The 57,671-nt window shown below is 46.5% G+C and carries 44 protein-coding genes, 5 tRNA genes and 2 rRNA genes (1 of these 51 running past the window's edge); 22 read left to right on the top strand and 29 right to left on the bottom strand.

The features are described from left to right. The 4 genes from ubiB to rmuC form a co-directional block, all read right to left on the bottom strand. Window positions 1-188 carry the 5' portion of a ubiquinone biosynthesis regulatory protein kinase UbiB gene (ubiB, locus tag WJM94_RS18105; protein ID WP_444495594.1) on the bottom strand. 1,447 nt of this gene lie to the left of the window's left edge, so the window shows 188 of its 1,635 coding nt (coding positions 1-188); it begins with the start codon at window positions 186-188; the stop codon falls past the left edge of the window. Further along, complete coding sequence (locus tag WJM94_RS18100; RefSeq protein ID WP_444495593.1) at window positions 185-820, bottom strand: ubiquinone biosynthesis accessory factor UbiJ; 636 nt, start codon at window positions 818-820, stop codon at window positions 185-187. Before WJM94_RS18100 ends, ubiB begins: the two co-directional genes overlap by 4 nt. An 11-nt stretch (window positions 821-831) precedes the next feature. Next, entirely contained in the window at window positions 832-1,611 is a 780-nt protein-coding gene (gene ubiE, locus WJM94_RS18095) for a bifunctional demethylmenaquinone methyltransferase/2-methoxy-6-polyprenyl-1,4-benzoquinol methylase UbiE (RefSeq protein WP_444495592.1), read from the bottom strand. A gap of 77 nt (window positions 1,612-1,688) precedes the next feature. Next, entirely contained in the window at window positions 1,689-3,221 is a 1,533-nt protein-coding gene (rmuC, locus tag WJM94_RS18090; protein WP_444495591.1) for a DNA recombination protein RmuC, read from the bottom strand. 169 nt (window positions 3,222-3,390) lie between these two features. On the opposite strand from rmuC, the gene WJM94_RS18085 reads away from it, so the two are divergent. Then, window positions 3,391-4,293 (top strand): DMT family transporter, encoded by a 903-nt coding sequence (locus WJM94_RS18085; protein WP_444495590.1) that lies wholly within the window; start codon window positions 3,391-3,393, stop codon window positions 4,291-4,293. Window positions 4,294-4,449: 156 nt separating this feature from the next. Then, the gene (locus WJM94_RS18080) at window positions 4,450-6,903 is read left to right on the top strand and encodes a sensor domain-containing protein (RefSeq protein ID WP_444495589.1); all 2,454 of its coding nucleotides are present in this window, start codon (window positions 4,450-4,452) and stop codon (window positions 6,901-6,903) included. 169 nt (window positions 6,904-7,072) lie between these two features. On the opposite strand, the gene WJM94_RS18075 is transcribed toward WJM94_RS18080, so the two are convergent. The 3 genes from WJM94_RS18075 to ftnA form a co-directional block, all read right to left on the bottom strand. Continuing rightward, window positions 7,073-8,266, bottom strand: coding sequence for an NAD(P)/FAD-dependent oxidoreductase (locus WJM94_RS18075; protein WP_444495588.1), 1,194 nt, complete (start codon window positions 8,264-8,266; stop codon window positions 7,073-7,075). A 144-nt stretch (window positions 8,267-8,410) separates the two neighbouring features. Continuing rightward, entirely contained in the window at window positions 8,411-8,734 is a 324-nt protein-coding gene (uspB, locus tag WJM94_RS18070; protein WP_444495587.1) for a universal stress protein UspB, read from the bottom strand. 91 nt (window positions 8,735-8,825) lie between these two features. After that, window positions 8,826-9,353, bottom strand: coding sequence for a non-heme ferritin (gene ftnA / locus WJM94_RS18065; RefSeq protein ID WP_444495586.1), 528 nt, complete (start codon window positions 9,351-9,353; stop codon window positions 8,826-8,828). Between the two features lie 156 nt (window positions 9,354-9,509). Here ftnA and uspA point away from each other — a divergent pair, with 156 nt between their 5' ends. Together uspA and WJM94_RS18055 are read left to right on the top strand one after the other, a co-directional pair. Beyond that, window positions 9,510-9,935 carry a universal stress protein UspA gene (gene uspA, locus WJM94_RS18060; protein WP_444495585.1) on the top strand — a complete coding sequence of 142 codons (426 nt, stop codon included), beginning with the start codon at window positions 9,510-9,512 and terminating at the stop codon, window positions 9,933-9,935. A gap of 64 nt (window positions 9,936-9,999) precedes the next feature. Further along, complete coding sequence (locus tag WJM94_RS18055) at window positions 10,000-10,878, top strand: carboxylate/amino acid/amine transporter (protein WP_444495584.1); 879 nt, start codon at window positions 10,000-10,002, stop codon at window positions 10,876-10,878. A 60-nt stretch (window positions 10,879-10,938) separates the two neighbouring features. Here the strand turns inward: WJM94_RS18055 and WJM94_RS18050 are convergent, their stop codons facing one another. Then, on the bottom strand, window positions 10,939-11,511 hold the full coding sequence (locus WJM94_RS18050; protein ID WP_444495583.1) for a hypothetical protein: 573 nt from the start codon (window positions 11,509-11,511) through the stop codon (window positions 10,939-10,941). Window positions 11,512-11,694: 183 nt separating this feature from the next. Next, window positions 11,695-12,474 (bottom strand): class I SAM-dependent methyltransferase, encoded by a 780-nt coding sequence (locus WJM94_RS18045; protein WP_444495582.1) that lies wholly within the window; start codon window positions 12,472-12,474, stop codon window positions 11,695-11,697. Between the two features lie 135 nt (window positions 12,475-12,609). Here WJM94_RS18045 and asnC point away from each other — a divergent pair, with 135 nt between their 5' ends. After that, entirely contained in the window at window positions 12,610-13,074 is a 465-nt protein-coding gene (gene asnC / locus WJM94_RS18040; RefSeq protein ID WP_444495581.1) for a transcriptional regulator AsnC, read from the top strand. A gap of 226 nt (window positions 13,075-13,300) precedes the next feature. On the opposite strand, the gene prlC is transcribed toward asnC, so the two are convergent. Continuing rightward, on the bottom strand, window positions 13,301-15,343 hold the full coding sequence (prlC, locus tag WJM94_RS18035; protein ID WP_444495580.1) for an oligopeptidase A: 2,043 nt from the start codon (window positions 15,341-15,343) through the stop codon (window positions 13,301-13,303). Window positions 15,344-15,754: 411 nt separating this feature from the next. Here prlC and WJM94_RS18030 point away from each other — a divergent pair, with 411 nt between their 5' ends. Continuing rightward, window positions 15,755-16,594, top strand: coding sequence for a 23S rRNA (adenine(2030)-N(6))-methyltransferase RlmJ (locus WJM94_RS18030; RefSeq protein WP_444495579.1), 840 nt, complete (start codon window positions 15,755-15,757; stop codon window positions 16,592-16,594). Window positions 16,595-16,841: 247 nt separating this feature from the next. Next, the gene (gorA, locus tag WJM94_RS18025) at window positions 16,842-18,212 is read left to right on the top strand and encodes a glutathione-disulfide reductase (RefSeq protein ID WP_444495578.1); all 1,371 of its coding nucleotides are present in this window, start codon (window positions 16,842-16,844) and stop codon (window positions 18,210-18,212) included. A 45-nt stretch (window positions 18,213-18,257) separates the two neighbouring features. On the opposite strand, the gene WJM94_RS18020 is transcribed toward gorA, so the two are convergent. Next, a complete protein-coding gene (locus tag WJM94_RS18020; RefSeq protein WP_444495577.1) occupies window positions 18,258-19,166 on the bottom strand; it encodes a LysR family transcriptional regulator in 909 nt (302 codons plus the stop codon). Between the two features lie 119 nt (window positions 19,167-19,285). On the opposite strand from WJM94_RS18020, the gene xapA reads away from it, so the two are divergent. Next, a complete protein-coding gene (gene xapA, locus WJM94_RS18015) occupies window positions 19,286-20,110 on the top strand; it encodes a xanthosine phosphorylase (RefSeq protein ID WP_444495576.1) in 825 nt (274 codons plus the stop codon). A gap of 107 nt (window positions 20,111-20,217) precedes the next feature. On the opposite strand, the gene WJM94_RS18010 is transcribed toward xapA, so the two are convergent. Together WJM94_RS18010 and WJM94_RS18005 are read right to left on the bottom strand one after the other, a co-directional pair. Beyond that, the gene (locus WJM94_RS18010) at window positions 20,218-20,829 is read right to left on the bottom strand and encodes a bifunctional 4-hydroxy-2-oxoglutarate aldolase/2-dehydro-3-deoxy-phosphogluconate aldolase (RefSeq protein WP_444495575.1); all 612 of its coding nucleotides are present in this window, start codon (window positions 20,827-20,829) and stop codon (window positions 20,218-20,220) included. A gap of 9 nt (window positions 20,830-20,838) precedes the next feature. Then, window positions 20,839-22,215 carry a GntP family permease gene (locus WJM94_RS18005; RefSeq protein WP_444495574.1) on the bottom strand — a complete coding sequence of 459 codons (1,377 nt, stop codon included), beginning with the start codon at window positions 22,213-22,215 and terminating at the stop codon, window positions 20,839-20,841. 153 nt (window positions 22,216-22,368) lie between these two features. On the opposite strand from WJM94_RS18005, the gene WJM94_RS18000 reads away from it, so the two are divergent. Both WJM94_RS18000 and edd read left to right on the top strand, forming a co-directional pair. Further along, complete coding sequence (locus WJM94_RS18000) at window positions 22,369-22,896, top strand: gluconokinase (RefSeq protein ID WP_444495573.1); 528 nt, start codon at window positions 22,369-22,371, stop codon at window positions 22,894-22,896. Beyond that, window positions 22,893-24,689 (top strand): phosphogluconate dehydratase, encoded by a 1,797-nt coding sequence (gene edd / locus WJM94_RS17995; RefSeq protein ID WP_444495572.1) that lies wholly within the window; start codon window positions 22,893-22,895, stop codon window positions 24,687-24,689. Before WJM94_RS18000 ends, edd begins: the two co-directional genes overlap by 4 nt. An 84-nt stretch (window positions 24,690-24,773) precedes the next feature. On the opposite strand, the gene WJM94_RS17990 is transcribed toward edd, so the two are convergent. Continuing rightward, window positions 24,774-25,781, bottom strand: coding sequence for a substrate-binding domain-containing protein (locus WJM94_RS17990; protein ID WP_444495571.1), 1,008 nt, complete (start codon window positions 25,779-25,781; stop codon window positions 24,774-24,776). A gap of 218 nt (window positions 25,782-25,999) precedes the next feature. Here WJM94_RS17990 and WJM94_RS17985 point away from each other — a divergent pair, with 218 nt between their 5' ends. From WJM94_RS17985 to WJM94_RS17975, 3 genes are all read left to right on the top strand, one after another. After that, a complete protein-coding gene (locus WJM94_RS17985; RefSeq protein WP_444495570.1) occupies window positions 26,000-27,352 on the top strand; it encodes a serine/threonine-protein kinase in 1,353 nt (450 codons plus the stop codon). A 23-nt stretch (window positions 27,353-27,375) separates the two neighbouring features. After that, the gene (locus WJM94_RS17980) at window positions 27,376-27,945 is read left to right on the top strand and encodes an ECF-type sigma factor (protein ID WP_444495569.1); all 570 of its coding nucleotides are present in this window, start codon (window positions 27,376-27,378) and stop codon (window positions 27,943-27,945) included. Between the two features lie 244 nt (window positions 27,946-28,189). Then, entirely contained in the window at window positions 28,190-30,448 is a 2,259-nt protein-coding gene (locus WJM94_RS17975; RefSeq protein ID WP_444495568.1) for a hypothetical protein, read from the top strand. Window positions 30,449-30,508: 60 nt separating this feature from the next. Here WJM94_RS17975 and WJM94_RS17970 read toward each other — a convergent pair whose 3' ends face one another. The 5 genes from WJM94_RS17970 to WJM94_RS17950 all read right to left on the bottom strand — a co-directional run bounded on the left by WJM94_RS17970 (window position 30,509) and on the right by WJM94_RS17950 (window position 37,266). Beyond that, window positions 30,509-31,489, bottom strand: coding sequence for an SPOR domain-containing protein (locus tag WJM94_RS17970; protein WP_444495567.1), 981 nt, complete (start codon window positions 31,487-31,489; stop codon window positions 30,509-30,511). A gap of 156 nt (window positions 31,490-31,645) precedes the next feature. Beyond that, window positions 31,646-32,590 (bottom strand): ABC transporter permease, encoded by a 945-nt coding sequence (locus WJM94_RS17965; RefSeq protein WP_444495566.1) that lies wholly within the window; start codon window positions 32,588-32,590, stop codon window positions 31,646-31,648. 2 nt (window positions 32,591-32,592) lie between these two features. Further along, window positions 32,593-33,570: an ABC transporter permease gene (locus tag WJM94_RS17960; RefSeq protein ID WP_444495565.1), complete on the bottom strand. Its 978-nt coding sequence runs from the start codon at window positions 33,568-33,570 to the stop codon at window positions 32,593-32,595. Between the two features lie 337 nt (window positions 33,571-33,907). Next, on the bottom strand, window positions 33,908-35,461 hold the full coding sequence (locus WJM94_RS17955; RefSeq protein ID WP_444495564.1) for an ABC transporter substrate-binding protein: 1,554 nt from the start codon (window positions 35,459-35,461) through the stop codon (window positions 33,908-33,910). A gap of 89 nt (window positions 35,462-35,550) precedes the next feature. After that, the gene (locus tag WJM94_RS17950) at window positions 35,551-37,266 is read right to left on the bottom strand and encodes an ABC transporter ATP-binding protein (protein WP_444495563.1); all 1,716 of its coding nucleotides are present in this window, start codon (window positions 37,264-37,266) and stop codon (window positions 35,551-35,553) included. A gap of 703 nt (window positions 37,267-37,969) precedes the next feature. Here WJM94_RS17950 and WJM94_RS17945 point away from each other — a divergent pair. Further along, window positions 37,970-38,695 (top strand): HAD family hydrolase, encoded by a 726-nt coding sequence (locus WJM94_RS17945; RefSeq protein WP_444495562.1) that lies wholly within the window; start codon window positions 37,970-37,972, stop codon window positions 38,693-38,695. 471 nt (window positions 38,696-39,166) lie between these two features. Here WJM94_RS17945 and WJM94_RS17940 read toward each other — a convergent pair. From WJM94_RS17940 to WJM94_RS17920, 5 genes are all read right to left on the bottom strand, one after another. Then, window positions 39,167-39,243, bottom strand: a tRNA-Pro gene (locus tag WJM94_RS17940). Between the two features lie 24 nt (window positions 39,244-39,267). Further along, window positions 39,268-39,343 (bottom strand) — tRNA-His (locus tag WJM94_RS17935). A 49-nt stretch (window positions 39,344-39,392) separates the two neighbouring features. Then, window positions 39,393-39,469 (bottom strand) — tRNA-Pro (locus WJM94_RS17930). Window positions 39,470-39,541: 72 nt separating this feature from the next. Beyond that, window positions 39,542-39,617, bottom strand: a tRNA-His gene (locus WJM94_RS17925). Window positions 39,618-39,649: 32 nt separating this feature from the next. After that, window positions 39,650-39,726: transfer RNA gene (locus WJM94_RS17920), tRNA-Arg, on the bottom strand. Between the two features lie 336 nt (window positions 39,727-40,062). Here WJM94_RS17920 and WJM94_RS17915 point away from each other — a divergent pair. Further along, entirely contained in the window at window positions 40,063-40,476 is a 414-nt protein-coding gene (locus tag WJM94_RS17915) for a c-type cytochrome (protein WP_444495561.1), read from the top strand. Window positions 40,477-40,578: 102 nt separating this feature from the next. On the opposite strand, the gene rep is transcribed toward WJM94_RS17915, so the two are convergent. Beyond that, on the bottom strand, window positions 40,579-42,594 hold the full coding sequence (rep, locus tag WJM94_RS17910) for a DNA helicase Rep (RefSeq protein ID WP_444495560.1): 2,016 nt from the start codon (window positions 42,592-42,594) through the stop codon (window positions 40,579-40,581). A 192-nt stretch (window positions 42,595-42,786) separates the two neighbouring features. On the opposite strand from rep, the gene WJM94_RS17905 reads away from it, so the two are divergent. The 4 genes from WJM94_RS17905 (at window position 42,787) to ubiK (ending at window position 48,025) form a co-directional block, all read left to right on the top strand. Beyond that, complete coding sequence (locus WJM94_RS17905; RefSeq protein WP_444495559.1) at window positions 42,787-43,368, top strand: TetR/AcrR family transcriptional regulator; 582 nt, start codon at window positions 42,787-42,789, stop codon at window positions 43,366-43,368. A 17-nt stretch (window positions 43,369-43,385) separates the two neighbouring features. After that, window positions 43,386-44,492, top strand: a complete 1,107-nt coding sequence (locus tag WJM94_RS17900) for an efflux RND transporter periplasmic adaptor subunit (RefSeq protein ID WP_444495558.1) — start codon at window positions 43,386-43,388, stop codon at window positions 44,490-44,492. Between the two features lie 11 nt (window positions 44,493-44,503). Next, window positions 44,504-47,626, top strand: a complete 3,123-nt coding sequence (locus WJM94_RS17895; RefSeq protein WP_444495557.1) for a multidrug efflux RND transporter permease subunit — start codon at window positions 44,504-44,506, stop codon at window positions 47,624-47,626. Window positions 47,627-47,773: 147 nt separating this feature from the next. Further along, complete coding sequence (ubiK, locus tag WJM94_RS17890; protein WP_140243043.1) at window positions 47,774-48,025, top strand: ubiquinone biosynthesis accessory factor UbiK; 252 nt, start codon at window positions 47,774-47,776, stop codon at window positions 48,023-48,025. Between the two features lie 290 nt (window positions 48,026-48,315). On the opposite strand, the gene ilvC is transcribed toward ubiK, so the two are convergent. Next, window positions 48,316-49,800, bottom strand: a complete 1,485-nt coding sequence (gene ilvC / locus WJM94_RS17885) for a ketol-acid reductoisomerase (RefSeq protein WP_444495556.1) — start codon at window positions 49,798-49,800, stop codon at window positions 48,316-48,318. A 136-nt stretch (window positions 49,801-49,936) separates the two neighbouring features. On the opposite strand from ilvC, the gene ilvY reads away from it, so the two are divergent. From ilvY to WJM94_RS17870, 3 genes are all read left to right on the top strand, one after another. Continuing rightward, window positions 49,937-50,827, top strand: a complete 891-nt coding sequence (gene ilvY, locus WJM94_RS17880) for an HTH-type transcriptional activator IlvY (RefSeq protein ID WP_444495555.1) — start codon at window positions 49,937-49,939, stop codon at window positions 50,825-50,827. 211 nt (window positions 50,828-51,038) lie between these two features. Continuing rightward, on the top strand, window positions 51,039-51,713 hold the full coding sequence (locus tag WJM94_RS17875; RefSeq protein WP_444495554.1) for a response regulator transcription factor: 675 nt from the start codon (window positions 51,039-51,041) through the stop codon (window positions 51,711-51,713). Further along, window positions 51,697-52,980, top strand: coding sequence for an ATP-binding protein (locus WJM94_RS17870; protein WP_444495553.1), 1,284 nt, complete (start codon window positions 51,697-51,699; stop codon window positions 52,978-52,980). Before WJM94_RS17875 ends, WJM94_RS17870 begins: the two co-directional genes overlap by 17 nt. A gap of 61 nt (window positions 52,981-53,041) precedes the next feature. On the opposite strand, the gene nagE is transcribed toward WJM94_RS17870, so the two are convergent. From nagE to WJM94_RS17855, 3 genes are all read right to left on the bottom strand, one after another. Then, complete coding sequence (gene nagE, locus WJM94_RS17865; protein ID WP_444495552.1) at window positions 53,042-54,529, bottom strand: N-acetylglucosamine-specific PTS transporter subunit IIBC; 1,488 nt, start codon at window positions 54,527-54,529, stop codon at window positions 53,042-53,044. 195 nt (window positions 54,530-54,724) lie between these two features. Further along, window positions 54,725-54,841, bottom strand: a 5S ribosomal RNA gene (rrf, locus tag WJM94_RS17860). A gap of 109 nt (window positions 54,842-54,950) precedes the next feature. After that, window positions 54,951-57,671 (bottom strand): 23S ribosomal RNA (locus WJM94_RS17855); the annotation flags it as partial.

The following is a 57,671-nucleotide window of genomic DNA, read 5'->3' as shown; positions in this document are numbered from 1 at the left end:
TCCTGCAACGCCAAACGAAGGCGATCACCTAATGGTTTGTCTGCGTGTTTGTTTTTAATCCAGAACAGGCTTTTGCGCATGAAAAGTGGCGCTTTGGTCAGCTGATGGTCTGGTAATAACTCATCGAGGCCATATTCCAGTTGTACTTTAACGATGTGGTATAAGCGCTTTATTTCTGCCGGGGTCATGTTTTCTCCAGCACAGGCTTATCCGAATCCAATTTAGCTAGCAATGCATTCAAGCGAGCTTCCACACGTGAAGCCTGACTGCGCACCTCATCCACCTGATCGCAAAAGTGAGCCACTTCGAGTGGTGCTGGAGCCAGCTTCCATTCTTCTGTGACCACTTGGGCTAAATGGCGTTGATGCTTTTCCGCTTGAGAAATAAAGAAGTTACCAACGTTTTTTGAACCCTGAACAACAGTATGCGCCACCACGTCTCCTGTGACGCGCGACAGCCATTCTTCAATGTCAGGTTTGCAGTCAACCATCAACTGAGAGAATTTCTGCGCCAGTTGTATATCCCCTTCAAGCTCAAGTTTATCTTGCTTGATAAGACGAGTGATGTTGGCTTGGTCGCGCAGTTCCGGTAACACGCTCAGGTTCAGAGACAAGTAGCAATCAGGGTGTCCTTCGTAGTTACCCAGCACATCAATTTGCTGACTAAAAATGAAGGTCAGCGTTTTATTGATTTCTTTAAGGTGAACTTGAATAACCTGACCTTTAAGACGAGCCAGACGACGACCCAGAGCTGGATCGTCTTTAATCAGAGTGTTCAGCGACGTTTCAATCACGGCAGTGATAAGAGGTTCAAATGGCATGCCTTTAACCCTTAGAATTTGTAGCCACGGTGCAACGCCACAATACCACCAGTTAGGTTGTAGTATTTGGTGTTTTCGAAGCCAGCCTCTTTCATCATACCTTCCAGCGTTTCCTGATCTGGGTGCATACGAATAGATTCAGCTAGGTAACGGTAACTTTCTGCATCGTTCGCGACCAGTTCACCCATTTTTGGCAATAGATGGAACGAGTACGCGTCATACACTTTAGACAGTGGTTCAATAACCGGCTTTGAAAACTCAAGCACCAATAGGCGACCACCAGGCTTAAGAACGCGGAACATCGAACGCAACGCTTTGTCTTTATCGGTTACGTTACGAAGACAGAAACTGATGGTGATAACATCAAAATAATCGTCTGGGAACGGCAGTTCTTCTGCATTTGCCTGAACGTAATGCACGTTGCCCACAATGCCGTTATCGCGCAGTTTGTCGCGGCCAACATTCAACATCGAGTTATTGATATCCGCCAAGACAACGTGGCCTTGATCACCCACAATGCGCGAGAATTTCGCGGTCAAATCACCTGTACCACCACCAAGGTCCAGAATACGCTGACCCGGACGAGCGCCACTGCAATCGATGGTGAAACGCTTCCAAAGGCGGTGAATACCACCAGACATCAGGTCATTCATGATGTCGTACTTTGCTGCCACTGAGTGGAAAACTTCGGCCACTTTGGCCACTTTTTCTTCTTTTGCCACGGTGGTGAAACCAAAGTGAGTGGTTTCGTTTTCTAATGCTGTATTGGATTGCAAGCTTGTGTCCGTCATTCTAATTCCTCTTGGGCAGCACTTTTCACTGCTGGGCGGATGCTGACAAATATAGTCGCCCACTGTACTGCGGGCAATTAGTTTACTTTATCCTCAGCCGGATGTCTTTCTACTAACCGTTCATTTTCAGAAAATGCCTCACTCTGCGCCAATTGTGCGAGGTTGGAAGAAATAGGACGTTTTATTTCCACGCCAAGTTGCTTGAAGCTCTCTGCCTGACGGATCACGTTGCCACGTCCAGTTACAAGTTTATTCATAGCGCCTTGATAAGTTTGGTTGGCTTTATCCAGCGCACCGCCCAAACCTTCCATATCATCAATAAATAGGCGCAGTTTGTCATAGAGTTTTGTCGCACGCTCGGCGATCAATTTGGCGTTTTCATTCTGACGTTCATTTCGCCACAAATTATCAATCGTGCGCAGCGCCACCAGCAAGGTAGTCGGGCTGACCAAAATGATATTCTGCTCCATCGCGTCTTTAACCAAACTCGGATCTGCCTGAATGGCGACCTGAAAAGCTGGCTCGACCGGAATGAACATCAGCACATAATCCAGACTCTGGATACCTTTGAGCTTGTGATAATCTTTCATGCTCAAACCTTTGATGTGCGCACGCAATGCAATAAGGTGGGCATTCAGTGCCTGATCTCGTTCAATATCCGTTTCTGCGTTGAAGTAACGCTCAAACGCCACCAACGCCATTTTCGAGTCGACCACCACTTGCTTGTTCTGCGGAAGGTGCACTATTACATCAGGTTGATAACGCTTTCCTGCTTCATTTTGCAGATTGACCTGAGTTTCGTATTCATGCCCTTCACGCAATCCAGATTCTGCCAACACTCGGGCTAACACCACTTCACCCCAGTTACCTTGCTGCTTGTTGTCGCCTTTTAATGCCTGAGTCAGGTTTACCGCCTCTCGCGTCATTTGTTCATTTAGACGCTGCAGGTTTTTTAACTCATGTACCAAAGTATGGCGCTCTTTCGCTTCCTGGCTAAAGCTGTCATTCACTTGCTTTTTAAAACCATCCAACTGCTCTCTGAGCGGAGAAAGCAGGCCTTCCAGACTCTGGCGGTTTTGCAAATCCACTTTCGCGGTTTTTTCCTCAAACAACTGGTTCGCAAGATGCTCAAACTGCTGCTTCAGACGCACTTCTGCCTGTTCTAATATTTGCAGTTTTTCAGCATTAGATTGATTCATTTGCTCATGACGCGCCTGTTGCTCGCGAAGCTGGGTTTCGAGGCGTGATTTTTGTTCTCGCATCTGACCGAGCTGATCAAAATATTGCTGGCGTTCTTGTTTTACCGCTTCAAAGTAGCGCAGTTTCTCGATTGCAGCCATCAACTTACCGTGCGACTGGCGCACTTCGAACTCGGCCTTATCACGTTCGTTGTCTAACTCATCCAACTCTTGCTGAGCATCGAACAGACGTTGATTGACTTGTTCAAGTTGTTGTTGATGAAGCTGTTTTTCTGAAGCTAGCTGTTGTTCGAGAAGCTGAGTCTGGGTGGTAAGACGTTGTTTTACCCACCAACCTACTGCCACACCACTGGCTGCGGCAGCACAGAGAGAAGAAAGAATGAGAGATTGGTTCTCAAGAATCCATTGCATAATAGCGAGTTAGCCTGTGTTTTATATCTATAACAATGGTATTTAGACACTGGATAAATGTCCAGTTTGTTGGATGAAAAATCCTCGCATACACTACCTGCTCAAAATAATATTCTTAGGCTCGCCCAAAACCTTGTCGCCGAGCCGTCGATCACTATACAGAGGCATCATGAATGAGCGTCGCGCCCTAGGATTCGGGCTCTCAGCAGTATTACTTTGGTCAACGGTTGCGACCGCATTTAAGCTCACTTTAGCTGAGTTCACACCTATTCAGATGCTGTGCATTGCGAGTATCGTTTCCGCTATCGCCCTGATTATTATCTGTGGCGTACAAGGTAAATTGAGTCAGCTTGGCGATACGTTCTTTTCCAATCCCTGGTATTACCTGCTGCTTGGCATTATCAATCCATTAGCCTATTACCTGATCCTGTTTAAGGCTTATGATTTGTTGCCAGCATCTCAGGCACAGGCCATCAACTACAGCTGGGCGATCACACTGACATTAATGGCGGCAGCTTTTCTCGGCCAGAAAATTCGCAAAAAGGACTGGATTGCGTGTGCATTTAGTTATTTAGGCGTGATTGTCATTGCCACTAAGGGCAATGTGCTGGGTATGGAGTTCGAAAGCCCACTCGGTGTCGGCTTGGCCCTGCTCTCAACGTTGTTGTGGGCTGGTTACTGGATTCTCAATACGAAAAACAAAGCGGATCCGGTGATTGGCGTGCTGCTTGGTTTCCTGGTTGCGATTCCTTTTACCATCGCGTTGAGCATCTACGAAGGGGCAAGCTGGGAGAGCGTCTCGGTCAAAGGCTGGGCAGCGGTCACTTATGTCGGTCTGTTTGAGATGGGCATTACGTTTGTCCTTTGGTTAAGCGCACTCAAATCGACGCAAAATACAGCGCGGATCAGCAATCTGATTTTTGCATCACCGTTTATTTCCCTGATGTTACTGTCGACCATTATTGGAGAAGACATTCATCCTTCAACCCTGTTTGGTCTGATACTGATCATCAGTGGCTTAGTCATTCAACAGGTGACATTCGGCAAAAAAGCGAAAACAGCGAATGTATAGCGATGAAAAACGTTATCAAATAGCAATTTTATGATCTAACGCGCCCTCTGTGTCTTGGAATTATCTGAATGTTGGATACGATACATCCACAGCCCAGCCTATCCGGCAATGTTTTTCCAAATACACCTTTGGGCGCTCCAGGATACTGTACTCAATATGTTTCGCTTCGCTATTCCATCTTCTTTACTAGCAGACTGGCAACTCGCTCTTCAGCAGTGCTGTGATGCCACCCTTGCACAGGGACAACTTTACGCATACAGCTATACCCAGCAATGGTTTTCAAGTGAGGTATCAACCTCACCACAAGACCACGATGCGATTATCACTGTTATTGAGCAGGTCGTTGAGCAATTTTCCCCGTTGCAGTTCGAAGCAGTAAACACCGTTTTTGATCAACAGAGCATCAGTATTTGTCCGCTGTGGTTACCTAACGGCGAGTTGTTCGCTGCCGCTACGCTGACATACCCAAACACTGAAAACCGTGCCGTTCCTGCCTGGCTGAGCGCACTTACAGGCCGGTTCAGTTTTGATGTCAGCCAACATTACCAGCTAGAGATGGATCGCCATCAACGATTCGAGCAGATTCAAAATCAACTGCCGACACTACAAGAGTTTATCGACTGTCTTGAAGACCATATCTGGATTAAAGGCACGGATGGCCTGTATGCAATGACAAACCGGAGTGTTGAAGAAGCCTGGCAGAAAACCAATCAGGAGATCATCGGCAAAAACGATTTTGACCTTTTCAGCGAAAAACGCGCAGAAAAGTTCATCAATGCCGACATATCAGTGGTCGAAACCGGCAACCAACATATAGTTGAAGAGTGCCGACAAATCGATGAAAACAACTGTGCGACATGGCTTGAAACCATCAAGTCGCCCGTACGTAATCATGCAGGTGATTTGATTGGCGTATTAGGCATGACACGCAATATCACCCGCAGAAAGTATGTTGAAACACAGCTCACTCTGGCAGCTAAGATCTTCAATAACTCGCAAGAAGGCATGATCATCACCAACAGCGAAGCCAACATCATTGATGTCAACGCTGCCTTTACTCACATCACGGGTTATAGCTTAGAAGAAGTCATTGGCGAGAAGCCGAAGATCCTCCAATCAGGGCACCATGATTCCAGCTTTTATAAGACATTATGGCACCAACTCGAGACCCAAGGGCAGTGGAAAGGTGAGTTCATCAATCGTAAAAAAGATGGCAGTTTCTACCCTCAACTTGCCACTATCAGTGCGGTAATGGACGACAAAGACCAGTTAATTAACTATATCTGCGTCTTTGAAGATATCTCGGTGAGAAAAGCGCATGAAGAAAAACTGCAACGAATGGCGTTTTACGATCCATTGACTAACCTGCCAAATCGTACGCATTTGCTCAGTTTGCTTGAGCAACACATCGAAACAGGTCAGAAGAACCAACAAGGCTTTGCGACGCTGTTCTTAGATATTGACCACTTTAAACACATCAACGACAGTATGGGGCATTTTTGCGGTGATCAACTGCTGACCAAACTGGCAATACGTTTACAAGACACCTTGCATCTCAATGCCCATGTGGCACGTATCAGCGGAGATGAGTTCGTAATTATTCTTCCTGATGTTCACAGCGATACCGCTCTTATGGAAACCGTCGAAGACATATTAGGCGTATTTCATCTTCCGTTTGACGTCGCCAATCACGAGTCACTGCGTGTCTCGGCAAGTATCGGCATTGCGCTTTATCCAACTGACGGACATGACAGCGAAACGCTACTAAAAAATGCTGATACAGCCATGTACCTGGCTAAGAAGAATGGCCGAAATGGCTATGCGTTTTACTCACCTGATCTGACCGATAAATCCATCTCACACGTGCGGATTCAGTCGGCATTGCATCAGGCAATAGAGAAGCAGCAACTGCGTTTGGAGTATCAACCCCAATACAATCTGGAGCAAAACGCCATTGTGGGTGTGGAAGCCCTGCTTCGCTGGCAACACCCGGAATTCGGCATAGTGTCTCCCGCCGACTTTATCCCTATTGCAGAGAAAACGGGACTTATCCAAAGCATCGGTGAATGGGTACTCAAGCAAGCTTGCATACAAGGTAACTCTTGGCTGGCTGCTGGCATTAATTTCGGCAAGATTGCGGTCAACGTTTCAGCGCTTCAATTGCAGCAACCGAACTTTATCGATCGGCTCTGGATAATACTGCAGGAAACTGGCTTTCCTGCACACCATCTGGATATTGAAATCACGGAAAGCTTTTTGTTAATCGACCCACAACAAGCGATCGCTTCGCTGAACAAGCTGCGGGCTCTGGGCATAGAAATCTCTTTGGATGACTTTGGGACGGGCTACTCCTCTCTGTCTTACCTGAAAGGTTTACCAATCAACAAACTGAAAATTGACCGTTCTTTTGTCAGTGACGTGCCAAGCAACGGCGACAGCAATGCTATCGTTAATGCCATCATTGCTATGGGTAAAACCTTATCACTTAAAGTCGTCGCGGAAGGGATTGAGACCAAAGAGCAGGCAAAATACCTGTCAGACAGAGGGTGCATCTACGGGCAGGGATTCCTATTCAGCCCTCCAGTGATTCCTAACAAACTCTTCTGTTAGTTTGATGCCTGTCTAAAACATAATACCCTCCTATGAAATGAAGTCTTATTTCATAGGAGGGTTCTACACGATTCAACCAATGATTTTCCAGCCAGAGCAACATGCCCTAAATAATACATGGCACTTTGAAATTTTGGCTGAGATTAACGAGTACTCAGCCAAAACATTTCTACACCCATTGGCCAGCAACAAAGCCGCTCGACCAACACCATTGGAAGTTGTAGCCGCCTAACCAACCTGTCACGTCCATCACTTCGCCGATAAAGTACAAGCCTTTGATATTTTTACATTCCATCGTTTTGGAAGAAAGATGGTCAGTATCCACTCCGCCTAATGTGACTTCAGCCGTGCGGTAACCCTCAGTGCCGTTGGGTGCCACATTCCAGTGTTCTAAACGCGCTACAACGTCTGCCAGTTCTTTAGGATTAAACTGCTTAAGCGGTTTGTCGGTTAGCTCTTTGCGTTCAATCAACACTTCCACTAACCGTTTTGGCAGTACTTTCGCCAGTGTGTTCTTCAGCGATTGATTTGGATGTTTCTCACGGCTGCGCTCAAGTAATACCGTAATATCCTCGTTCGGTACCAGATTGATTGAGACCTTTTGCCCCGCTCGCCAAAACGAAGAAATCTGCAGAACCGAAGGACCAGACAGGCCGCGGTGAGTAAAAAGCAGCGCTTCTTTGAACATAGAGCCGTCTTCTGCGGTGATTTCAGCAGGTACTGCAATACCGGACAGTTCAGCGAAGTCCTCTTTGTCTTCTTTATGTAGAGTAAATGGTACCAATCCTGCTGTGGTTGGAATCACAGGGATGCCAAACTGCTCCGCAACCTTATAGCCAAAAGGCGTCGCGCCGAGTTTTGGCATCGACAAGCCGCCAGTGGCGATAACCAAAGAGTCGCACTCTACAACTTCAGTACCGGCATGCAGTCTGAAACCAGTGTCCATCTGCTCGATTGAGTGGACATCACATTGGTAGCGCTGCTGAATATTGGGCATATCACATTCAGCCAGCAACATTTTTACGATGTCTTTAGCGGTAAATGCGTCCACACAGAAGAGTTGACCATGATCGCGCTCTTCAAACTCAATACCGTGCTTGCTGACCATTGAGATGAAATCCCAGTTGGTGTATTGCGATAACGCCGATTTTACGAAGTGTGGATTTTGGCATAAGTAGTTATTTGCCGTGACATCATAGTTGGTGAAATTACAACGACCACCACCAGAAATAAGAATTTTTCGACCCGGCTTTTTCGCGTGATCGAGCACTAACACATTGCGGCCTCGCTTGCCTGCTTCCGCAGCACACATCAAACCCGCAGCGCCTGCGCCAATTACTACAACATCAAACTTCTTATTCATCGGTAACTCTTATCGAATCGAAATAAAAAAGGATGTGCTAATTGCACATCCTTGCTTTCTTTATGCGACATTCTACCGAGAAATGTTTTCCGGGAAAAGCGCTTAAATTCCAAGCACCCTCAAAACGCCGTCCATTATCAAAACCTAAAGGATAAAGGCCGCGAGTAGAGTCACACCGAGTAAGGCTGTCGAAAGGACAAACAGCTCACGTACACGTTCACACTTGCTGGTGAATATCTCATCATGGTGATGATGATACTCTTTACTTTTGATGTAGTGGAATAAACGCACCTGTTTAGTGACATTTCCATGGGTAGTAAAAAACCCGTTACCATCCACCTGCTGATACAACAACGGATGTGCTTCACGCATTATGTGAATTAAAGAACGAAGAGTGGTGAGATACCGGATCATATTGACTCCGGTTACTACCATTAGCGCAAATAAGATTGTGTCTCCACTGATCATCTTTTCCTCCCTACACCTTCAACAATGCTCAAGAGAAAAAGACGATCACTGCTGCGTCTTTTAACCGCTACTTATTGCGCTGGGGAACGCTTTATGTAGCTGGAGCATCCATGATTGAAGATGAACCTTCTTTCGCCATTTGTGCCAGATCTTTATCGATGAAGAACAATGCCTTACCATCTTCACCAACCAATTCGATCTTATCTAAAATCCCTTTAAACAACTTCTCTTCTTCGTGCTGTTCAGCCACGTACCACTGCAGGAAGTTAAACGTTGAGTAGTCTTGGCTTGTAAATGCTACGTGCGCCAACTTGTTGATTTGTTCCGTAATCATTTGTTCATGTTCATATGTCTCACGGAAAACATCACCAAGGCTCGAAAAATCATGCTTTGGTGCATCAATCGCGCCTAGAATTGGCATTGAGCCGGTTTCACTTACATATGTGAATAGGCGTTGCATGTGCTCCATCTCTTCTACTGCGTGCTTGCGTAGAAATCCAGCAGCGCCTTCAAAACCTTTGTCTTCACACCAAGCACTCATTTGTAAGTATAGATTGGATGAGAAAAATTCTAGGTTAATTTGCTCATTCAATTGTTCGACCATAGTTTGAGACAACATGTTAACTCCTAATTATATTCCTGCGTTTCATACAACTATAACATGATTAACACATTAAGACTTTGTACCTACACTATTGATATGAGATCACTTCAGCAAAAATTATTGGGGGTTAGTGCTAATCTGAAACTATGACCTTACCAAGGAGATAGCAATATGAGTTACAAACACATACTTGTGGCAGTCGATCTGTCAGATGACAGTAAAGTGTTGATTAAGAAAGCTGTATCGCTGGCGAAACCTCTAGATGCGAAAGTCTCTTTCATTCACATTGATGTGAACTACGCTGAGCTCTACACCGGGCTTATCGATATCAATATGGCAGAGGCACAGCATCAAGCCATGGAAGCCTCTCGTACGCAATTAGCAAACTTTGCTGAATTCGCCGAATATCCAATTGCCCATACTTTAGTCGGTAGCGGTGATTTGAGTAATGAGCTGTGCGATACCATCCAAGATTACAATATTGATTTGGTTGTCTGTGGGCACCATCAAGATTTTTGGAGCAAGATTCTATCTTCGACAAGACAACTGATTAACCGCTCGCCTGTCGATATGCTGGTCATACCGCTAAAAGACTGATTGGCGCTTTGATAAAACTTGGTTAGACTGCGGGCATATTTGTTACTGATAAAAGTTCTCATCTATGGCTTATCTATCTGCAGTCACCCTGCTTTGGGCATTTTCTTTCAGCCTGATCGGTGTATATCTTGCTGGTCAGGTTGATTCCTGGTTTTCGGTTTTTATGCGCGTGGCACTTGCCAGCGTCGTATTTATCCCATTCCTGAAATTCCGTGGCGTAAGTAAATCGCTGATCGCAAAATTGATGATCGTCGGCGGCTTCCAGCTCGGTTTGATGTATTGCTTCTACTACCAGTCTTTCTTGCTCCTGTCTGTTCCAGAAGTACTGCTGTTCACTGTTTTCACACCTATCTACGTAACGCTGATTTACGACTTACTCAAAGGTCGTTTTTCTCCTTGGTATTTGGTCACTGCGTTGATTGCTGTCGTAGGGGCAGCGTGGATCAAATTCGCTGGCATCAACGAAAACTTCCTGCTGGGCTTTTTAGTCGTACAAGGCGCTAACCTCTGCTTTGCCATCGGTCAGGTGGGTTACAAATACATCATGGAAAATGAGCCTGTCGATCTGCCGCAGCATACCGTGTTTGGTTATTTCTACCTTGGCGCACTCTGCGTCGCGACGGTTGCGTTTGCGTTGATGGGCAACTTAGACAAACTGCCAACTACTGCGACTCAGTGGGGTATTCTGACTTACCTTGGCTTGATCGCATCTGGCTTTGGTTACTTCGCCTGGAACAAAGGCGCGACCTTAGTGAATGCAGGTGCGCTTGCGGTGATGAACAATGCTTTGGTGCCAGCAGGTTTGCTTGTGAATATCGTGATTTGGAACCGTGACGTCGACATTACTCGTTTGGCAATTGGTGGAGCAATCATCCTGTTCTCACTTTGGGTCAACGAAACCTGGGTGAAAAAGCGTGTTGAAATGAGCTACGCGAATAAGTAACGCCGTTTATAGCGATAATAAAAAACGCTCTCCGAATGGCGAGCGTTTTTTTTAATTCGATTAATGCACCTTGGCTTGCTGGCGTTCGCTCATAAAAGCGTTTAGTGGCGTAGGTAATAGCACTTCAAGTTTGGCGTTGCGTTTTTCCAGTTTTCGCTGGCGTTTGAGTAATTTTTGCTGCTTCTTAGCCACTTTTAGCAACTTCTTCTGCTGCTTGTACTGTTTTTTCAGTGCCTTTCTCACCTTCTTAAGCGCTTTTTTATCCGCCAAATCAAAAAGATCAGGTGCTTTTAGAGCCACTGGCGCTGCCACTTTGGCTGCCAGTTTTTTCTCTTTCACTCTTTCCACCACACGTTTAACGATGGCCGCTTTTTCTGCGCTTTGCTCTGGAGTGACCGCAATCTGCTCTGCGGGTAACGCTTCCGCCAGAAGACCGCACGCTTGTTGCTCATGGAGTGGTTTGGTTTGGCAAGCTTGCGGCGGGATAGCGGCTGGCTTACACAATGTGTTTTTCGCCGCTGAAGAGCGCGCGCACGAGCGGCAGACAAATTTCGGCGCAATCACCAAACGGTGAATATCACCAAGATTAGACGCGATCTGTTTGCGGTTCATTTTACATAGGCGTTTAGCCATACTACGACTCCAGCTAGCTAAGCATTACTTCACCAAAATATGAAATAATAATAATTCTTACTTAGATATACAGTCAGTATGCCTAATTAGCAAGTGAAAACTATCAATTGGAGTAGGGAAAAGAAGGCAAGATCACAGCGCAATAAAAAGCGCTGTGACGAGCAAGATTAAAGTATCAGAAAGTTACGCCATTGAGGCTTTTACATACACGTCGAAACGATTCTTTTTGGTTTCTATCGCCATGCTTGGCTTTTTGTCGTTCAACCAATTGGCATAATCCGGACGTTTGACCACCACACGCTTAGTTGCCAATGCCATTGCGGGTTCCAATAGATCATCCGCGTCCAAATCAGCACCAACCAAAGACTGGAATACGCGCATTTCTTTCTTCACTAAGGCAGATTTCTTTTTGTTTTCCGGGTGCGGGTACATCGGATCAAGGTACACCACATCTGGTCTCACAAAGTTACTGTCTTGCGCCAGTTGCTCCAATGCATCGTGACTTGAGGCATGAATCAACGACATTCGCTCCGACACCCAGGCACCGATTTCAGGATCCTGTTTTGCACGAGCCAAACCGTCATCCAACAGTGCTGCAACCACTGGGTGACGCTCAACCATCTGTACCTTACAACCCAAAGAAGCCAGTACAAATGCGTCTCTTCCCAAACCCGCAGTGCCATCCAGAACGGTTGGCGTTACGCCCTTATTCAGACCGGCTGCTTTTGCGATTGCCTGACCTTTACCGCCGCCGAATTTACGACGATGCCCAACCGCTCCACCAATCAAATCGACAAAAATTGCACCCAGCTTGGGCTCATCAACTTTGCGCAACTCTAATTGCTCAGCAGTCAGCACCAAAGCAAAGTCACTGTCGTCAGAATGGGACAGTTGCCAGCGAGCAGCAAGTTCATCAAGATGAGGCTGTCGAGATGGGTCTTCACAAATCAATTGCAGTTGCAAAAGGAGGCTCCAATAAAAATCGCGGTAACTGGCGCTGAGTTTACCTCACTACTGGCTTTCTTGCAGTAACTGTACGAAGCTGAGCGGATAAGTATAGAATTAACCACTAATCTCATACCCTATGGAACGAATTGTATGACTGCGAGCATGCCAAAACTTGATGAACTCGATCGCGCAATCTTAAAAACATTGATGACCGACGCCAGAACACCTTATGCAGAAATGGCCAAACAGTTCGATGTCAGCCCTGCCACGATTCACGTACGGATTGAGAAAATGAAATCGGCTGAGATCATTGAGGGCACAGAGGTTGTCGTCAACACCAAAAAGCTCGGCTACGATGTGTGTTGCTTTATTGGTATTAACCTCAACGCGGCTCGCGACTACCACTCTGCACTCGAAAAACTCAACGCGCTCGACGAAGTCGTTGAGGCCTACTACACCACCGGCGCGTATAACATCTTCGTCAAACTGATGTGTAAGTCGATTGAAGAGCTGCAATATGTCCTTATAGACAAGCTTCAGGCGATTGATGAAGTGCAGTCCACTGAGACCTTAATCTCGTTGCAAAACCCAATCAACCGCAACGTCAATCCATAGTTCTGGATTATGTAGTTTTCTACCTACGTCATTCCAGCGAGCCATAGCGAGACTAGGAATCTAATAGAAGCGTGCTAAAAAGTGTTAGAAAAAGCTTTAACAACAAAGTGCTAGGAAAGAAGATCCTGAATCACGCTCCTTCGTCGCTGTCCAGGATGACGGGGGTTATTTGTAGATGCCGTTCACGATTAAGTGAACGGCATTGATCTGAAGATTATCTTAACGCTTACGCTGCGATACCAGAATGACGCAGCAGAGCATCAATTTTCGGTTCACGGCCTCGGAAGCGTTTGAACAGCTCCATCGGCTCTTCACTGCCACCCATCTCCAGGATGTTGTTCAGGAAGCTCTGGCCGGTGTCTTTGTTAAAGATACCCTCTTCTTCAAAGCGTGAGAATGCATCCGAAGAGAGCACTTCTGCCCATAGGTAGCTGTAATAACCCGCGCTGTAACCACCCGCAAAAATGTGGCTGAAGCTGTGAGAAAAACGCGCCCACTCAACAGCAGGAACAACGGCAACTTTCTGCTTCACTTCTGCCAAGGTTTCCAGCACACGCGCACCCACTTCAGGGTCATATTCAGTGTGCAGAGTGAAGTCGAACAGACCGAACTCTAGCTGACGTAGAATGCCCATCGCCGACTGGAAGTTCTTCGCTGCCAGCATCTTCTCTAGCATCTCTTTTGGCAGAGGCTCTCCGGTTTCGTAATGACCAGAAATGAACGCCAGTGCTTCTTCTTCCCAGCACCAGTTTTCCAGGAACTGACTTGGCAGCTCAACTGCATCCCAAGGCACACCGTTGATACCCGATACCGCACCCGTATCCACTTGCGTCAGCATGTGGTGAATGCCGTGACCAAATTCGTGGAATAGTGTTACCACTTCATCGTGTGTAAACAGTGCTGGCTTATCGCCAACCGGACGGTTGAAGTTACAGGTCAGGTAAGCCACTGGCGTTTGTAGCTCGCCAGTTTGCGTAATACGACGACCACGACAGTCATCCATCCACGCACCACCACGTTTGTGCTCACGTGCGTAAAGGTCTAAGTAAAAGCTACCGCGAAGCGTGTCTTCTGCATCAAAGATATCGAAGAAACGAACTGACTCATGCCATGTGTCCACGCCTTCACGCTCTTTCACTGTCATGCCAAACACACGGTTTAGCACTTCAAACAGACCACTCACAACCTTAGATTCAGGGAAGTAAGGACGCAGCTCTTCATCTGAGATTTGGAACAAATGCTGCTTTTGCTTCTCGCTGTAGTAAGCGATATCCCACACGTTTAGCTCTTCGATACCGAACTCGCTTTTCGTGAATTGACGAAGCTCTTCAATTTCGCGCTCACCTTGTGGTTTAGCACGGGTAGCAAGATCGTTTAGGAAACCAAGAACTTGATCAGTGGTTTCTGCCATTTTGGTCGCCAGAGACTTCTCACTAAAGGTGTTGAAGCCCAGCATACGTGCGATTTCGTGACGCAATTTTAGCTGCTCAGTAATGATTTCGCTGTTGTCCCATTTACCTGCATTAGGACCACGATCTGACGCACGAGTGACATACGCTTCATACACTTCCTGGCGTAGTGCCTGATTATCACAGTACGTCATCACTGGCAGGTAAGATGGAATATCCAGCGTGATTAGGTAGCCATCAAGCTCTTTCGCTTCTGCCGCTGCTTTTGCTGCTGCCAGCGCAGACTCAGGCATACCAGCTAACTCTTTCTCATCCGTAATATGTTTAGTCCAACCCATAGTTGCATCTAACACGTTATTGGAGAATTTCGAGCCCAGCTCAGACATACGCTTGCTGATTTCACCGTAGCGGTGCTGCTCATCCGCAGGAAGTCCGATACCAGATAACTCAAAGTCACGCAGCGCATCAGTAATCGTCTTTTGCTGCGCGCGAGTCAGCGTCGCGAACTCGTCACTGGCTTTGATCGCTTTGTACGCTTCGTACAAACCTTTGTGCTGACCAACCCAAGTGCCGTACTCAGATAGAATAGGCAGACAACTTTCGTACGCTTCACGCAGTGCTTCGCTGTTTACGACTGAGTTCATATGACCGACTGGTGACCAGATGCGGCTCAGACGGTCGTCTGTTTCTTCCATCGGCGCAATAATGCCAGCCCAAGTTGGATGCGCGTTATCTTTCAACACCTCTTCAACTTTGGCGCGGCAATCCGCTATCGCCTGCTCAATCGCAGGTTTGACGTGTTCTGGTTTAATTTGCGAAAACGGAGGCAGATCCGTAAACGTCAGAAGTGGATTAGACATGAATAATTCCTTTTGTGTTTTGGCTTTGTGACTACCTATAAAATAGGTTAACTCAAGGCGCAGGAAGCCAATAACATGGATGGAGGGATATCCGTTCCCCTTCTCTATGCAGCGAGGACCACTTGGGTCAACGAGAGCAACTCTGTCCTTGAGTCTGGTTATGCCTAAGTGAGGCTTTTACTCTATAGGTGTTTCGCACTATTGGAGTACGCACTCTCACTTAGGTTCAATGTTTAGTAAGTATGGGTGACTTAAAGATATTTCAATAGTGGTAAGACTATTCTTTGAGCAAAGCCGAAAGCATACTCTGCATCTTTAAACGACTCGGGTATAATAAGTCCAATATTGCAAAATTTATTGTATCTGAAATCACAGACCACACTCAGTCAAAGAGTGTTTCGAGAGTTTAATTTGTTAAGTTACCGCCACAGCTTCCACGCAGGCAACCATGCTGACGTGGTAAAACACATCGTTCAAAGCCTCATCCTTGACGCGCTGAAACAAAAAGATAAACCATTCGTTTATCACGATACCCACTCGGGTGTGGGCCGTTACGATCTGACTCACGAGTGGTCTGAAAAAACGGGCGAATACAAACAAGGTATTGCTCGTATTTGGGATAACCCGAACATTCCTGAAGACATCAAGAGCTACATCGATGCCATCAAAGCACTTAATAACGGCGATACGTTGCGTTACTACCCGGGCTCACCGCGTGTTGCGCGTGCTCAAATCCGCGAGCAAGACCGAATGGTATTAACGGAACTGCACCCTGCGGATCACCCTCTGTTGGAGCAAGAGTTCGACCGCGATCGTCAGGTGAGCATCTATAAAGAAGATGGTTTCCAACGCTTGAAAGCGAGCCTGCCGCCACAAGAACGCCGTGGTTTGGTACTGATTGACCCACCGTACGAATTGGCCAAAGAATACCGCGACGTAGTGCAAGCGATATACCAAAGCCACAAACGTTGGGCGACCGGCATCTACGCGATTTGGTATCCGGTTGTTAACCGACTCGACATCGACGACATGATCGAAGGCTTAGAAGCACTGGGTATTCGCAAGATTCTGCAAATTGAACTTGGCGTATCTCCCGACACCAACGAGCGCGGCATGACAGCATCGGGCATGATTGTGATTAACCCGCCATGGAAACTGGAAAGCCAGATGAAAGAGATTCTGCCGTTCCTGCAAGAAGCGATCGCCCCGGCGACGGGTCACTGGAAAGTCGACTGGATTGTGCCAGAGTAACGTTTACTCCACTGAAATACCTGAGCGCAGCGATTATTCGCTGCGCTTTTCTTTACTCTTCTCAACACATAATACCTCTCATCGCTATTTGTCATAAGCATTGTCACTTTTTCCCATTTAGGAATTAGTACGATTCGATTTATCATAGGTAAACATTCTTAACAAAATGTTGCGGCGATATTGAGTTAACATCTCATTACCCCAATGTATCTGTTAACCAGAAATTCATACGCTCTTGGAGAAAGTAATGGCGACTCATTTTGACTATATCTGTATTGGTGGCGGCAGTGGCGGCATCGCATCTGCAAACCGTGCGGCTATGTACGGCGCGAAAGTAGCACTGATTGAAGCACAAGATCTTGGTGGCACCTGTGTAAACGTAGGTTGTGTACCAAAGAAAGTGATGTGGCATGGTGCGCAAATCGCAGAAGCAATGAACCTATACGCTGCAGATTACGGGTTTGATGTCGACGTGAAAGGTTTCGACTGGAGCAAGCTGGTAGAGAGTCGCCAGGCCTACATTGGTCGAATCCACGAATCTTACGATCGTGTTCTGGGTAACAACAAAGTCAATGTTATCAAAGGCTTTGCGCGCTTTGTTTCAGGGGAAGGCATAGACGAGAAAACCGTTGAAGTAAACGGTGAACACTACACAGCGGATCACATCCTGATCGCCGTCGGTGGTCGTCCAACGATTCCAAACATCCCGGGTGCAGAATACGGCATCGATTCAAATGGCTTCTTCGACCTGGCTGAGCAACCAAAACGCGTTGCGGTTGTCGGCGCTGGCTACATCGCGGTTGAGATCGCGGGCGTACTACACGCACTAGGTACGGAAACGCACCTGTTCGTACGTAAAGAATCGCCACTACGTAGCTTCGATCCAATGATCATCGAGACCTTGGTTGAAGTGATGGACGCTGAAGGTCCAAGACTGCATACGCACTCCATTCCAAAAGAAGTGGTAAAAGAAGCAGACGGCAGCCTGACTTTGCATCTGGAAAACGGCGAGAGCCAAAACGTTGACCAGCTAATCTGGGCAATCGGTCGTCATCCGGCAACAGACGCAATCAATCTGGTGTCAACTGGCGTTGCAACCAACGACAAAGGCTACATCAAGGTAGACGAGTACCAAGAAACTAACGTGAAAGGCATCTACTGTGTGGGTGACATCATGGAAGGCGGTATCGAGCTAACGCCAGTAGCGGTTAAAGCAGGTCGCCAGCTTTCTGAGCGTCTGTTCAACAACAAGCCAAACGCGAAGATGGATTACGACTTAGTTCCGACGGTTGTATTCAGCCACCCACCAATCGGTACGATCGGTCTGACTGAGCCAGAAGCGATCGCGAAGTACGGCGAAGACAACGTGAAAGTGTACAAATCAGGCTTCACAGCGATGTACACTGCGGTAACGAAACACCGTCAACCATGCAAGATGAAACTGGTATGTGCTGGTGAAGAAGAAACGGTAGTTGGCCTGCACGGCATCGGCTTCACGGTTGACGAAATGATTCAGGGCTTCGGCGTAGCAATGAAGATGGGCGCGACAAAAGCAGACTTCGACTCAGTAGTAGCTATTCACCCTACTGGTTCAGAAGAGTTCGTTACCATGCGTTAATCGCAAAAAATCAAGCACAAAGGGTCATCTTCGGATGACCCTTTTTCATTCTTCGCCGTGCTCCAGCAAACTGCGGATAAACTCGGATTTAATAGCACTCTCCTGTTTACCATCGTGAATCAAACATAAATCCGCGCGCAATGACTCTTTCAATTTAATAAAGCGAACCCCGCGCCAATGATGCTGAGAAAATGTCGACGGTACCAGCGTCACTGTATTGCTGTTCGCGACGTAAGCCATCAAGGTACTTGGCTCCACCACCTGTTTACTGACATTGGGTGAAAAACCCGCTTGCTGACAAGCATTGATGATGAAATTCGCCGATGCTGAGTTGGCCAGGCTCATAAAGGCAAATTCGCATGCCTTCAGGTCCTGCAAGCGGAGCAACGTCTTATCCGCCAATTCATGTTGCTCCGATACCGCAACTACAAACACATCTTTGCCCATTGACACCGACTGATACGGATAAATGTTGAGAGCATCCGCAAAACGCACAATGCCAACGTCGATTTTCTTCTCGTTCAGGTGCTTTTTCTGAGTCTCCGGATTGAGGTCGAAGATGTCCGCATGATAACTCTCATGCAGAGCATGAAAGCGCTGTAAATGCCGATCAAATCCACCCCAGAACGCACTGCTGACAACACCCACACGCAATATGTTTCTCTGATTCAAACCAATCTGCTGAACCTGATTGAGGGAGACATCCAGCGTCTGGAAAATCAGTCGGCATTTCGACTCCAGTAACTGACCTGCCTCGGTCAGGGTGACATTTCTCGAGTCGCGCTCGAAAAGCTTAACATTGAGTATATCTTCCAGTTCTTTAATGCGATTGCTCAGTGGTGAATTGGTGATATTTAAGTTCTCGGCAGCCTGAGTAAAGTGTTTGGTCTGCGCCACTTCGTAAAAATAACGCAGCATCTTCAATGTGACCCGCTCAAATGAGTCATACTTCATAGGTGGATTCCTAACGCGTCTGTTTATCCTCTTTTTGAGGATGATAGTAGCGAATAAAACAAAGATAACCAGCACAGAAAGTCACACAATGAAGCAAAAATAACCATAAGGTGACGAACATGAATCTCGATCCTGTAATCGGTGCATTAAAAACCATTCACGAACGCAAACCAAACTTTCAACCTAAAGCGGCATTTATTCTTGGCTCCGGCTTGGGTGTATTGGCAGACGAACTGCAAGACAAAGTGGTCATTCCATACGAAGAGCTAGAAGGCTTTCCGGTCAGTACCGTACAAGGGCACTCCGGAGAACTCGTACTTGGCACAATGAACGGCGTCGACGTGGTGTGCATGAAAGGTCGCGGTCACTACTATGAGCACGGTTCAATGAAAGTGATGACCACTCCGGTGCGCACATTCAAAAAGCTGGGGTGTGAGTTTTTACTGGTGACCAATGCGGCGGGTTCACTTCGTCCTGAACGTATTGATGTAGGCTCATTGGTCGTATTTAGCGATCACATCAATACCATGCCGGAATCACCGATGATTGGTCCTAATGACGATGAATACGGTCCGCGTTTCTTCAGCTTAGCCAATGCGTACGACAAAGATCTGCGCGCCGAAGCATTTGAAGTCGGTAAAGCGAACAATATTCATCTTAACGAAGGTGTGTTTGTCTCTTACACAGGCCCAAACTTTGAGACAGCAGCAGAAATTCGCATGATGCAGGTGATTGGCGGCGATGTGGTAGGCATGTCCGTGGTACCGGAAGTGATTTCTGCAGCGCATTGCGGCTTACCGGTATTAGCGGTGTGCGCGATCACCAACATGGCTGAAGGCCTGGGCGATGTGGAGCTTTCTCACGAGCAAACACTGAAATGCGCTAAGCTAGCTGAAGCCGATTTCATCAACTTCATTCAGAGCTTTATGAAGCATCATTTCTAACGCGTCTTAAGGTCGAAAAACAAAAGGGTCATCAAGCACATTGATGACCCTTCTTCGTATCACATATTAGGGGGAGTTGTGGAGCAATTTCAGCGTGTTAGTGCGGATTACTTAACCGCACGAACCAATTCAGCAAGACCTTCCCAATCGCCATTGTCCATCAATGCCGTTGGTACCATCCAGGTACCACCACATGCGATAACCGATTTAATCGCCAGGTAGTCTTCTACATTAGATGGACTTACGCCGCCTGTTGGCATGAAGTTTACTGGGTAAACCGCCGTTAATGCTTTTAGCATGTTCACGCCACCAGATGGCTCTGCCGGGAAGAACTTCAGGGTACGCAGACCCATTTCCATCGCCTGTTCAACCAAGCTTGGGTTGTTCACACCCGGTACAATTGCAATATTGCGCTGCTGACAATATTTCACTGTGGTTGGGTTAAAACCAGGGCTGACGATGAAATCCGCACCCGCATCAATCGCGAGATCAACCTGCTCAGTTGTCAGCACTGTACCCGCGCCAATAAGCAGATCCGGATACGCTTCACGCATGATACGAATCGACTCAGCCGCAGCATCAGTGCGGAATGTCACTTCGGCACATGGCAGGCCATTTTCTACCAGTACTTTAGCCAGTGGCAGAGCGTGTGCGACATCGTTGATAGCGATAACTGGGACGATTTTGATTTCTTTTAATCGTTGTTCAAGTGTTGTCATTGGTAACCTCTAAAGAATAAAGCTTAATGTTGCTACGATAATAAACGCGATACCACCAAGTAAAGTTTCCATTACCGTCCAAGTTTTTAATGTGGTTTTCTCATCCATTTCCAGTAAGCGAGAAACCAACCAGAAACCAGAGTCATTGAAGTGTGAAAGCACCGTTGCACCACCAGCAATAGCAATCACGATAAAGCATAGGTCAAGATCGCTTAGACCGGTTGTTACAGCAACAACAGGCGAGATAAGCGCCGCAGTGGTAGTAAGAGCCACGGTTGCCGAGCCCTGAGCGACACGCAGGCAGGTAGAGATAACAAACGCAGCGACAATCACTGGCATGCCGGTGTTGGTTAATACACCCGCAAGTGCATCACCGATACCACTTGATCGCAATACACCGCCGAACATGCCGCCCGCACCTGTAACCAGAATCACACCACAAATCGGTGCCAGAGACTCGCCGCACAGTTTTTCCAGTTTCGTCATGCCGTAGTCTTTAGCAAATACAGCAAGACATACCATCAACGTGATCAGCAAGGCTACCGGAGTTTTACCTAGCATACGCAGGAAGGAAACCAGTGCTGAATTTCCATCAATAACACCAGCAACAGCTAACGTGTTTAGCACGGTGTCTAAACAGATAAGCAAAACAGGCAGTACCAGAAGCGTCATTACAGTAGAGAATTTTGGCGCTTTGGTTTCATCCGCAAACGCCTCACGGTCAAAGAAAGCTTTAGAAAGAGGTATCTCAAACTTCTTACCTGCATAAAGACCAAACAGGTAAGCGCCAAGATACCAAGTCGGAATTGCGACCAGAATACCGACGATCAACAGCAGACCAATATTGGCACCAAGGAACTCAGAAGCAGCAACAGGGCCTGGATGCGGAGGAACAAACGCGTGCATTACGGCAAACGCCCCCGCAGCTGGCAACGCATATTTAAGTGCTGAGCCACCAAAACGAGCCGCGACGCTAAGGATAATCGGCATCATGACAACCAAGCCAGCATCGAAGAAGATTGGGAAGCCAAACATCAACGACGCCACACCGAGGGCAAACGGTGCTCGCTCTTTGCCAAAGCGGCCAATCAAAGTATCTGCCAGCACTTTTGCACCGCCAGTCACTTCCAAAATTTTACCGATCATTGCACCAAGGCCAACCAGCAGAGCAACGGAAGCCAGTGTGCCACCGAAACCGCCCATCATGGTTGGTACGACCTTGTCCAACGAGACGCCCGTTGCGATTGCCGTGCCCAGACTCACCATCGTCAGGGAGGCAAAAGCATGGACTTTTAGCTTAATGATTAAAACAAGTAACGCTGCAATAGCAAGGCCAGCAATCGTTAATAAGTACGTAGGATCTGGGGCTTGGGTTAGTTGCTCCATTGGTTCACCTTTAAGAATTATAGTTTGTGTATTGGTTCACATTTATTTAAGTTACCGGTAACATGTTACCGATAACATGAATAAGATAAACCCATATTTTAAAGTGAATTCAAAAATTGAGATCACGCGCAAACTTGGTTATGAGGATAGGTTATGGCTGGTAGTAGTGTCATCGTTATGGGCGTTTGTGCTAGTGGTAAGAGCACAATTGGTGAGCAACTGGCGAAAAAGCTAGAACGAAAATTCATTGATGGTGATGATCTTCACCCACGAGCGAACATACAGAAAATGGCCTCCGGCCAGCCTCTGAACGATGATGATCGCAAGCCATGGCTAGAACGAATTCGCGATGCTGCTTACAGTCTGGAAAGCAAAAACGAACATGGGGTTATTGTCTGTTCAGCATTGAAAAAGGTTTACCGCGACCAGATTCGTGAAGGCAACAATAACGTGACTTTCCTGTTTCTTGATGGTGACATGACGCTGATCCTCGATCGCATGCGTATGCGTAAAGGCCACTTCATGAAAGAGAACATGGTGAAAAGCCAATTCGAAACGCTGGAACGACCGGATCACGAACCTCAAACCTTAATTGTGAGTATCGAAGACGATATCAACGACGTAGTGGAACGTTCTGCCAAGGCGTTATTGAAGCAGCAAACCGTTGAGGTGGTATCATGACCCATTCCGTTATTCTCGACGTCACCCAACGGCTGATAGATCGCAGCCAACAAGCTCGTGCAGTTTTTTTAGCGCACACTCGTGAACAAGCTGAGTCAGGAAAAGGTCGCGCGGGTTTATCTTGTGGTAACTTAGCACATGCCGTAGCAGCATCATGCGCTTCGGAAAAAGAGAGCCTCCTCGATTTTACGCATTCCAACGTGGCACTTATCAGCGCATACAATGACATGTTGAGCGCTCACCAGCCATATCAAGCCTATCCGGCGCAGATTAAGCAAACACTGGCGAAATATGGGCACACCGCTCAAGTGGCAGGCTGCGTTCCGGCGATGTGCGATGGCGTGACACAAGGTCAGCCAGGTATGGATATGTCACTATTTTCCCGCGACTTAATCGCTCAATCGACAGCGTTGTCTCTGAGCCATAATGTGTTTGATGCCACACTGCTGCTTGGCATCTGCGACAAAATCGCACCGGGGCAACTGATGGGGGCACTCTCGTACGCTCATCTGCCGACGGCGTTTGTACCGGCAGGTTTAATGGCCACTGGCATCAGCAATGAAGAAAAAGTCGACGTGCGCCAGAAATACGCAGCCGGTGAAGTGGGCAAAGAAGCTCTGCTGGATATGGAGTGCCGTTCGTATCACTCGCCTGGAACCTGCACTTTCTACGGCACCGCAAACACCAACCAGCTAGTCTTTGAAGCCATGGGATTAATGCTGCCGGGTTCGGCGTTTATTCACCCACATACAGATCTACGTAAAGCCCTGACCGATCACGCCGCCCTGAAGATTGCTTCCATGACCGCTGGCTCGAGCCACTTCCGTCCGCTGGCTGAAGTGGTAACGGAAAAGAGTCTGATCAACGGTATTATTGCGCTGCTTGCATCAGGCGGTAGTACCAACCACACCATTCATATGGTCGCCGTCGCGCGCGCTGCAGGTATCTTGCTGACCTGGCAAGACATCAGCGACCTATCGGATGTTGTGCCTCTGCTGGCGCGTGTCTACCCGAATGGTCCGGCTGATATGAATGCGTTTCAGGAAGCTGGCGGCGTACCAGCCTTGCTGCATCGATTGAATGAATCCGAACTACTACACCGCGATGTAAAACCGGTTTTTGGAGAGTTTAGCGATCAGATGACCTTGCCAACGATGAGTAATGGCCAGTTAGTTTGGACAGCCTGCAACGGCAGCTTGGATGGCGATGTCATCGCCGCACCAGAAGCGGTGTTCCAAAACACTGGTGGTACTCGTGTATTAGACGGCAATTTAGGTAAAGCGGTAGTTAAAGTCTCGGCAGTCAAAGAAGAACAGCGCATCATCGAAGCACCTGCGGTGGTTTTCCAGTGCCAGCACGAAGTGGAAGCAGCCTATAAACGCGGTGAACTCAACAAAGACTGCATTGTGGTGGTGACGCACAATGGTCCTGCCGCGAACGGCATGCCAGAACTGCATAAGCTGATGCCAATTTTAGGTAATGTGCAGAAAATGGGCTTTAAAGTCGCGTTGGTAACCGATGGCCGTTTGTCAGGCGCATCAGGCAAAATTCCATCCGCTATCCATGTCTCACCTGAAGCAATTCGAGGTGGCGCGATTGGTTTAGTCCGTGATGGTGACTTGATTCGTGTCGACTGCCGGACTGGCGAGTTGAACAACTTAACCGACACCAGTGGACGCCAAATCATCCAGCTTGATACTGAGTCAACCCAGCAAACATGGGGACGTGGATTTTTCGAAGTGATGCGCCACAATGTTTCCGGCGCCGATCAGGGTGCGAGCTTTATTGTCTAGGCGACTAAACGGAAAGCGGAGTGCTCTGTACTCCGCTTCTGATTTTCACTCAATCAAATGAATTGCTAAATGCGATTATTCGAATTACACACTCTCACCCGCTGTAATATCATAGCCCATATCGACCACCAACTCTTGCTGCTCTTCGCCTTTTAATCGCGCGATCAGCAGTTCAGCACTCTTCTTGCCAATCTCAAAACGCGGCGTATCCACACTGGTCAGCTTCGGACTGATCGTCTGACCGATGTCCAGTGCGTTATAACCAACCACTGCCAGTTGCTCTGGGACTTTTATCCCGCGCTGCTGGGCACTAAGAATCGTACCAATCGCAATATCATCATTGGTACAGAACACACCGTCCAGATCAGGGTAGGTCTCCAATGCACGTTCAAGTAGCTCATGAGCAAGAGAGAAGCTGGAGTGTTCGCCGGTTAATACATGTTTCGCTTCTAGACCAGCTTCAGACATAGCACGACCATATCCTTGCATACGTAGCTTAGTCCGCGTATCCAGACGAGCACCAAAATAAACGATGGTACGCTTACCGGCATCTAACATTCGCTTTACTGCGTTATATGAGGCATCTTCGTGATCCAAACCCACCGCCATATCAATAGGCTGTTCCGGTAATTCCATGGTTTCTACCACAGGCACACCTGCATTTTTGATCATCTGCAATGTACGCGGAGTATGGTTGCTTTCTGTTAAGATCAGGCCGTCAACTTGATAAGAGAGTAATGAAGCGATCTTGCGCTCTTCTTCCTCTACGTCATAACTAAAGTGGGCCAGAAGCGTCTCATAACCGTTAGCTTTCGTGACCATCTCGATGCCCTGAACAAAAGACGCAAAAATTTGGTTAGACAGAGAAGGAAGTAAAATACCGATCGCTTTACTGGATGATTTAGATAACATCGCCGGCGCACGGTTTTCAATATAGCCCAACTTTTCTATAGCAGCTGCAATTTTAACCCGCGTCTTTTCAGCAACGGATTCCGGATTGCGCATATAACGCGAAACCGTCATCTTTGTTACGCCAACCTGGTCAGCAACATCCTGTAATGTCGCGCGTGTTTTCTTATTCTTTTGATTCATAATTATGTGAATTATCAGCAATGTTACTTGTAACATTATGACCAATAGACGCCCTGCGAACAAGCCTAGGACAAATAACTTATAAAATCACCCACTTACCGAGCCGACAATCATCAAATTGCAAAGTTAATAATGCGATTCACACCAAATAAATAATTAATATTAATATCAATTTTTATATAAAATGCCGCACTCAAAAGAGTAAGACATTAGGCACCGTGCGATTAGGTTATAACGAAACCCAGATTTATTATCATCTGCTTGATCTGGACGACTCTCAAAAGCAGCAATACCTTAAATCATTGCAACAAAATCAACCTAAGCTATATCAACATCTCATTCCTCTTTTAGCTGATAAAACACTAGAAGAACACCTGACGCAATTACTTTGTTTTGGTGCTCATCATGCAACGAATCGAGACATTGACCTTAGCGGTGAAGTTATCAGCAAATACCGCTTAACCCATGAGTTGGGTCGCGGTGGAATGGGTGTTGTATATGCCGCACAGCGTGCAGATGAAACGTTCGAACAAGATCTGGCGATCAAAGTTATTCAAAGTAATTTGAGCAACGTGCTAGGGCAACGTGATCTATTTGATGAAGCTCAGCTTCTCGCTCGATTAAACCATCCGTATATCGCCAAAGTCTTTGATGGCGGTTTGCACGACAATGCCGTTTACATTGTGATGGAGCGAGTATTTGGCCAAACCTTAAATAAGTATCTGTCCGAAGTTGAATTGGAAGCAAACGAGAAATTAATACTGTTTAAGCAAATTTGCCAAGCGATGGAACACGCTCACCAACATCACGTTTTACATGCAGATCTCAAACCAGAAAACATTCTTATCGACCAGAGCCAACGCCCCAAGTTGCTCGACTTTAACTTAACCCAAAAAGCGTACTCCAACCGAGGGGACTCGCCATCGGTGCTGATCGCTTTCAGTCAGCACTTTTCCAGCCCGGAACAACAATCAGGACAATGTCTAACCGAGCAAAGCGATGTTTACTCTTTGGGTAAAATTCTCGCATTAATGTTTCCATCTCCCGCAATTTGGTCGGATATCTACTGGGTGATAAAAACCGCCACGCGATCCAGCATGATGGAGCGCTATCAGAGCGTCACCGCCTTAAGATTAGATATCGAACGAATCCTCGAATGTCGCCCGATCAAGCAGAAGATACATTGGCCGTTTTATAGTGCACTTCGCTTAATTCAGCGAAGACTACTCTCATCAGTATTGTTAGCCATCATTGTGCTCTCAGGCGTGCTCTTTGGCAGCGCAATGATGCAAAAGAACATGCAGCTTCAACAAGAGAAGAAGGTGACAGAAAACATGATGTACGAGCTCACTCGCCTTATCTTCCACGCGAAAGGCCAGAATGTCGAACATATGTCTGTACACACCCTGATGGAGTTAACACGAAGTCGAATACTGGCTAACCCGGAGATCCCCAAACAAGTAAAACAAAAAATGCTATTGACGATGATGCCACCTGTATCCGAGACGCACCTAAGCCCTCCCCAAAAGTGTCATTTAAATTGTGCGGCCGAACACAGTACTGAACAATAAGGCAGAAAACAGGATGTAAGACGATGACAAACCCCATAGCAGTGACTCAAATTATTCATCAATGGCAATCTGGTAATAAACAAGCCGAAAGTGAGTTGTATCGGTTCGCCTACTTACAATTGCGTAAGATTTCCCGGCAAGAACGAGATAGAAACGCAGAAAAGTACGGCACAGACAACAAAGTATTAGCCGATAGCGTCAACTGCACTACCGCACTCATCCACGATGCCTACCTCAAAATATCCAACTGCAAGAGAAGTGAAATTGCAACCAAGCGCGATTTCTTTTTGCTGGCTGCCAAAGTCATGCGCCAAATCCTCATTGATAACGCTCGCTCTCACCAAGCACAAAAGCGCCAACATTGCACAGTGATGAACGAAGACGAAGATCGCTTCGAACAACTGCTCATCATGGATAAAGCCCTCGACGGCTTCAGTATCCGTTACCCACGGCAGTCCAGAGCCTTAAAGCTCAAGTATTTAATGGGAATGAATAGCCAAGAAATCAGTGAACTGCTCGAATGCAGTGCGAGCTTGATTGAAAAAGACCTCAAATTTTCTCGCAGTTGGTTACAGTCCCGTTTGACATCGTAATGAAAAACAAGTGGAAAATAAGCCACCCAGCTTCACTTTTGTAACGTCGCACTGTGCAATTCCAGCCCCACAAGCGACAAAAAAACAAAATAATTTTTACGGTTTTTCCGCTGTTTTTCGTGCCTTGAAACCTCGCTACTATCACTGATACAACTCGCTTCATCTATGTCAAAAATGGGCATACACAACGATTTTCTCCCTCTGGGTAATAAGAGTTTAATTCGATGAAAGGATGTAGCAACACATGAAAAAACTTAGTTTACTAGCAGCGTCAGTGGCAATCGCTCTTACTGGATGTGGGGGGTCTGAGGGAGGTTCATCCGACGGCGACAAACCCACAACTCAAGGCAGCTTGGTTATCACAGCAATTGATGGTTACCTACAAAACGCTGAAGTCTGGGTAGATAAAGACGGAAACCTTAGCAACGGCTGTGAGTTCAATACTGATGAAGTAACCAATGCACATGGCCAAGCAACCATCAGTAAAGCTGACTACGCTGGAATGGATGTATGTATCAAAGCTATCACTGGCAAAACTATCGACAAAGATCGTGGTATTGTCTCGTCTGACTTCGTACTGGCCTCGCCGTCAAACGAAGATGATCAGGTGATCGTCAACCCAATGACCAACATGGTGATAGAGAAGGTTAAGACGCAACTAACCAGCGATCCAGCTCTGGATGTTGTTGAAGCGAAAAAAGCAGCAACAGCTGAGGTTGTCACTGCCGTAACAAAATCGGGGCTAACAGCAAGCGCCGAGATGATTTTTGGTGATTACATCGCCAGTACAGAAACCTCAAACGATGCTAAGGCTCTGAAAGTCATTGGTGAAACCCTGGTTGATAACCAAAATCATTCTGTTGATAAACTGCTAGAAATCACGCATGCCGTCGCGGAAAAAGCTCAAGAAATAATTAGCAGTAGCACACCTGAAGAAATAGATAATTTCGCACCAGTCGTTAACGTACCTACCGATGGTGCCGTCACCATAGATAAGAACAGCCGCCCTGTGGTAGCAACCCCTCTTAAGCCTGTCACCATTCAACTTGGCGATACATTCGTCGCTATTAATGCCGCCGATTACTTCAACGATGCGGAAGACGATACTCTGGCTTTCACCATGCTCGCCATTGGCGGTGATAAAAATGGTATCGATATTGATAACCTTGGTATGATCACGGGTACACCAACAGCTGCGGGCGAGTTTATCTACCAAATCTTTGCTGAAGATGCGAAAGGCTCGCTCTCTTACCCTGCAACCCTGACAGTGACTATTGAAACGCCAAACACAGCGCCAGCGGTTAATGAGGCCACAAAAGCAGACCTTCAAGCAGAAGTAAACGGCTGGCAATGGGTGAAAGGCGAACAGCCTCTAGATACCCTTAATATTTCAGCACTGTTTACCGATGCTGACTCAGATGTCCTAACTTACAAAGTGGAAACTTCTCTGAGCAAAAATGGGGGTGTGGACACGGGTTTCCAAGTACTTGTGGATGACAGCGGTACAATTTCATTCGATGGCCCAGTGCCTCATATTGCCAATGCAGGTGCCGAGCACATTTATGTATACGCGAACGATGGAGTGAATACCGAAGAAGCTATAGTTACCCTTGCTCTACCAAAAATCGCAGAGGGAACGGCTGTTGAACCAACATTGCACCCGCTGGAAGGCAAAACGTGGTATCGCCTAGAGCATGGTGATGGCACCGATGCTGTCTCGTTCAATTACTCTCGTATCTGGTGTGATTCACTACGATTCGAAGATGGCGAGGTATTAGGTAACTACCGAGACTTAACCAACCTTACTCAGTGTGGTGAAATTGCCGCTGAATCTTTCTCTAGCGGTACCTATACAGTGCAAGGTGACAAGCTAATTGCAACCTTTACTGGTGAAAATGGCGAACCAGAAACAACAGAGCTCATTATCAGCGACGCTAGCGAAATTTCAATCGGCGCGAAGTTGTTGCAATGGAAATATGTAAAAGATGGCGTGGAACAGAGTGAACTGTATACGCTATTCAGCAACAAAGCCGATGCTGAAGCACGCATCCAGATTAAATCAGACGATGCTGCAGATAACCGCATGTTCCCGATGACGTTACCAACCGCTATTGAGGGTCAATATGCTACTGGTAAAGCGTCTGTATCACTACTAGAAAAAGCCAACATAGGTGATAGCGGTGCGATGGACGCTAACCTGATTCTAGAGTTCGATAATCAAGACTTTACCTGTGCTGATGTAAGTGAGTTTTACCGTAGCATTAAATTCACAGGCAAAGGATTAGGAGATGGTATTGCTTCGGTCAACCCTTCTACCGGCGGTTTTGAGTGTTACAACAAGGACGAAAACAACATCACTCATGCAGCCATCGACTTTGATTTACCACAGTTAACCACAAACGACGTCTACAGTTTTGTTGGAAAAGTAAAAGACAGTCAGGGCGAATTTATCGAAGCCATCAAGTTCAACATTACTTGGACAGGTATCGGTAATAACGAATAATCATGCTTCCCCCAAGCACCAAGCCCCGTAACGCGGGGCTTTTTTCGATATAAGCAAACATCACTTCACACACATTACGTTTAACAGAGAAGTGCCCGTTAACTGATTTGGCTCTCGATCGGCAAACAAACCATTTTTACCGGCTCCCCAATACGGTAACTGGATTGGCCACTGATTCTTTTCCATCACACCTGAGGCTCTAAGTGCCTTAAATTCTTGAGGCGTTGCCAATGACATGTCTAGCTGCTGGCATATCTGTCTGGAATTTGCATAGTTAAGACGATTCCATGGTTTGCCATACTCCATGTAAAACTGGTTATGGTTCTCAATCAGATAAGGCACTACATAAGCTTTACCCTGTAGTGTGGTCTTTAAACGAACCACAATGCCATCATTACTCTTTGCTATTTTCTTTGGCTTATCCGTCACCGCAGGTTTGGCAGCAACTGGCTTAGCCATCACAGGCTTTGGTTGGGATCTCTCCGCCGGAGATTTGAATGCGTCAGTAATAGGACGCTCAGCAGAAACTGATGCCGCTGATGTTGCTGCGACTACCGGTTTTGTCGCGACTACGGAGTGCTTAACTGGATTAAAGCTGCCTTGCCCTACTACACGAATAAAAGCTTCTTTATAACTCGACAGGGTTTTCACTCCGCGTAAATCAGTCGCAGCTTTCGCTGGGTCAGTATATGGACCAATAAGACAACGATAGCCGTTCGACTCTGGCTTCATCCAAACATCGGTGGTGATTTTGTTATAAATAGGCTTAGCTTTGGCGAGCGACATTGGCTTGGGTAGCAAACCACACTGAATCCAATAGAAATCGCTGCCACTCTGCGGCACTTTCTTTCCCCATACCCCTTTACCAATGGGACAGGTTTGCTCAAGTCTTGGCAACTCTTTGTCGGTCGCCTGAGTTGCCTGACAAAGAAACTCGTCTGCCGAAACAGAAGGAGAAAATTGTACGCAGACCAAGAGTACACCTAGGCTGAGGCTTGATTGGATAAGTCGAGATGGGTGTTGTGCCTTCTTCAATTCCATACGCTTCACTCTAAACTAGCGGGTAAGGTCATTATGGCGGCAAAGCGCCAAAAAACGGTGAACAAGGGATAACTAGCAAAAAAAGAGCCGGAAATACGTCCGGCTCTTAGTTTAGGAAGGAATTAAGTGAATGAACAACACTTAATGATTAATTTCTTAACCTTTGTACAGTTTCGGGTTAAATACATCACGTAGCCAGTCACCCAAAAGGTTGATAACCAGTACCAATGTTACTAGCACGATGCCAGGGAACGCGGTGATCCACCACGCGCCTGAGAAGATGTAGTTAAAGCCAATACTGATCAGTGCACCCAGAGAAGGCTGGTCTACCGGCAAACCCAAACCGAGGAAAGACAGTGCCGCCTCTGACATGATGGCGTTTGCAACCTGAACCGTTGAGATAACCAAGATTGGAGACAGGCAGTTCGGCAGAATATGACGGAACATGATTCGCGGTGCTTTAAAGCCCATCACGCGTGCCGCTTCTACGTATTCTTTTTTCTTCTCTGCCAATACAGATGCACGGATAGTACGAGCATACTGCGGCCATTCTGCCACACCGATGATCACCACCAGCATCACTACAGCGTACTGGCTATAGAAGTCACTACCAAAACTCGCTTTGAAAATCGCCGACACAATGATGGCAACCATCATGGTTGAGAACGAAAGCTGAACATCTGCAAAACGCATTAAGAAACTATCGATACGGCCACCAAAGTAACCCGCAGACAGACCAATGATGATACCCAGAACCAGCTGTAGACCCACGGCCAGAAAACCGATAGTCAGTGATAAGCGAGAGCCATAAAGAATCGTCGATAAAATGTCGCGGCCTTGTTCATCCGTACCCAGAGCAAAACGCTCATCACCACCTTCCATCCACGATGGTGGTAGCTCGGAGTCCATAATGTCGATTGACGTCAGGTCATAAGGATCGGTTGGTGCCAGAATTGGCGCAGCCAGTGCTAACACCAAGAACATCAAAAATACTGTAAAACTCGCCATCGCAACTTTGTCGCGCTTGAAGTAGTACAAGAAATCCGAGTTTTTAAAGCGCTCCCATACAGAAGGAGCAGCAGCTACTTTTGATTGGCTCATGATTAAGCTCCTTTTCCAGTAAGGTTTACAGTTGGGTTGATGATGCCATACAGCAAGTCAACGATGGTATTCGTTACCACGAAGATCAGACCAACAAAAATAACGTAGGCAGTGATTAGCGGTGTATCTACACGGTTAATTGCCTCTAGGAAAAGGAAGCCAGTACCCGGCCATTGGAATACGGTTTCGGTCAAAATGGTGTAGGCCACCATGGTACCAATTTGCACACCACCAACTGTCAGTACAGGCAGCATGGTGTTTTTCAATGCATGTTGGTAATAAATTTTTTGTAAGTTCAGGCCTTTTGCTTTTGCGAACTTGATGTACTCAGAGCTCAACACTTCCAGCATTTCTGAACGTACCAGACGGATAAACAGCGGCAACATGATAGAAGCCAGCGCAATACATGGCAGGATCAGGTGCTTGATACCATCGATGGTGAAAAAGCCCGATTCCCAACCAAGAAGGTTCACCGTCTCACCACGCCCATAGGAAGGCAGCCAGCCAAGTTCAATAGAGAAGACGTACATCAGCATGATTGCCGTCAGGAAGACCGGAATCGAAATACCGACGCTACTCATTGCCATGACAAACTTGGTGAAGAAACTTTTCGGGTGAATCGCGGAATACACCCCAAGTGGTATTGAGAAAACAATGATGATGAGCGTCGCGCCAAACACGAGCTCCAGTGTCGCCACCAGCTTATCAAGAATAACCTCAACCGCTGGACGCTTGAAAAAGTATGATGTACCTAAGTCACCTTGCACTGCATTACCGACAAAGCGAGTGTACTTTGTGATAAAGGGATCGTTCAGGCCCAGTTCATCACGCAGCGCTTGACGCTCCGACTCCGAAACCGACTGACCTACAAGCTCGCGCAGCGGGTCACCCAGGTTATCCTGAATGGCAAACGCCACCAAACTGATCACAAACATCACTATCAGTGCCTGAAACAGGCGCTTGACCAGAAACGAAAACATTCCTTGCCCCTTAACTATCCATAGATCTCTGTATTCAGAGAGAAAATACAGTCTGTATGCCAATCACAGTAAATAAATGATCAGAAATAGCGTAGGAAAAATGCTTGAGAACAAGGCACAATTTTTCGATAAGTAGTTATTCTACAATCAAAAATTGTAACGTAGTTATCGAGCGTTTTAACAAGCTAAAATGACCAGTTATTTGCTACGATTGGTATTAACCGACTCAATCCGACTGAAATAAAACTGAGCCGAGTATTGAGCCCCATGCACGTTCTCGTGATATGGGACTCATCAAGGAGGGAACGAATTCCCTCCTAAACACTACAAAATGTGATTATTCAACCACTAAGTCGCCGAAGTAAGGCATAACCATTGGGTTCACGATGTCTGCTGCTTTCACGTTAGACTTCGCGCCCCACGCTTCACTTTGCCAATGTAGCGGTACGAATGCTGCGTCGTTGTATAGCGTTGCTTCTACACCTTGTAGCATTTCTGCACGTTTCGCAGGGTCCGTTTCAACGTTAGCCGCTTCTACTACTTTGTCCATTTCTGGGTTTGAGTAGTGACCACAGTTGTACTGACCACGACCTGTTTCTTCGTTACGAGTCATGGTTAGGAACTCACTGAAGTTCGCAGAATCTTCTGTATCTGAGTGCCAACCGATCATCAGCATATCTGCCGAACATTTATCGAACTCAGGCCAGTATTGCGCTTTAGGCATAGTCTTCAGATCAACCTTGATGCCGATCTTAGACAGCATTGCCGCTGCAGCTTGAGCTACTTTCGCATCGTTCACGTAACGGTTGTTTGGCGCAATCATCGTTAGCGTTAGACCATTTTCGTAACCCGCTTCTTTCATCAGCTCTTTTGCTTTCTTCAGATCGAAACGAGGAACAAGTTTGTCGTTGTAACCAACGTAACCTTCTGGGCTTTGTTGACCAGCTGCCGTTGCAAAGCCTTTCATGATTTTCTGTACGATGCCTTCGTTGTTGATTGCATAGACAATCGCCTGACGAACACGAACATCTTTCAGAGCTTCATTGCTGTTTTGGTTCATTTGTAGCGTGATGACGCGAGTACCAGGTAGGGTTACCAGATCGATGCCTTCTGCATCAATCACACGTTGGTGATCGTTTGGCGCGACTGGGTGAATCATATCTACACCGCCAGAAAGAAGTGCTGCTACACGAGTTGCATCTTCTTTGATCGGCACAAGCGTTAGCTTGTCTACGTTACCTTTTGATTCTTTGTCCCAGTAATCTTTGAAACGTTCAAATTCTACTTTTACGCCCTGCTCACGTGATGTCACGATGAATGGACCAGTACCTGAAACGTGAGTCGATGCAAATGAGTTACCGTGCTTCACTAACTCAGATTTGTCTTTGCCGTCTTCGGTCTTGCCTGAGTAGAACTTGCTGTCCATCGGGAAGATGTAGGTCGCAGTTTGCAGAACAAGTGGGTATGGACCTTTAGTCACAAGATCGATCGTGTAGTCATCAACTTTGACGATTTTTTCGTACGGGTCGAAGATAGCTTTAAAGTCTGGAGAGTTTTGCAGACGCTCGAATGTCCATACAACGTCATCTGCAGTCATTGTGTTACCAGAATGGAATTTCACACCTTCACGCAGTTTGAAACGTACGGTTGTATCGTTAATACGCTCCCAGCTTTCTGCCAGGCGAGGTTCAAAGTCCATTGACTGAGTGAAACGAACCAGTGGATCAAATACCATGTGTGACATTTGCAGCGTACCGCCAGATAGCTGCTCATGCGGGTCAAGTGATACCGGGTCAGCAGCGTAGCCAACTTTAATGTCTGCCGCTAACGCGTTAAAACTCAGGCCCGCAGCGATTAGCGCCACTGCTAATTTGCTTTTCATGGTTTTCATTTGCATAACTCCTTCATGCTGGGATCAAAGTCCCTTGTTGTTGTGTTTGCGTCTGTTTTTATTCAAGATCAGCCAAGAGAGAACTTGGTTTAAGCCGATTTGATGTCTTCTCTCAGTCCAGTAAACTCTGGCATCAGAGAAATCAGTTTCTTGCTGTACTCATGCTGAGGAGCAGTAAACAGTTGTTCTGTCGGTGCTACTTCCAGTAGCGTACCCATCTGCATCACACCTACTCGGTCACACATCTGACGAATTACCGGTAAATCGTGGCTGATAAACAACATAGTCAAGTTCAGCTCACTTTGCAGATCTTTCAGCAAGTTGAGGATCTGTGCCTGTACCGATACATCCAACGCAGAAGTCGGTTCGTCACAGATCAAAAGGCGGGGCCTCGTTGCCAGAGCACGCGCAATAGAAATACGTTGGCGCTGACCACCAGAAAACTCATGAGGATATTTCACGCCAGCCATACTACCCAGACCTACGTGTTCCAGCAGATCATTCACAATTTGACGCGTTTCCGCTTCGTTTTTGGTTAGTTTGTGGAAGCGAATTGGCTCAGCGATGATATCTGCGACCTTCATACGCGGGTTCATCGACGTATAAGGGTTCTGGAAAACCATCTGCATTTGACGACGCACTGGGCGACGCTCTTTTTCTGACTTCATTGCAGTCAGATCGATGCCTTCAAACTTCACCTGTCCAGAGTCAGGTTGATACAGACCAGCAATCACTCGAGCGATCGTCGATTTACCTGAGCCTGATTCTCCTACCAGACCAAACGTCTCACCTTCATGAACTTCGAAGCTCACATTGTTAGACGCCTGCACGTACTCACGGCGACTTTCAAACAGAGAGTCTTTAGTGATGAAACGTAGGTTTACGTTTTTCACATCCAATAGTGGACCTGTGTACGCACGCTGATCCTGGCTTTGTCCTAACCAGTGATTTTTAATGTCTAGCGGCTCCATTTCTGCCGCTTCTTCGATGTAGCTCACCAGCGGGAAGCGATCAAGCTTCATGTCTGAACGTGGAACTGCTGAGATCAAGCTGCGTGTATAAGGGTGATCTGGGTTACCCAATACTTTAGCTGTTGGGCCAAACTCAACAAGATCACCACGATACATAACCGCCACACGGTCAGTCACATTTGAAACCACACCCATATCATGCGTAACCAACATACAACCTACGTTGTTCTTGATACACAATTCACGGATAAGGTTAAGGATTTGGTCCTGGATTGACACATCCAGCGCCGTCGTTGGCTCATCGGCTATGATCAGATCGGGTTCACCGGCCAAGGCAATCGCGATAACCACACGCTGACGCATACCTCCGGAGAATTGGTGAGGATATTGTTTAAGACGGTTTTCCGGTTGAGGAATACCTACTTGCTGCATCAGAGAAAGCGCACGTTTATAAGCCTCTTCATCCGAGACTTTCATGTTGGCATGAATGGTCTCTTTCAGCTGCTGCTCAACCGTAAATAAAGGGTTAAGAGAGGTCATTGGATCCTGAAAGATAAAACCAATCTTCGAACCACGAACCTTACGCATCGCTTCCGGAGATAAACCAGAAATCTTTTCTCCATCCAGGAATACTTCGCCGCTAGCGACCCGACCCGGGGGACTAAGCAAATCAATTACAGCGTTACCTACGGTGGATTTACCCGCCCCTGATTCGCCAACGACACCCACAATTTCACCTCGTTCGACTTGAAACGATAGTGATTTCACGGCGGCGTGAACACCGTGACGGGATGGATACTCAATACGAAGGTTTTTCACTTCTAATAGTGACATTTCAGACCTCTACTGCCTTGTCTGTGGTATCGAACAGCGCTGTAAAAGACGCTATTCATCACCTGAATGAATCCGTTCAAATTCAGAATAATACTCTGAAACTTTAATGCGGACACAATTTGGCAAAAATCACACAAAAAAGCAACAATGAAAGTATATTACGCCAAAAAAATGTTAATTGAACGCACATTTGGCGAATAAAAATGCATTAACAAGTATTTAACCATGTTCATATCATCCAATTTTTGTGCGCCATGCACCAATAAAAACAAGAAAATGCTCTAAAATCATGCAAAAAACCATTATTATCAACAACCACATTATTCACAGGTATTTATTAACATTTGGCAAACAATATCTTGGATGAAATCGATTTCTTAGGCATAAAATTTCACCTAAAAATAGTCGGGAAATATAAAAAGCCAAAACTCAATAACGCTAGGTAAAAAAGAAAACGTGAGCAAGTTAGCAAAAAAGCTCAATGTTTTATTCTAGGACAAATATTCGCCACTTATTCGATTTGTTCGACAAACTAATCACGGTTGGCGTAGAAAACAGTCCACTAAAATCTAATTCGAATGGGATAGCTGACGCTATAGAGGATTGGTTTTAGAGCTTTACGATACTAATGAGCATGAGATAATAGGTTGAGTGAGACGATAGCCTCAACGTCAGTAGCCAGTTGTAAATGATAGGAGCACCAGTGCTTAAAGCGATTTTTTTTGATATGGACGAGACTTTATGCGGCACTTCTCAAGCCGATAAAGTCGCAGGACAAGAGTTTGCAGCTTGGATAAAAGAAACCTATCCACAACTGGCTGATCCCAATAAATTTTTACAACGTTACTTACAAGGCGTGTATAAAAAGCTCAACGCAGAGTTCCCTCAGCTTGTAGCCCTATTGCCGGATGAAAATGCCTTCCGTTGTGGCCTGATCAAAACCATACTCGCAGAGCAAGGTATCGAGATAAGTGCAGAGCAAGCCCAGCAAGCACAACACTTTTTTGATGCTGCCCGAATGAACGCCTTTTCATTCCTTCCGGGTGTAAAAGAGATGCTGGTTGAACTTAGCCAGAACTACACACTGGTCGTGATCACTAACGGTCCGATCTTCTCTCAGCATCCAAAACTGGCGGCAACACAAATGCATGAGTGGGTCGATCACATTATTGTGGGGGGCGAAGAGCCGGAAGAGAAGCCAGCGGCAAGCATCTTTGAGAAGGCTTTGAACTTAGCTGATGTCAAAGCAGAAGAAGCACTTCATATTGGTGATTCATTAGCGGCAGACATTGCAGGCGCGAATAATATGGAAATTTTAACTGTCTGGGTAAACCCAACTGGCGCAGCGAACCCAACGGATATCGAGCCAGACTACGAAGTAAGAGACACAGTAGAGCTAACAGAGATACTTAAAACGCTTGAACGGTAGAGAAAGGGCCTAGAAAAAAGGTCCTAGGATCCTAGGTTTTAGGTCCTAGAAATAGATTACGGATTACGGATTACGGATTACGGATTACGGATTACGGATTACGGATTACGGATTACGGATTACGGATTATTTTTCAACCACCTAATCAGGATGTCAAACACTGCTGTATTCTGTAATCAGTATTCCAAAGCAACAAACACCGGAGCTTGCGTTTAGCACTGAACTTACCGCAAACACATCTAGGTCCTAGGATCCTAGCCCCCTAGGACCTTTAAAACGCAAAAAAGCCGCAACATTTCTGTTGCGGCTTTTTTAATAGTGGTCGGTGAAGAGCCAGAATTTGAACATCAGGCGAACCCCCGACCCTCTAGTCCGCTATATTTCAAAGAACGAGATGCGCTACCAAACTGCGCTATCCATAATCTGCAGACGTAAAAAAGCCCCGATATTTCTATCGGGGCTTTCTAATAGTGGTCGGTGAAGAGGGATTCGAACCCCCGACCCTCTGGTCCCAAACCAGATGCGCTACCAAACTGCGCTATTCACCGAGCATGTATTCTTTAAAGAAAGAATGGGGTGGCTAACGAGACTTGAACTCGCGACAACCGGAATCACAATCCGGGGCTCTACCAACTGAGCTATAGCCACCATCAAATTGTCATGTTTACCGCTTACTGTAAGCCATAAACTTTAATAGTGGTCGGTGAAGAGGGATTCGAACCCCCGACCCTCTGGTCCCAAACCAGATGCGCTACCAAACTGCGCTATTCACCGACTTATGTTTTATCTCGACTCTAAATCAAGACAGGAAGCAATGCTACCTTGTTCTTTCTAAAAAAGAAAGAATGGGGTGGCTAACGAGACTTGAACTCGCGACAACCGGAATCACAATCCGGGGCTCTACCAACTGAGCTATAGCCACCACTGAATTTTACCGACTTATCCTCCGGGGAATGGTACGCCCGAAAGGATTCGAACCTTCGACCTTTGGCTCCGGAGGCCAACGCTCTATCCAACTGAGCTACGGGCGCATGCCCTATCGGCGGAGTGGAATAATACGGATATCACACTATGCCGTCTAGTATTTTTTTTACTTTTTTTATCGTTTGGTCTCTTTTTCGACAGTTATATGCCTTTAAAGTGAATTTTTGATGTGATTCAAGCCCTGTCATCGATAACTTGTTGTTTAATGCAACAAGCGATCGGGATATAATCACTCATTATTTACATTGATTTAACAGCTGCAACTAAGTTGTCTAATCATTCTATGCCATTGAAGGACTTAAATCGGTCTTCTTCAATCGGTATCAATACTCTAACAATATAAATAGGTAAGTCACTTACCTCGGAAATGTGAAGTGGGTTTAATGGATATGTCTCGACAAATGATTAGCGTTTTGTTCGCTGCCTTAACGTTTTCTACGGCAGCTTTAGCTTCTGACATCAGCCAAAGTGAATACGATGCGATCGCAGAACGCATCAAACCTGTCGGTGATGTTTATCTGGCAGGCTCTGAGCCTGTAAAAGCAGAACCAACCGGTCCTCGTGATGGCGCAACAGTTTACGGTACTTTTTGTATTGCTTGTCACGCATCTGGTGTTAACGGTGCTCCAAAAATCGGTAACGCTGACGAATGGGGTCCTCGTATCGCTCAAGGTAAAGACGTACTGCTCAAGCACGCACTTGAAGGCTTCAACGCGATGCCAGCGAAAGGTACGTGTATGGACTGTTCTGACGATGAGATCCTCGCAGCTATTAACCACTTGACTGAAGGTCTGTAATTCGGCTTTGCTTAACGTGCTTGAAAGAGAAAGGCTTGCCAGTTGGCAAGCCTTTTTATTTGGTATTTGAAAGAGTTAAGACGATATTTACTGCAACTGATATTACTTCTTAAACATCGAACGCAAGTTAGCGATATGAGCCTGACCTTTTGCCATTCTCTCTTCTTGGGAGACAGGCTTTTTGTTCACTTCCCATTCGACATCATCGAAAGGCAACTCATCAAGAAAACGACTCTGTGTCGGCTTGATTAACTCACCAAACTGACGGCGCTCTTTACACATAGTAAAAGTCAGCTCTCGCTGTGCGCGGGTGATGCCCACGTACATCAGACGTCGCTCCTCTTCAACGTTGTCTTCATCAATGCTGGTTTGATGCGGCAAAATGCCTTCTTCCGAGCCAATCAGATAAACATAAGGAAACTCAAGACCTTTTGATGCATGCAATGTCATGAGCTGAACCGCATCACTGTCTTCGTCCTCTTCCCCTCGTTCCATCATGTCACGCAAAGTTAAACGCTGAACCACCTCTTTTAACGTCTTCTCTTCTTGATCGTAATTGTCGCCTTCTAAATCGGCCACGATCCACGAATATAGATCAGACACGTTCTTCATGCGCATCTCTGCAGCTTTGGGGCTTGCAGAGGTCTCATATAACCAATCTTCGTAGTGAATATCACGGACCAGTGAACGCACAGCCGTAACGGTGTCCCCTCTTTCTGCCTGATCTGCAATAGCGACCAGCCATTGAGTGAATCGGCGTAAATTTTCCAGACCACGCCCCGTTAAGTGTTGCTCGAGTCCTAACTCAAAACTGGCCTCAAACAGGCTTTTGCCACGCATATTGGCGTAACTGCCCAGTTTTTCCAACGTTACTGGCCCAATTTCGCGTCGAGGCGTATTTACAATGCGCAGAAATGCGTTGTCATCATCCGGGTTCACCAGTACTCGAAGATACGCCATGATATCTTTGATCTCTGCACGAGCAAAGAACGAGGTACCGCCGGAAATTTTGTACGGCACGCGGTTTTGCATCAGCGACTTTTCAATCAGACGCGACTGATGGTTACCACGGTACAGAATTGCATAATGTCGATATTCAGTGCGATTGAGGAATTTGTGCGCGATAAGCTCACCCGTCACACGCTCCGCTTCATGATCTTCATTTTTTGCCAGAAGCACTTTGAGCTTCTCACCATCAGGGATCTCAGAGAAGAGTGACTTCTCATATACGTGTGGGTTGTTTGCAATAAGTATGTTGGCTGCACGCAGAATACGGCTGGTTGAACGATAGTTTTGTTCAAGCTTTACCAGACGCAAGTTAGGGTAATCTTCACCAAGCAGCACCAGGTTTTGTGGCTTCGCACCACGCCATGAGTAGATAGACTGGTCATCATCCCCCACCACGGTTAAACGCCCGCGCTCACCCACGATCAGTTTTACCAACTCGTACTGGCTGGTATTGGTATCTTGGTATTCGTCTACCAATAGGTAACGGATGCGGCTCTGCCAACGCAGACGCGCTTCTTCGTTATTACGCAGGAGCAATACTGGCATCAGAATCAGGTCATCAAAATCGAGCGCGTTGTACGCTTTCATCTGCTTCTGGTACATATCGAAACAGAATGCAAACAACTGCTGCTGTTCACCTTTTGCCTGCGCTTTAACCTGTTCAGGCGTCAACATGTCATTCTTCCAGTTCGAGATAGAACTGAGAAGCTGACGTAACAGGTCTTTATCACCGTCGAGCTGCTTTTCTGTTAACTCTTTGAGTAGTGCTAACTGGTCTTGATCGTCAAACAGCGAGAAGCCCGCTTTTAAACCAAGTTGCTTGTACTCACGCTTGATGATGTTCAGCCCCAGAGTATGGAAAGTCGACACCATTAAGCCTTTGGACTCGGCTTTACCAAGAGTCTGACCTACACGCTCCTTCATTTCACGCGCAGCTTTATTAGTGAAGGTTACCGCTGCGATATTCCGAGCTTTGTAGCCACACTGCTGAACCAAATACGCAATTTTATTGGTAATAACGCGAGTTTTACCTGAGCCAGCACCCGCCAGAACCAGGCATGGACCAGACACATACTTTACGGCTTCATCTTGACTAGGGTTCAGCTTCATAGAATTTCTCAGCGGGTGATAAATGTGGCGCCTATGATAATGGTGACTCTGACCGATTACCACGTTTATCATGATTCAGAGCTCAGTGTTGCTTGGCTCCATTTATCGCAAATAAAAAGAAATAATTTTATTGCACAAGTGTACAGCTTTGAGCGTATAATGAATGAACGTTCATTCACTAGGAGTGGGACTATGTCTGGTAATACAACTTTAGATAAAAAAGCTCAGATTCTTTGCGCAGCAGAAAAACTGATTGCTGAGTTGGGATTTCAAGGCTTTTCGATGCAAAAGTTGGCCAAAGAAGCTGGGGTCGCGGCTGGCACTATCTATCGTTACTTTTCAGATAAGAATCATCTTTTAGACGAAGTAAGGTTAAACGTAGCAAAACGCATTGCGATAGCAGTTCAAGCAGGCGTGAGCGACGATATGCCTTTAAAAGAACGTTATACAAAAATGTGGCTTAACATTTGGTGTTTAGCTGGCTCAAATGTAGACACGTTGAACAATAGAGTTCAATATCAATCCCTGCCCTATGCAAGCAATAGAATAACACTAGAGCTTGAGCGTAAAATGTTTGATCAGGTAGACCGACTATTTGATCAAGGTAAAGCGCAAGGAGTGTTTAAGCCACTCGACAACATGATCCTTTCCGGGCTTAGTTTTGAGGCGACCGTTGCACTCGCCCGACACCATGCTCTGGGTTTTTATCAACTGGACGACGCAGCCATAGAAGCCGCAATTGAAGCCAGTTGGGATGCAATCATTCAACACTAATTGGAGTTCTGAACAGAATGAAAAAGTGGACTTTCTTTATGTTACTTATCGCAATATTGCTGTTTGGCAGTGTGATAGGTTTCAACTTATTCAAGCAACAGAAGATTGCCGAATATATGGCGAATCGCCCGGAACCTGAGTTCCCAGTAACGGTAACTGAAGTACACTCAGTAGATTGGGTTCCAGTTATCGAAGCGATTGGTTTTATCGAGCCAAACCAAGGGGTCACGGTAGCGAACGAAACGAGTGGCGTGATAGACCAAATCGCTTTTGAATCAGGAACTCAAGTGAAAGAAGGTCAAGATTTAGTACTTCTTGATTCGGCCGTTGAGAAAGCCAACCTAAAAAGTGCACAAGCGAAGCTGCCAGCAGCCGAAGCAAAATACAAACGTTACCAAGGCCTTTACAAAAAAGGGTCTATTTCTAAAGAGTCTTATGATGAAGCAGAAGCGAATTACTTTTCTCTTCTCGCAGATATCGAGAGCTTGAAAGCATCAATCGACCGTCGTGAGATCAAAGCGCCATTCTCGGGCGTTGTCGGTATTCGTAATGTTTACTTAGGTCAGTACCTACAAACGGGTACCGATATTGTGCGTCTTGAAGATACCAGCGTAATGCGTCTACGTTTCACCGTGCCGCAAACCGATATTTCTCGTATCCACATTAGCCAAGCTGTCGATATTTTTGTCGATGCATATCCAGAAATAGCCTTCAAAGGCTCAATCACAGCGATTGAACCAGCGGTTAATGTACAGAGTGGCCTGATCCAAGTACAAGCAGATATCCCAAACAACGACGGAAAACTACGTAGTGGTATGTTCGCACGTGCGAATATCATCCTGCCTAAGCTTGCAAACCAGGTGACTCTGCCACAGACAGCCATCACTTACACACTCTACGGTAACAACATCTACATCGTATCTGAAGAAGATGGTGAAAAGCGTGTAACACAGCAAGTGGTTAAAGTGGGTGAACGCACTAAGGATATCGCACACATCCTTGAGGGCGTGAAACCAGGTGATATCGTTGTAACATCAGGCCAGGTTCGTTTAAGTAACGACGCTAAGGTTCGTGTAGTAGAAAGCGATGCAACTACTCCACCTACTGAAACACCAATGCTGTAATCGGAGGCTTCATGCGCTTTACTGATGTTTTTATTAAACGTCCGGTTTTAGCGGTATCGATCAGCTTTTTGATCGCATTGCTTGGTCTACAAGCAATCTTCAAAATGCAGGTCCGTGAATACCCTGAAATGACGAATACGGAAGTAACAGTTTCGACCAGTTACTACGGTGCCAGTGCCGACCTTATCCAAGGCTTTATTACTCAGCCTTTGGAGCAAGCCGTCGCTCAGGCAGATAATATCGATTATATGACTTCTCAATCGGTGCTGGGTAAATCCACTATCACCGTGAAAATGAAGTTGAATACCGATCCGAATGCGGCTCTGTCAGACGTATTGGCAAAAACCAATTCGGTCCGCTCTCAGTTACCTAAAGAAGCGGAAGATCCGACAGTAACCATGTCGACGGGTTCGACAACTGCGGTACTGTACATCGGTTTCACCAGTGACGAGCTGTCTTCAAGTCAGATCACCGACTACCTTGAACGTGTAATCAACCCGCAGTTGTTTACCGTTAACGGCGTATCGAAAGTAGACCTTTACGGTGGTATGAAATACGCACTTCGTGTTTGGCTAGACCCGGCAAAAATGGCGGCGTTTAACCTTACCGCGACTGACGTAATGGGTGTGCTGAGTGCAAACAACTACCAGTCTGCGACGGGTCAGGCGATCGGTGAATTCGTGCTTTACAATGGCAGCGCCGATACTCAGGTATCGAATGTCGATGAGCTGAAGAACCTAGTGGTTAGTAACGACGACGGTAATGTGACTCGCTTGAGCGACATTGCGAAGGTGACATTAGAGAAGAGTCACGATTCATACCGAGCAAGTGCGAATGGTCAGGAAGCCGTGGTTGCAGCGATAAACGCCGCGCCAAGTGCGAACCCAATCAACATCGCCGCTGACGTACTCAACCTGCTGCCACAACTTGAGCAGAACTTACCAAGCACGATCAAAATGAATGTGCTGTATGACTCAACCATCGCGATCAACGAGTCGATCAACGAAGTAATCAAAACCATCGTTGAAGCGGCGATAATCGTACTGGTTGTGATTACTCTGTTCCTAGGTTCATTCCGTGCAGTGGTGATCCCTATCGTTACTATTCCACTCTCTTTGATTGGTGTAGCGATGGTAATGCAGTCAATGGGCTTCTCCTGGAACCTGATGACGTTGCTGGCGATGGTACTGGCCATCGGCTTGGTAGTAGACGATGCAATCGTAGTACTGGAGAACGTTGACCGACACATTAAACTCGGAGAGTCACCGTTCCGCGCTGCCATCATAGGTACACGTGAAATTGCGGTACCGGTTATCGCGATGACACTAACGTTGGGTGCGGTATACGCTCCGATCGCGCTGATGGGTGGCATCACAGGCTCACTGTTTAAAGAGTTCGCATTGACCTTGGCAGGTGCGGTATTCGTATCAGGTATTGTCGCACTGACACTATCACCGATGATGTGTTCAAAAATGCTTAAAGCTCACCAAAAGCCAAGCAAGTTTGAGCAAAAAGTACATAGCGTACTGGATCGCATGACGGGCCGTTACGCGAAAATGCTGGGTGCGGTTATGCAGCACCGCCCGGTTGTCATCGGCTTCGCTGTGATTGTATTTGCCAGCCTGCCAATGCTGTTCAAATTCATCCCGAGCGAACTAGCGCCGTCTGAGGATAAAGGCGTAGTTGTATTGATGGGTACAGCGCCCTCTAACGCAAACCTGGACTTTATCCAGAACACCATGAACCAAGTAAACAATATTCTGTCTGATCAGCCAGAAGTACAATTTGCTCAGGTGTTCTCAGGTGTACCAAACTCAAACCAGGCGTTTGGTATCGCCTCTATGGTACCTTGGAGTGAGCGTGAAGCTAGCCAAGCAGAAGTAACTGGCCGTGTAGGTGGATTGGTTGCAGACGTTCCGGGAATGGCGGTAACCGCGTTCCAGATGCCTGAACTACCAGGCGCAGGTAGTGGTCTGCCAATTCAGTTTGTTCTGACCACGCCAAACGCCTTTGAGAGTCTATTTGCTATCGCAACTGACGTGTTGACAGAGGTGAAATCTAGCCCGATGTTCGTCTATTCAGATCTAGACCTGAACTACGACTCGGCGACGATGAAAATCAACATTGATAAAGACAAAGCCGGTGCATACGGCGTAACCATGCAAGACATTGGTGTCACGCTAAGTACGATGATGGCGGATGGCTACGTAAACCGTATCGACCTTAATGGTCGCTCTTACGAAGTTATCCCTCAGGTAGAGCGTAAGTGGCGTCTGAACCCAGAGTCGATGAATAACTACTACGTACGTGCAGCGGACGGCAACGCGGTTCCACTGAGCAACCTCGTAACCATCGATGTCATTGCCGAGCCACGCTCACTGCCTCACTTCAACCAGCTGAACTCAGCGACGGTAGGTGCGGTACCTGCGCCGAGCACTGCAATGGGTGATGCGATTAACTGGTTCGAGAACATCGCTGAAACGAAACTGCCAAGCGGCTACAACCACGATTACATGGGTGAAGCGCGTCAGTTTGTGACGGAAGGTAGCGCACTTTACGCGACGTTTGGTCTTGCGTTAGCGATCATCTTCTTGGTTCTGGCGATTCAGTTTGAATCACTGAAAGACCCAATCGTGATCATGGTGTCGGTTCCTCTGGCAGTATGTGGTGCCTTGATTGCTCTGGCGTGGGGTGCTGCGTCGATGAACATCTACTCACAGGTTGGTCTGATCACACTGGTGGGTCTGATTACCAAGCACGGTATCTTGATCTGTGAAGTCGCGAAAGAAGAGCAACTGCACAACAAACTCAGTAAGACAGAAGCGGTAATGGAGGCGGCGAAAGTTCGTTTGCGCCCTATCCTAATGACAACAGCAGCGATGATCGCGGGTCTTATCCCATTGATGTACGCGACAGGTGCAGGTGCGGCTCAACGCTTTAGTATCGGTATTGTTATCGTTGCAGGTCTGGCGATTGGTACTCTGTTTACCCTATTCGTACTGCCAGTGATCTACAGCTACTTAGCTGAAAAACACAAGCCACTTCCAGTATTTGTGGAAGACAAAGATTTGGAAAAACTGGCGCGTGTAGATGAAGCGAAAGCAGCACAACGAGGAATAGCGGATAACCACTAATTCCATGCAAATACAAAAAGGTCACGTCGGTGGCCTTTTTTATTGCCTTAGGTTTGCTTGCCTATCTCGATTTTTTGCCATCCAACTAGCGACTTTCCCGTATCAATTACTTAAAATGAGGACAAATCAAAAGGAGTTTTAACCAGTATGTTTGACCCAAAAAAATTAGAGCAAATCGCAAAGCAGATTCATGACTCTATGCCTGCGCCAGTGAAAGAGCTAGGTGCGGATGTCGATCAAAAAATTCGCCAAGTAATTCAAGGCCAGCTTAATAAGCTTGATGTCGTAAGCCGTGAAGAGTTTGATGTTCAAACTCAGGTTCTGCTTCGTACCCGTCAGAAGTTAACTGAGATGGAAAAGAAATTAGCAGAGCTCGAAGAGAAGCTGGCTGATAAATAATCCTAAAACGCTTCCCTGATGGAAGCGTTTTTTATGTGTGTTGTGCTTTGTACAATCAACAATTCGCCATAAATAAAAAAGGCTTGGTCAACGGCGACCAAGCCTTTTTACTAGATGTTGTGTTTTACTTTTGTATTTATTGACTCCAGTCTGCCTGGAGTGTATTTACTGCGTTACTTTTTAATATGTAAATTACGCAGTATTAAGGTTTCACTTCTAGGAGAAGGCGCGGAGTTTACGATAGTAAATGAGCACCTTCGACACCGAAATGGAATCTTAAGGCCAGTAATTTAGCCGCCTACTGCGATACGCTTCATATCAGTCATATACCCACGAAGCTCTTCACCGATGTACTCAACTGGGTGGTTACGGATCTTCTCATTAACCGCGATAAGCGTTGCGTTATCAACTTGGTTTGAAGTTTCACCTAGGCCTTTACCGATAACGTCAGTACCCACTGAAGGCATAAACTTCTCGCGTAGTAGCGGTGTTGCAACGTTAGCAAATAGGTAGTTACCGTATTCTGCAGTGTCTGAGATTACTACGTTCATTTCGTACAGACGCTTACGAGCAACTGTGTTTGCGATTAGCGGTAGCTCGTGTAGTGACTCGTAGTACGCTGACTCATCGATGATGCCTGATGCTGTCATTGCTTCGAACGCTAGCTCAACCCCTGCGCGAACCATAGCAATCATTAGAATGCCGTTGTCGAAGTACTCTTGCTCTGAGATTTCAACGTCAGTTGCTGGGTAGTTTTCAAACGCAGTTTCACCAGTTTCTTCACGCCAGCCTAGTAGGTTCTTATCATCATTCGCCCAGTCAGCCATCATAGTGCTAGAGAAGTGACCAGAAATGATGTCATCCATGTGCTTGTTGTAAAGTGGACGCATTAGATCTTTTAGCTCTTCAGAAAGCTCAAACGCTTTGATCTTAGCAGGGTTAGACAGACGGTCCATCATGTGCGTGATGCCACCGAATTTCAGTGCTTCTGTTACTGTTTCCCAACCGTACTGTAGTAGCTTACCTGCGTAGCCTGGGTCGATGCCTTCTGCAACCATCTTCTCGTAACATACGATAGAACCTGCTTGTAGCATGCCACATAGGATAGTTTGCTCACCCATAAGGTCAGATTTCACTTCCGCTACGAACGATGACTCAAGACAGCCTGCACGGTGACCACCAGTCGCTGCAGCCCATGCTTTTGCGATTTCCAGACCATCACCTTTAGGGTCATTTTCTGGGTGAACCGCAATCAGAGTTGGAACACCGAAACCACGTTTGTATTCTTCACGAACTTCAGTACCAGGACACTTAGGTGCAACCATTACAACTGTTAGGTCTTTACGAATCTGCATGCCTTCTTCAACAACGTTGAAGCCGTGTGAATAACCTAGTGCAGCGCCTTCTTTCATCAATGGCATTACTGTCTCAACAACGTTAGAGTGCTGCTTGTCTGGAGTTAGGTTAACAACAAGGTCTGCTTGAGGAATCAGATCTTCGTAGCTGCCTACATTAAAGCCATTATCTTTTGCGTTTTTGTATGACTGACGTTGTTCATCGATTGCAGCTTGGCGAAGTGCGTATGACACATCCAAACCAGAATCACGCATGTTTAGACCTTGGTTCAGGCCTTGAGCACCACAACCTACAATGACTACCTTTTTACCTTTTAGGTAGTCTGCTTCTGAAGCAAACTCACTGCGATCCATAAAACGACAACGACCTAGTTGGTCCAATTGCTCACGCAAGTTTAGGGTATTGAAATAGTTAGCCATTAGGGTGCTCCTGTAATTGTCTTTCCGTAGGGTCGGTGGCTCTGCACCGAATGAGTTCATACTAAAACAGACATTAGATTGCTTAAAGTGATATATTCACAACTAGTAAATGCAAAAAATGCAACATGGCAATTTCATGAATATAAAAACCATTCGACTATTCCTTGATATCTGTGACAGCAAAAATTTTAGTAAATCAGCCTCAGCGATGCACATTAGCCCATCAGCGTTAAGTCGCCAGATTCAGAAATTAGAAGATGAGATAGGACATCCTCTATTCGTCAGAGATAACCGTAGCGTAGAATTAACGCCGGCGGGTGAAAAGTTTTTACCTGTCGCAATGAAAATGGTGCATGACTGGACTCAGTTTCAGTCTCAGATAAATGTGCAAGACGACGTATTAAAAGGAGAAATCCGATTATTTTGCTCCGTTACTGCCAGCTACAGTCATTTGCCTCAACTTCTCAACTCTTTTCGCTTAAAACACCCTTATATTGAGTTCAAACTGCTGACGGGCGACCCCGCACAAGCAATAGATAAAATAATGAATGATGAGGCCGATATTGCCATTTCAGCAATGCCAGAAAACCTTTCATCTAAAGTTGAGTTCACGACCATCAGTGAGATCCCCCTGTCTGTTATCGCACCTATTGGTATTAGTTCCTGGGTTGAGGAGCTACACAAAGAAAAGCCTGACTGGAGCAAAATTCCTTTTATTGTTCCTGAATCAGGAACTGCAAGAGATCGTGCCAATGCCTGGTTTAAAAAGATGAAAATTAAACCAAACATCTACGCGCAAATCTCTGGCCATGAAGCAATAGTCAGTATGGTGGCGTTAGGTTGTGGTGTCGGTATTGCACCTGATGTGGTCATTAATAACAGCCCAGTGCGAGACAGTATTCAGCGGCTCTCATTTGCCCCAATCAAACCATTCCAACTGGGTGTGTGCTGTAAAAGGTCACAACTGGAAAACTCATTAGTCAAAGCGTTATGGGAGTTAGCCGAGGGCAGTTTTATTGCTCAATAAACACATTAACGATCTTTAATCTTTCCAAAAGGTCTACTCAACAGAAGGTTTTGTAGACTCTCCATGACAATTTATAGATAAAAAACGGCAACATATTAACGATTTATCCCCCTAAATCGTGTTGGCTCGCATTAGTCACGCGAGCCTACTTTTTCATATTTCCCTCTCCTGACTTCACCAGTAAAGTACATTTCAAAACAGAGGAAATCCCGTGAAAATACTCATCATAGAAGATGATGCAACGACCAGAGAATTCGTCAGTAAAGGGCTGACCGAACACGGTTATATTGTTGACCAGGCCGAAGACGGCAAGAAAGGGTTAATGATGGCGCTCAGCTCGGAATACCAGCTGATTATCTTAGATAGGATGCTGCCATATCTCGACGGAATGAAAGTACTCGCAGCGATCAAAGCCGCGGAAGAGCAGCTCCCGGTTCTGATTTTAAGCGCGATGGATAGCGTAAATGATAGAGTTGACGGTTTACAGGCAGGCAGCGACGACTATTTAATTAAGCCATTCGCTCTTGCAGAGTTAATTGCCCGGGTTGATATCATCATCAACCGTACTCATCGGCCAACATCAAATCAACACATTCTAAATTACCACTGCTTGGAAGTGGACCTCAAAGCACACAAAGTGACCTGTAATCAACAAGAGATTGCCCTTCAACCAAAAGAGTTTCAGCTTATTCAATACTTTATCGAACATAGCGAACAAGTGGTGTCACGAATGCGCCTGTTCGAAAATATCTGGAGCTATCACTTTGATCCTAAAACTAACGTCATTGATGTCCACGTTGCAAACTTACGCCGTAAACTGGAAGAAGCTGGATGTACAGGACTACTGCACACAGTGAGAGGAGTGGGCTATGTCCTTCGTCGATGACTATGCCTTAACCCGTTCATCAGTATTTAAAACATTAGTGAGCCTTTTTTTACTCGTCACTATCACCAATATTATCGTCATACATCAAGTGTATCGCGACTCTAACAATTTCCACCACAAGCAATTAACCAGGCAACTCAACGAAGAAATTCTGGAATTCAACTTTGCTGCCAGGCAAAGTAGAGAAGACGTCGAACAACTTTTAAAAACCAAACAAGCGACGGCGACACCTTTCTATTACAAGCTCATTGAAACCAACGAATCAGACAACCTTCACCAGTACTATCCCATCGACCTGCAAGTGAACAGGCATAATATTCTGGTAGGGAAAAACCTAAAATTAGAGATCGGGGTAGATAAAAGCGCGGTAGAAGAGTACCGAAAATCACTTACCCCAATTGTCTTCTCCGGCATCATTTTTCCTACCGCTGTCATGATCGTATCTGCGCTATTTTTTACTGTACTCATTCTCAAACGATTAGAAAAAGTGAATCACGCCATGAATCGCGTTCTGTGCGGGGAGCCCAATGTTAAGATTGCCGTATCTCGCCAAGACGATGAGTTTGATATCTTAGCCATTCATCTCAATTTCATGATTGAGCAAATGGCCAAAAACGAGTCTAGCCTTAAATCACTGACCACTGGTCTTGCTCATGATATGAGAACACCAATGGCGAGGCTGAAACTGCGTTTAGAAGACATCTTAGCCCAAAGCGATTTATCGCCATCCCAAGTAAGCAGTTTTTCGGCTTGTTATGATGAACTGGAACTCATTCTGTCTCTGTTTAATAGCATGCTTGAAATTGCCAAGCTCAACAGTGGCCAAGTGAATATCGGCAATGAAAGTGTTGATTTAGGTAAAGTCACCCAAGATGCACTGGAGTTTATTTCTCCCGTCGCCGACGAAAAAAGTCAGATATTAACGTTTAGACAAGATACTCCGTGCGTTGTCACTGGAGATCGGTCTTTGCTTTTTCGAGCCGTGTTTAACCTGTTAGAAAATGCCGTTAAATACACCCCCAATGGAGGAGAGATCGAAGTTATTGCTGACTGCTTTGGCGTTGTTATCGCTGACTCTGGAATAGGAATTTCTGATTACGACAAAATGTATGTTTGCCGCCCAATGTATCGTGCAGACCAAAGCCGCACGGAATCAGGCAATGGTTTAGGATTGTCATTGGTCGATGCTGTGGTCAATTTGCATAACGCGCACTTGTTTTTACGTGATAACAGTCCAGGTTTACGTGCTCGACTCTATTTTGAATAGTTAAAAATAAATACAAAAAGGCTAAGTAAATACTCAGCCTTTAACTTAGTAAAAAGTGCCTTTATACGGAGAAACTAGGAACGACAACATCCGAGAGATCTTGCGTCTCAGGAATTTGCTTCATCGCGTGAGCGACTTGTTCCGCTTCAGTACCCACAATGACCTGTAAGTTATTCGCTCCAATTTTCACGACCCCCATCGCTCCGATGGCTTTGAGCGTACGTTCATCAACCACTGAGATATCATTCAGAGTTAAACGTAAGCGAGTAATGCATGAGTCGATAGAAGCAAGATTACTATGGCCACCCAGTGCTTTCAGATACTGAGCTGCTTTTGTATTAGTGGAAGTCTCACTCTTTACCACAACCTCTACTTCTTCACGACCAGGAGTTTTCAAATCAAATTTAACAATAGCGAATCGGAATACCGCATAGTAAACAAATGCGAAGCAAACACCTTGTACGATTAGCATATAAGGCTTGATCGCCAGTGGTAAGTTGAAAGATAAGATGAAATCAATTAACCCGCCGCTAAATGTGAAACCAGCGAACCACTGCATGCTTGCGGCAATATATAGAGAAAGAGCAGCCAATAAGGCGTGAACAACGTAAAGAGCAGGAGCAACAAACATAAAAGCAAATTCAATCGGTTCTGTCACACCAGTCAAAATTGCAGTTAACGCTGATGCTCCAAGAATACCGCCAACTCTTTTCTTGTTTTCTGGCTTCGCACAATGGTACATAGCCAGACACGCAGCCGGTAATCCATAGCCCATAAATGGGAAGAAGCCACCTTGGTACATACCTGTGACACCGAGCTCGCCCGTACCAGACCAGAACTTAGAAATATCATTGATACCAACAAGATCAAAAATGAAGACCTGGTTCAGAGCATGATGCAGACCGACTGGAATCAACAAACGGTTAAAGAAGCCATATACACCGGCACCAGCAGCTCCCATTTCAGAAATTGAGATACCAAAGTTAACCAGAGAGCCATAGACAGCAGGCCACACATAAACCATAACAATACTGATGAGTATCGAGGCAAGTGAAGTCACTATCGGAACAAAGCGTTTACCGCCAAAGAAACCGAGTGCAGCAGGAAATTTGATAGTGTGGAAACGGTTATAAAGAGTGGCAGCCACAATACCCATCATGATCCCAGTAAATGCGCTAACGGCAGCTCCAGATGCAATAACCTCAGAAGAGCTCATCTCTGTAACTGGGACGCCCGTGATCTGTGAAATTACCGCCGTATTTCCAACAATCATCTCGACGATCAATAAGCCAAGTAACCCAGATAAAGCGGCAGCACCATTATTATCTTTCGCTAATCCATAAGCCACACCAACCGCAAATAACCAAGCTTGGTTATCCATAATACCCTTACCGCCATAAACCAGTATCGCGGCTAATGGGCTATTCGCTCCCCAACCAGATGGGTCCAAAGCATAACCAAGGCCAAGCATTAAACCGCCAGCTGGCAGTACAGCGATTGGCACCATGAGTGCTTTTCCGACTTTCTGTAAGTATCCAAGTATGTTCACGTTTCATCCTCATGTTTTTTAATTCTGAAGAGAGGATACGTGATTGATAATTAAGAGGCGGTTGTGTGCAGATTAAGTTTTATTAATCTTCAGAGGTGAATTTCAGAAAGGACAAATAGCAAAAAGCCCGCTATTTCTAGCGGGCTTTTTGCTATTTTTTGTCTTCACTTTTTGAAAAAGTGAAAATAAATTGGAGCCTGGCGATGTCCTACTCTCACATGGGGAAACCCCACACTACCATCGGCGCTATTTCGTTTCACTTCTGAGTTCGGAATGGAAGTCAGGTGGGTCCAAAATGCTATGGTCGCCAAGCAAATTCTTACTCTCTATTTCTAGAGAAAATCTGGAAAGCTGTTGTTGTGTTCTCGACACATTCAATTCTGTTCTTGCTTTGAGTCCATCAAAACCCCTTGGGTGTTGTATGGTTAAGCCTCACGGGCAATTAGTACAGGTTAGCTCAACGCCTCACAACGCTTACACACCCTGCCTATCAACGTCGTAGTCTACGACAACCCTTTAGGATACTTAAAGTATCAGGGAGAACTCATCTCAAGGCTCGCTTCCCGCTTAGATGCTTTCAGCGGTTATCGATCCCGAACTTAGCTACCGGGCAATGCGTCTGGCGACACAACCCGAACACCAGAGGTTCGTCCACTCCGGTCCTCTCGTACTAGGAGCAGCCCCTTTCAATTCTCCAACGCCCACGGCAGATAGGGACCGAACTGTCTCACGACGTTCTAAACCCAGCTCGCGTACCACTTTAAATGGCGAACAGCCATACCCTTGGGACCGACTTCAGCCCCAGGATGTGATGAGCCGACATCGAGGTGCCAAACACCGCCGTCGATATGAACTCTTGGGCGGTATCAGCCTGTTATCCCCGGAGTACCTTTTATCCGTTGAGCGATGGCCCTTCCATTCAGAACCACCGGATCACTATGACCTGCTTTCGCACCTGCTCGAACCGTCATTCTCGCAGTCAAGCGGGCTTATGCCATTGCACTAACCTCACGATGTCCAACCGTGATTAGCCCACCTTCGTGCTCCTCCGTTACACTTTGGGAGGAGACCGCCCCAGTCAAACTACCCACCAGGCACTGTCCGCAACCCCGATGAGGGGTCGACGTTAGAACATCAACACTACAAGGGTGGTATTTCAAGGACGGCTCCACAAATACTGGCGTACTTGCTTCAAAGCCTCCCACCTATCCTACACATGTAGGGTCAATGTTCAGTGCCAAGCTGTAGTAAAGGTTCACGGGGTCTTTCCGTCTAGCCGCGGGTACACTGCATCTTCACAGCGATTTCAATTTCACTGAGTCTCGGGTGGAGACAGCGTGGCCATCATTACGCCATTCGTGCAGGTCGGAACTTACCCGACAAGGAATTTCGCTACCTTAGGACCGTTATAGTTACGGCCGCCGTTTACCGGGGCTTCGATCAAGAGCTTCGACCGAAGTCTAACCCCATCAATTAACCTTCCGGCACCGGGCAGGCGTCACACCGTATACGTCATCTTACGATTTTGCACAGTGCTGTGTTTTTAATAAACAGTTGCAGCCACCTGGTATCTGCGACTCTCAATAGCTCCATCCGCGAGGGACTTCACCGTCGAGAGCGTACCTTCTCCCGAAGTTACGGTACCATTTTGCCTAGTTCCTTCACCCGAGTTCTCTCAAGCGCCTTGGTATTCTCTACCCGACCACCTGTGTCGGTTTGGGGTACGATTCCTTACAATCTGAAGCTTAGAGGCTTTTCCTGGAAGCATGGCATCAATGACTTCACTACCGTAGTAGCTCGACGTCGTGTCTCAGCCTTAGAGAGAGCCGGATTTACCTAACTCTCAAGCCTACGCACTTGAACCTGGACAACCGTCGCCAGGCCCACCTAGCCTTCTCCGTCCCCCCATCGCAATTGTAAGAAGTACGGGAATATTAACCCGTTTCCCATCGACTACGCCTTTCGGCCTCGCCTTAGGGGTCGACTTACCCTGCCCCGATTAACGTTGGACAGGAACCCTTGGTCTTCCGGCGAGGAGGTTTTTCACCCCCTTTATCGTTACTCATGTCAGCATTCGCACTTCTGATACGTCCAGCATGCGTTACCACACACCTTCAACCGCTTACAGAACGCTCCCCTACCCAATATCCAAAGGATATTGCCGCAGCTTCGGTTTACTACTTAGCCCCGTTACATCTTCCGCGCAGGCCGACTCGACCAGTGAGCTATTACGCTTTCTTTAAATGATGGCTGCTTCTAAGCCAACATCCTGGCTGTCTGAGCCTTCCCACATCGTTTCCCACTTAGTAGTAATTTGGGACCTTAGCTGGCGGTCTGGGTTGTTTCCCTCTCCACGACGGACGTTAGCACCCGCCGTGTGTCTCCCGGATAGTACTTACTGGTATTCGGAGTTTGCAAAGGGTTGGTAAGTCGGGATGACCCCCTAGCCTTAACAGTGCTCTACCCCCAGTAGTATTCGTCCGAGGCGCTACCTAAATAGCTTTCGGGGAGAACCAGCTATCTCCAGGTTTGATTGGCCTTTCACCCCTAGCCACAAGTCATCCGCTAATTTTTCAACATTAGTCGGTTCGGTCCTCCAGTTGATGTTACTCAACCTTCAACCTGCCCATGGCTAGATCACCTGGTTTCGGGTCTATATCCAGAGACTGAACGCCCAGTTAAGACTCGGTTTCCCTACGGCTCCCCTAGATGGTTAACCTTGCCACTGAATATAAGTCGCTGACCCATTATACAAAAGGTACGCAGTCACAGGACAAAGCCTGCTCCTACTGCTTGTACGTACACGGTTTCAGGTTCTATTTCACTCCCCTCACAGGGGTTCTTTTCGCCTTTCCCTCACGGTACTGGTTCACTATCGGTCAGTCAGTAGTATTTAGCCTTGGAGGATGGTCCCCCCATATTCAGACAGGATATCACGTGTCCCGCCCTACTCGATTTCACTGAACACACATCGTCAACTACGGGACTATCACCCTGTATCGTCGGACTTTCCAGACCGTTCGTCTAACGCGTGTAAAGCTTAAGGGCTAGTCCAATTTCGCTCGCCGCTACTTTCGGAATCTCGGTTGATTTCTTTTCCTCGGGGTACTTAGATGTTTCAGTTCCCCCGGTTCGCCTCCTG

The sequence above is a fragment of the Vibrio sp. YIC-376 genome, from assembly GCF_052353105.1.
In the GTDB taxonomy this organism is placed as follows: domain Bacteria; phylum Pseudomonadota; class Gammaproteobacteria; order Enterobacterales; family Vibrionaceae; genus Vibrio.
The sequence above is the reverse complement of the archived record's forward strand: the minus strand, read 5'-3'. Positions and strand labels throughout refer to the sequence as shown.

What these genes read in the sequence shown, in the direction of transcription:
- WJM94_RS18100 (WP_444495593.1), bottom strand. Translation starts at nt 820, where the DNA reads ATGCCATTTGAACCTCTTATCACTGCCGTGATTGAAACGTCGCTGAAC.
- ubiE (WP_444495592.1), bottom strand. Translation starts at nt 1,611, where the DNA reads ATGACGGACACAAGCTTGCAATCCAATACAGCATTAGAAAACGAAACC.
- rmuC (WP_444495591.1), bottom strand. Translation starts at nt 3,221, where the DNA reads ATGCAATGGATTCTTGAGAACCAATCTCTCATTCTTTCTTCTCTCTGT.
- WJM94_RS18085 (WP_444495590.1), top strand. Translation starts at nt 3,391, where the DNA reads ATGAATGAGCGTCGCGCCCTAGGATTCGGGCTCTCAGCAGTATTACTT.
- WJM94_RS18080 (WP_444495589.1), top strand. Translation starts at nt 4,450, where the DNA reads ATGTTTCGCTTCGCTATTCCATCTTCTTTACTAGCAGACTGGCAACTC.
- WJM94_RS18075 (WP_444495588.1), bottom strand. Translation starts at nt 8,266, where the DNA reads ATGAATAAGAAGTTTGATGTTGTAGTAATTGGCGCAGGCGCTGCGGGT.
- uspB (WP_444495587.1), bottom strand. Translation starts at nt 8,734, where the DNA reads ATGATCAGTGGAGACACAATCTTATTTGCGCTAATGGTAGTAACCGGA.
- ftnA (WP_444495586.1), bottom strand. Translation starts at nt 9,353, where the DNA reads ATGTTGTCTCAAACTATGGTCGAACAATTGAATGAGCAAATTAACCTA.
- uspA (WP_444495585.1), top strand. Translation starts at nt 9,510, where the DNA reads ATGAGTTACAAACACATACTTGTGGCAGTCGATCTGTCAGATGACAGT.
- WJM94_RS18055 (WP_444495584.1), top strand. Translation starts at nt 10,000, where the DNA reads ATGGCTTATCTATCTGCAGTCACCCTGCTTTGGGCATTTTCTTTCAGC.
- WJM94_RS18050 (WP_444495583.1), bottom strand. Translation starts at nt 11,511, where the DNA reads ATGGCTAAACGCCTATGTAAAATGAACCGCAAACAGATCGCGTCTAAT.
- asnC (WP_444495581.1), top strand. Translation starts at nt 12,610, where the DNA reads ATGACTGCGAGCATGCCAAAACTTGATGAACTCGATCGCGCAATCTTA.
- prlC (WP_444495580.1), bottom strand. Translation starts at nt 15,343, where the DNA reads ATGTCTAATCCACTTCTGACGTTTACGGATCTGCCTCCGTTTTCGCAA.
- gorA (WP_444495578.1), top strand. Translation starts at nt 16,842, where the DNA reads ATGGCGACTCATTTTGACTATATCTGTATTGGTGGCGGCAGTGGCGGC.
- WJM94_RS18020 (WP_444495577.1), bottom strand. Translation starts at nt 19,166, where the DNA reads ATGAAGTATGACTCATTTGAGCGGGTCACATTGAAGATGCTGCGTTAT.
- xapA (WP_444495576.1), top strand. Translation starts at nt 19,286, where the DNA reads ATGAATCTCGATCCTGTAATCGGTGCATTAAAAACCATTCACGAACGC.
- WJM94_RS18010 (WP_444495575.1), bottom strand. Translation starts at nt 20,829, where the DNA reads ATGACAACACTTGAACAACGATTAAAAGAAATCAAAATCGTCCCAGTT.
- WJM94_RS18005 (WP_444495574.1), bottom strand. Translation starts at nt 22,215, where the DNA reads ATGGAGCAACTAACCCAAGCCCCAGATCCTACGTACTTATTAACGATT.
- WJM94_RS18000 (WP_444495573.1), top strand. Translation starts at nt 22,369, where the DNA reads ATGGCTGGTAGTAGTGTCATCGTTATGGGCGTTTGTGCTAGTGGTAAG.
- edd (WP_444495572.1), top strand. Translation starts at nt 22,893, where the DNA reads ATGACCCATTCCGTTATTCTCGACGTCACCCAACGGCTGATAGATCGC.
- WJM94_RS17990 (WP_444495571.1), bottom strand. Translation starts at nt 25,781, where the DNA reads ATGAATCAAAAGAATAAGAAAACACGCGCGACATTACAGGATGTTGCT.
- WJM94_RS17980 (WP_444495569.1), top strand. Translation starts at nt 27,376, where the DNA reads ATGACAAACCCCATAGCAGTGACTCAAATTATTCATCAATGGCAATCT.
- WJM94_RS17975 (WP_444495568.1), top strand. Translation starts at nt 28,190, where the DNA reads ATGAAAAAACTTAGTTTACTAGCAGCGTCAGTGGCAATCGCTCTTACT.
- WJM94_RS17970 (WP_444495567.1), bottom strand. Translation starts at nt 31,489, where the DNA reads ATGGAATTGAAGAAGGCACAACACCCATCTCGACTTATCCAATCAAGC.
- WJM94_RS17965 (WP_444495566.1), bottom strand. Translation starts at nt 32,590, where the DNA reads ATGAGCCAATCAAAAGTAGCTGCTGCTCCTTCTGTATGGGAGCGCTTT.
- WJM94_RS17960 (WP_444495565.1), bottom strand. Translation starts at nt 33,570, where the DNA reads ATGTTTTCGTTTCTGGTCAAGCGCCTGTTTCAGGCACTGATAGTGATG.
- WJM94_RS17955 (WP_444495564.1), bottom strand. Translation starts at nt 35,461, where the DNA reads ATGAAAACCATGAAAAGCAAATTAGCAGTGGCGCTAATCGCTGCGGGC.
- WJM94_RS17950 (WP_444495563.1), bottom strand. Translation starts at nt 37,266, where the DNA reads ATGTCACTATTAGAAGTGAAAAACCTTCGTATTGAGTATCCATCCCGT.
- WJM94_RS17915 (WP_444495561.1), top strand. Translation starts at nt 40,063, where the DNA reads ATGGATATGTCTCGACAAATGATTAGCGTTTTGTTCGCTGCCTTAACG.
- rep (WP_444495560.1), bottom strand. Translation starts at nt 42,594, where the DNA reads ATGAAGCTGAACCCTAGTCAAGATGAAGCCGTAAAGTATGTGTCTGGT.
- WJM94_RS17905 (WP_444495559.1), top strand. Translation starts at nt 42,787, where the DNA reads ATGTCTGGTAATACAACTTTAGATAAAAAAGCTCAGATTCTTTGCGCA.
- WJM94_RS17900 (WP_444495558.1), top strand. Translation starts at nt 43,386, where the DNA reads ATGAAAAAGTGGACTTTCTTTATGTTACTTATCGCAATATTGCTGTTT.
- WJM94_RS17895 (WP_444495557.1), top strand. Translation starts at nt 44,504, where the DNA reads ATGCGCTTTACTGATGTTTTTATTAAACGTCCGGTTTTAGCGGTATCG.
- ubiK (WP_140243043.1), top strand. Translation starts at nt 47,774, where the DNA reads ATGTTTGACCCAAAAAAATTAGAGCAAATCGCAAAGCAGATTCATGAC.
- ilvC (WP_444495556.1), bottom strand. Translation starts at nt 49,800, where the DNA reads ATGGCTAACTATTTCAATACCCTAAACTTGCGTGAGCAATTGGACCAA.
- ilvY (WP_444495555.1), top strand. Translation starts at nt 49,937, where the DNA reads ATGAATATAAAAACCATTCGACTATTCCTTGATATCTGTGACAGCAAA.
- WJM94_RS17870 (WP_444495553.1), top strand. Translation starts at nt 51,697, where the DNA reads ATGTCCTTCGTCGATGACTATGCCTTAACCCGTTCATCAGTATTTAAA.